The sequence below is a fragment of the Palleronia sp. genome, from assembly GCF_042089775.1.
In the GTDB taxonomy this organism is placed as follows: domain Bacteria; phylum Pseudomonadota; class Alphaproteobacteria; order Rhodobacterales; family Rhodobacteraceae; genus Palleronia.
The window spans coordinates 1-53,366 of the sequence record NZ_JBELKF010000007.1 but is presented as its reverse complement, the minus strand read 5'-3'; the positions used below and the strand labels follow the sequence as shown (position 1 = coordinate 53,366).

53 protein-coding genes and 1 pseudogene are annotated in these 53,366 nt (G+C 65.7%); 28 read left to right on the top strand and 26 right to left on the bottom strand.

What is annotated here, in order from left to right; translation table 11 throughout:
• A partial coding sequence (locus tag ACFDS3_RS03545) for a lytic transglycosylase domain-containing protein (protein ID WP_375260960.1) occupies nucleotides 1-661 on the top strand: 661 nt, incomplete at its 5' end.
• Nucleotides 662-718: 57 nt separating this feature from the next.
• On the opposite strand, the gene ACFDS3_RS03540 is transcribed toward ACFDS3_RS03545, so the two are convergent.
• The 6 genes from ACFDS3_RS03540 to tldD all read right to left on the bottom strand — a co-directional run bounded on the left by ACFDS3_RS03540 (nucleotide 719) and on the right by tldD (nucleotide 9,360).
• Nucleotides 719-1,348, bottom strand: coding sequence for a 3-oxoacid CoA-transferase subunit B (locus ACFDS3_RS03540; RefSeq protein WP_375260959.1), 630 nt, complete (start codon nucleotides 1,346-1,348; stop codon nucleotides 719-721).
• Entirely contained in the window at nucleotides 1,348-2,052 is a 705-nt protein-coding gene (locus ACFDS3_RS03535; RefSeq protein WP_375260958.1) for a CoA transferase subunit A, read from the bottom strand. The genes ACFDS3_RS03540 and ACFDS3_RS03535 overlap by 1 nt, the downstream gene beginning before the upstream one ends.
• A 105-nt stretch (nucleotides 2,053-2,157) precedes the next feature.
• The gene (locus tag ACFDS3_RS03530; protein WP_375260957.1) at nucleotides 2,158-3,768 is read right to left on the bottom strand and encodes a DUF1217 domain-containing protein; all 1,611 of its coding nucleotides are present in this window, start codon (nucleotides 3,766-3,768) and stop codon (nucleotides 2,158-2,160) included.
• Nucleotides 3,769-3,866: 98 nt separating this feature from the next.
• Nucleotides 3,867-6,530 (bottom strand): type I DNA topoisomerase, encoded by a 2,664-nt coding sequence (gene topA, locus ACFDS3_RS03525; protein ID WP_375260956.1) that lies wholly within the window; start codon nucleotides 6,528-6,530, stop codon nucleotides 3,867-3,869.
• A gap of 67 nt (nucleotides 6,531-6,597) precedes the next feature.
• Nucleotides 6,598-7,731, bottom strand: a complete 1,134-nt coding sequence (gene dprA, locus ACFDS3_RS03520) for a DNA-processing protein DprA (RefSeq protein WP_375260955.1) — start codon at nucleotides 7,729-7,731, stop codon at nucleotides 6,598-6,600.
• Nucleotides 7,732-7,938: 207 nt separating this feature from the next.
• The gene (gene tldD, locus ACFDS3_RS03515; RefSeq protein ID WP_375260954.1) at nucleotides 7,939-9,360 is read right to left on the bottom strand and encodes a metalloprotease TldD; all 1,422 of its coding nucleotides are present in this window, start codon (nucleotides 9,358-9,360) and stop codon (nucleotides 7,939-7,941) included.
• Between the two features lie 238 nt (nucleotides 9,361-9,598).
• Here tldD and coxB point away from each other — a divergent pair, with 238 nt between their 5' ends.
• The 9 genes from coxB to ACFDS3_RS03470 all read left to right on the top strand — a co-directional run bounded on the left by coxB (nucleotide 9,599) and on the right by ACFDS3_RS03470 (nucleotide 16,995).
• On the top strand, nucleotides 9,599-10,534 hold the full coding sequence (coxB, locus tag ACFDS3_RS03510) for a cytochrome c oxidase subunit II (RefSeq protein ID WP_375260953.1): 936 nt from the start codon (nucleotides 9,599-9,601) through the stop codon (nucleotides 10,532-10,534).
• 9 nt (nucleotides 10,535-10,543) lie between these two features.
• Nucleotides 10,544-11,473 (top strand): heme o synthase, encoded by a 930-nt coding sequence (cyoE, locus tag ACFDS3_RS03505; protein WP_375260952.1) that lies wholly within the window; start codon nucleotides 10,544-10,546, stop codon nucleotides 11,471-11,473.
• On the top strand, nucleotides 11,470-11,661 hold the full coding sequence (locus ACFDS3_RS03500) for a hypothetical protein (protein WP_375260951.1): 192 nt from the start codon (nucleotides 11,470-11,472) through the stop codon (nucleotides 11,659-11,661). Before cyoE ends, ACFDS3_RS03500 begins: the two co-directional genes overlap by 4 nt.
• Nucleotides 11,661-12,218 (top strand): cytochrome c oxidase assembly protein, encoded by a 558-nt coding sequence (locus ACFDS3_RS03495; RefSeq protein ID WP_375260950.1) that lies wholly within the window; start codon nucleotides 11,661-11,663, stop codon nucleotides 12,216-12,218. Before ACFDS3_RS03500 ends, ACFDS3_RS03495 begins: the two co-directional genes overlap by 1 nt.
• A 17-nt stretch (nucleotides 12,219-12,235) precedes the next feature.
• Complete coding sequence (locus ACFDS3_RS03490) at nucleotides 12,236-13,027, top strand: cytochrome c oxidase subunit 3 (protein ID WP_375260949.1); 792 nt, start codon at nucleotides 12,236-12,238, stop codon at nucleotides 13,025-13,027.
• A gap of 68 nt (nucleotides 13,028-13,095) precedes the next feature.
• A complete protein-coding gene (locus ACFDS3_RS03485; protein ID WP_375260948.1) occupies nucleotides 13,096-13,773 on the top strand; it encodes an SURF1 family protein in 678 nt (225 codons plus the stop codon).
• Nucleotides 13,774-13,775: 2 nt separating this feature from the next.
• Nucleotides 13,776-15,155, top strand: coding sequence for a threonine synthase (gene thrC, locus ACFDS3_RS03480; RefSeq protein WP_375260947.1), 1,380 nt, complete (start codon nucleotides 13,776-13,778; stop codon nucleotides 15,153-15,155).
• Nucleotides 15,152-16,411 (top strand): M16 family metallopeptidase, encoded by a 1,260-nt coding sequence (locus ACFDS3_RS03475; protein WP_375260946.1) that lies wholly within the window; start codon nucleotides 15,152-15,154, stop codon nucleotides 16,409-16,411. The genes thrC and ACFDS3_RS03475 overlap by 4 nt, the downstream gene beginning before the upstream one ends.
• The gene (locus ACFDS3_RS03470; RefSeq protein WP_375260945.1) at nucleotides 16,411-16,995 is read left to right on the top strand and encodes a GNAT family N-acetyltransferase; all 585 of its coding nucleotides are present in this window, start codon (nucleotides 16,411-16,413) and stop codon (nucleotides 16,993-16,995) included. The genes ACFDS3_RS03475 and ACFDS3_RS03470 overlap by 1 nt, the downstream gene beginning before the upstream one ends.
• Before the next feature lie 4 nt (nucleotides 16,996-16,999).
• Here ACFDS3_RS03470 and ACFDS3_RS03465 read toward each other — a convergent pair whose 3' ends face one another.
• Nucleotides 17,000-17,185: a hypothetical protein gene (locus ACFDS3_RS03465; protein WP_375260981.1), complete on the bottom strand. Its 186-nt coding sequence runs from the start codon at nucleotides 17,183-17,185 to the stop codon at nucleotides 17,000-17,002.
• Here ACFDS3_RS03465 and ACFDS3_RS03460 point away from each other — a divergent pair.
• Together ACFDS3_RS03460 and ACFDS3_RS03455 are read left to right on the top strand one after the other, a co-directional pair.
• Nucleotides 17,096-17,879, top strand: a pseudogene (locus ACFDS3_RS03460) (MBL fold metallo-hydrolase). The gene ACFDS3_RS03465 and the pseudogene ACFDS3_RS03460 overlap by 90 nt on opposite strands.
• Complete coding sequence (locus ACFDS3_RS03455) at nucleotides 17,876-19,276, top strand: FAD-binding oxidoreductase (RefSeq protein ID WP_375260944.1); 1,401 nt, start codon at nucleotides 17,876-17,878, stop codon at nucleotides 19,274-19,276. Before ACFDS3_RS03460 ends, ACFDS3_RS03455 begins: the two are co-directional and overlap by 4 nt.
• Here ACFDS3_RS03455 and ACFDS3_RS03450 read toward each other — a convergent pair.
• The 5 genes from ACFDS3_RS03450 to ACFDS3_RS03430 all read right to left on the bottom strand — a co-directional run bounded on the left by ACFDS3_RS03450 (nucleotide 19,273) and on the right by ACFDS3_RS03430 (nucleotide 23,102).
• Entirely contained in the window at nucleotides 19,273-20,079 is an 807-nt protein-coding gene (locus ACFDS3_RS03450) for an ABC transporter permease (RefSeq protein WP_375260943.1), read from the bottom strand. The two genes, ACFDS3_RS03455 and ACFDS3_RS03450, sit on opposite strands and share 4 nt — an antisense overlap.
• Nucleotides 20,076-20,933, bottom strand: coding sequence for an ABC transporter permease (locus ACFDS3_RS03445; protein WP_375260942.1), 858 nt, complete (start codon nucleotides 20,931-20,933; stop codon nucleotides 20,076-20,078). The genes ACFDS3_RS03450 and ACFDS3_RS03445 overlap by 4 nt, the downstream gene beginning before the upstream one ends.
• Before the next feature lie 99 nt (nucleotides 20,934-21,032).
• On the bottom strand, nucleotides 21,033-21,752 hold the full coding sequence (locus tag ACFDS3_RS03440; RefSeq protein WP_375260941.1) for a transporter substrate-binding domain-containing protein: 720 nt from the start codon (nucleotides 21,750-21,752) through the stop codon (nucleotides 21,033-21,035).
• An 80-nt stretch (nucleotides 21,753-21,832) separates the two neighbouring features.
• Nucleotides 21,833-22,603, bottom strand: coding sequence for an ABC transporter ATP-binding protein (locus tag ACFDS3_RS03435; RefSeq protein ID WP_375260940.1), 771 nt, complete (start codon nucleotides 22,601-22,603; stop codon nucleotides 21,833-21,835).
• Between the two features lie 55 nt (nucleotides 22,604-22,658).
• On the bottom strand, nucleotides 22,659-23,102 hold the full coding sequence (locus tag ACFDS3_RS03430) for a TerB family tellurite resistance protein (RefSeq protein ID WP_375260939.1): 444 nt from the start codon (nucleotides 23,100-23,102) through the stop codon (nucleotides 22,659-22,661).
• Between the two features lie 143 nt (nucleotides 23,103-23,245).
• Between ACFDS3_RS03430 and ACFDS3_RS03425 the strand changes: the two genes are divergently transcribed.
• The gene (locus ACFDS3_RS03425; protein WP_375260938.1) at nucleotides 23,246-24,061 is read left to right on the top strand and encodes a MipA/OmpV family protein; all 816 of its coding nucleotides are present in this window, start codon (nucleotides 23,246-23,248) and stop codon (nucleotides 24,059-24,061) included.
• Between the two features lie 15 nt (nucleotides 24,062-24,076).
• Here ACFDS3_RS03425 and rpiA read toward each other — a convergent pair whose 3' ends face one another.
• Complete coding sequence (gene rpiA, locus ACFDS3_RS03420; RefSeq protein ID WP_375260937.1) at nucleotides 24,077-24,859, bottom strand: ribose-5-phosphate isomerase RpiA; 783 nt, start codon at nucleotides 24,857-24,859, stop codon at nucleotides 24,077-24,079.
• A gap of 159 nt (nucleotides 24,860-25,018) precedes the next feature.
• On the opposite strand from rpiA, the gene ACFDS3_RS03415 reads away from it, so the two are divergent.
• Nucleotides 25,019-26,392, top strand: coding sequence for an L-serine ammonia-lyase (locus tag ACFDS3_RS03415; RefSeq protein WP_375260936.1), 1,374 nt, complete (start codon nucleotides 25,019-25,021; stop codon nucleotides 26,390-26,392).
• A 2-nt stretch (nucleotides 26,393-26,394) separates the two neighbouring features.
• Here ACFDS3_RS03415 and ACFDS3_RS03410 read toward each other — a convergent pair whose 3' ends face one another.
• Nucleotides 26,395-27,030 carry a thiamine diphosphokinase gene (locus ACFDS3_RS03410; RefSeq protein ID WP_375260935.1) on the bottom strand — a complete coding sequence of 212 codons (636 nt, stop codon included), beginning with the start codon at nucleotides 27,028-27,030 and terminating at the stop codon, nucleotides 26,395-26,397.
• A 140-nt stretch (nucleotides 27,031-27,170) separates the two neighbouring features.
• Here ACFDS3_RS03410 and ACFDS3_RS03405 point away from each other — a divergent pair, with 140 nt between their 5' ends.
• Entirely contained in the window at nucleotides 27,171-29,321 is a 2,151-nt protein-coding gene (locus ACFDS3_RS03405) for a hypothetical protein (protein ID WP_375260934.1), read from the top strand.
• A gap of 3 nt (nucleotides 29,322-29,324) precedes the next feature.
• On the opposite strand, the gene ACFDS3_RS03400 is transcribed toward ACFDS3_RS03405, so the two are convergent.
• Nucleotides 29,325-29,549, bottom strand: coding sequence for a DUF2842 domain-containing protein (locus tag ACFDS3_RS03400; protein WP_375260933.1), 225 nt, complete (start codon nucleotides 29,547-29,549; stop codon nucleotides 29,325-29,327).
• A 4-nt stretch (nucleotides 29,550-29,553) separates the two neighbouring features.
• Complete coding sequence (locus ACFDS3_RS03395; RefSeq protein WP_375260932.1) at nucleotides 29,554-30,846, bottom strand: adenylosuccinate synthase; 1,293 nt, start codon at nucleotides 30,844-30,846, stop codon at nucleotides 29,554-29,556.
• Between the two features lie 401 nt (nucleotides 30,847-31,247).
• On the opposite strand from ACFDS3_RS03395, the gene ACFDS3_RS03390 reads away from it, so the two are divergent.
• The gene (locus ACFDS3_RS03390) at nucleotides 31,248-34,232 is read left to right on the top strand and encodes a hypothetical protein (RefSeq protein WP_375260931.1); all 2,985 of its coding nucleotides are present in this window, start codon (nucleotides 31,248-31,250) and stop codon (nucleotides 34,230-34,232) included.
• Between the two features lie 3 nt (nucleotides 34,233-34,235).
• Here the strand turns inward: ACFDS3_RS03390 and ACFDS3_RS03385 are convergent, their stop codons facing one another.
• The 5 genes from ACFDS3_RS03385 to ACFDS3_RS03365 all read right to left on the bottom strand — a co-directional run bounded on the left by ACFDS3_RS03385 (nucleotide 34,236) and on the right by ACFDS3_RS03365 (nucleotide 40,668).
• A complete protein-coding gene (locus ACFDS3_RS03385; protein ID WP_375260980.1) occupies nucleotides 34,236-34,823 on the bottom strand; it encodes a thymidine kinase in 588 nt (195 codons plus the stop codon).
• Between the two features lie 39 nt (nucleotides 34,824-34,862).
• Nucleotides 34,863-35,294, bottom strand: coding sequence for a DUF2267 domain-containing protein (locus ACFDS3_RS03380; protein ID WP_375260930.1), 432 nt, complete (start codon nucleotides 35,292-35,294; stop codon nucleotides 34,863-34,865).
• A 64-nt stretch (nucleotides 35,295-35,358) separates the two neighbouring features.
• Complete coding sequence (gene carB / locus ACFDS3_RS03375) at nucleotides 35,359-38,709, bottom strand: carbamoyl-phosphate synthase large subunit (RefSeq protein WP_375260929.1); 3,351 nt, start codon at nucleotides 38,707-38,709, stop codon at nucleotides 35,359-35,361.
• Nucleotides 38,710-38,769: 60 nt separating this feature from the next.
• Nucleotides 38,770-39,411, bottom strand: a complete 642-nt coding sequence (locus ACFDS3_RS03370) for a type II CAAX prenyl endopeptidase Rce1 family protein (protein ID WP_375260928.1) — start codon at nucleotides 39,409-39,411, stop codon at nucleotides 38,770-38,772.
• A 48-nt stretch (nucleotides 39,412-39,459) separates the two neighbouring features.
• Nucleotides 39,460-40,668 carry a class I SAM-dependent methyltransferase gene (locus tag ACFDS3_RS03365; protein ID WP_375260927.1) on the bottom strand — a complete coding sequence of 403 codons (1,209 nt, stop codon included), beginning with the start codon at nucleotides 40,666-40,668 and terminating at the stop codon, nucleotides 39,460-39,462.
• Between the two features lie 137 nt (nucleotides 40,669-40,805).
• On the opposite strand from ACFDS3_RS03365, the gene aspS reads away from it, so the two are divergent.
• Nucleotides 40,806-42,578: an aspartate--tRNA ligase gene (gene aspS, locus ACFDS3_RS03360; protein WP_375260926.1), complete on the top strand. Its 1,773-nt coding sequence runs from the start codon at nucleotides 40,806-40,808 to the stop codon at nucleotides 42,576-42,578.
• A 772-nt stretch (nucleotides 42,579-43,350) separates the two neighbouring features.
• Here the strand turns inward: aspS and ACFDS3_RS03355 are convergent.
• Complete coding sequence (locus ACFDS3_RS03355) at nucleotides 43,351-44,070, bottom strand: response regulator (protein WP_375260925.1); 720 nt, start codon at nucleotides 44,068-44,070, stop codon at nucleotides 43,351-43,353.
• Nucleotides 44,071-44,199: 129 nt separating this feature from the next.
• On the opposite strand from ACFDS3_RS03355, the gene mce reads away from it, so the two are divergent.
• Nucleotides 44,200-44,604, top strand: coding sequence for a methylmalonyl-CoA epimerase (gene mce / locus ACFDS3_RS03350; protein ID WP_375260924.1), 405 nt, complete (start codon nucleotides 44,200-44,202; stop codon nucleotides 44,602-44,604).
• Between the two features lies 1 nt (nucleotide 44,605).
• Nucleotides 44,606-44,905, top strand: coding sequence for a DUF1467 family protein (locus tag ACFDS3_RS03345; RefSeq protein WP_375260923.1), 300 nt, complete (start codon nucleotides 44,606-44,608; stop codon nucleotides 44,903-44,905).
• Here the strand turns inward: ACFDS3_RS03345 and ACFDS3_RS03340 are convergent.
• Complete coding sequence (locus ACFDS3_RS03340) at nucleotides 44,832-45,563, bottom strand: EI24 domain-containing protein (protein ID WP_375260922.1); 732 nt, start codon at nucleotides 45,561-45,563, stop codon at nucleotides 44,832-44,834. The two genes, ACFDS3_RS03345 and ACFDS3_RS03340, sit on opposite strands and share 74 nt — an antisense overlap.
• Nucleotides 45,560-46,138 carry a nitroreductase gene (locus ACFDS3_RS03335; protein ID WP_375260921.1) on the bottom strand — a complete coding sequence of 193 codons (579 nt, stop codon included), beginning with the start codon at nucleotides 46,136-46,138 and terminating at the stop codon, nucleotides 45,560-45,562. The genes ACFDS3_RS03340 and ACFDS3_RS03335 overlap by 4 nt, the downstream gene beginning before the upstream one ends.
• Nucleotides 46,139-46,236: 98 nt before the next feature.
• Here ACFDS3_RS03335 and ACFDS3_RS03330 point away from each other — a divergent pair, with 98 nt between their 5' ends.
• Nucleotides 46,237-46,485 carry a DUF167 domain-containing protein gene (locus ACFDS3_RS03330; RefSeq protein ID WP_375260920.1) on the top strand — a complete coding sequence of 83 codons (249 nt, stop codon included), beginning with the start codon at nucleotides 46,237-46,239 and terminating at the stop codon, nucleotides 46,483-46,485.
• On the opposite strand, the gene ACFDS3_RS03325 is transcribed toward ACFDS3_RS03330, so the two are convergent.
• On the bottom strand, nucleotides 46,486-46,728 hold the full coding sequence (locus ACFDS3_RS03325; RefSeq protein ID WP_375260919.1) for a hypothetical protein: 243 nt from the start codon (nucleotides 46,726-46,728) through the stop codon (nucleotides 46,486-46,488).
• Nucleotides 46,729-46,847: 119 nt separating this feature from the next.
• On the opposite strand from ACFDS3_RS03325, the gene ACFDS3_RS03320 reads away from it, so the two are divergent.
• Together ACFDS3_RS03320 and rplO are read left to right on the top strand one after the other, a co-directional pair.
• Nucleotides 46,848-47,567 (top strand): M48 family metallopeptidase, encoded by a 720-nt coding sequence (locus ACFDS3_RS03320; RefSeq protein ID WP_375260918.1) that lies wholly within the window; start codon nucleotides 46,848-46,850, stop codon nucleotides 47,565-47,567.
• 144 nt (nucleotides 47,568-47,711) lie between these two features.
• A complete protein-coding gene (gene rplO, locus ACFDS3_RS03315; protein WP_375260917.1) occupies nucleotides 47,712-48,197 on the top strand; it encodes a 50S ribosomal protein L15 in 486 nt (161 codons plus the stop codon).
• 212 nt (nucleotides 48,198-48,409) lie between these two features.
• Here the strand turns inward: rplO and ACFDS3_RS03310 are convergent, their stop codons facing one another.
• Nucleotides 48,410-48,697: a hypothetical protein gene (locus ACFDS3_RS03310; protein ID WP_375260916.1), complete on the bottom strand. Its 288-nt coding sequence runs from the start codon at nucleotides 48,695-48,697 to the stop codon at nucleotides 48,410-48,412.
• Between the two features lie 165 nt (nucleotides 48,698-48,862).
• Here ACFDS3_RS03310 and ACFDS3_RS03305 point away from each other — a divergent pair, with 165 nt between their 5' ends.
• From ACFDS3_RS03305 to rpsK, 6 genes are all read left to right on the top strand, one after another.
• Entirely contained in the window at nucleotides 48,863-48,991 is a 129-nt protein-coding gene (locus tag ACFDS3_RS03305) for a hypothetical protein (protein WP_375260915.1), read from the top strand.
• A gap of 221 nt (nucleotides 48,992-49,212) precedes the next feature.
• The gene (locus ACFDS3_RS03300) at nucleotides 49,213-49,917 is read left to right on the top strand and encodes an outer membrane protein (RefSeq protein ID WP_375260914.1); all 705 of its coding nucleotides are present in this window, start codon (nucleotides 49,213-49,215) and stop codon (nucleotides 49,915-49,917) included.
• Between the two features lie 199 nt (nucleotides 49,918-50,116).
• A complete protein-coding gene (gene secY, locus ACFDS3_RS03295; protein WP_375260913.1) occupies nucleotides 50,117-51,496 on the top strand; it encodes a preprotein translocase subunit SecY in 1,380 nt (459 codons plus the stop codon).
• A 2-nt stretch (nucleotides 51,497-51,498) separates the two neighbouring features.
• The gene (locus tag ACFDS3_RS03290) at nucleotides 51,499-52,143 is read left to right on the top strand and encodes an adenylate kinase (RefSeq protein WP_375260979.1); all 645 of its coding nucleotides are present in this window, start codon (nucleotides 51,499-51,501) and stop codon (nucleotides 52,141-52,143) included.
• Nucleotides 52,144-52,640: 497 nt separating this feature from the next.
• Nucleotides 52,641-53,009, top strand: coding sequence for a 30S ribosomal protein S13 (gene rpsM, locus ACFDS3_RS03285; protein ID WP_375260912.1), 369 nt, complete (start codon nucleotides 52,641-52,643; stop codon nucleotides 53,007-53,009).
• A 15-nt stretch (nucleotides 53,010-53,024) separates the two neighbouring features.
• The coding region (gene rpsK / locus ACFDS3_RS03280; protein WP_375260911.1) for a 30S ribosomal protein S11 at nucleotides 53,025-53,366 on the top strand (342 nt) is incomplete at its 3' end.

The window sequence follows — 53,366 nt, the reverse complement described above, 5'->3', positions numbered from 1 at the left end:
TCCGGCGAAGCCGCTGCCAAGCGTCGGCTCGACACCCCCTGCACCGAATGACACGGAAGTCGGGGGATTCGGCTGGTTCTGGGACACGGTTCCCGTCAACGGGCTTGGCGCTGGGGGCGTGGACAAGGCGTTGGCGGTGCTGAGGAATTCTCCGAGCGGTGCGCAGGGTCCGGTATATCGTCTGGCGTCATTGAAGGCGCTCGCGGACCGCTACGGCCCAACTCTACTGGCCGAAAGCGTGGGGACGAGTGTATCGCCCGCCTTGGCCCTTGCGGTGATTGCCGTCGAGTCGGCGGGGCGCGTAAGCGCAATTTCGGGGGCCGGCGCCGAAGGCCTGATGCAATTGATGCCGGCGACTGCCGCGCGCTTCGACGTGGCGGATAGCCTGGACCCGCAGCAGAACATCCGCGGTGGAATCAGCTACCTCGATTGGCTGATGACGCGGTTCCACGGCGATCCAATCCTGGCGCTCGCAGGCTACAACGCCGGTGAGGGAGCGGTCGAACGCCACGGAGGCGTGCCGCCGTTTGCCGAGACGCGGGACTACGTGCCAAAGGTGCTTGCGGCGTTCGCCGTTGCGCGCGGGCTTTGTGCGACGCCTCCGGTCCTGGTTTCAGACGGCTGCGTCTTTGTCGGCGAGCGCATGGCATCGTCGGATTGATCGCCTCTGCGGCGAGAGGCGGCGCCGGCAGCGCGTGCCGACGCCGTAGGGCGCATGTCAGGCGACGATCGCCGCTTCGGTCGCCGCGCGGATATCATCTTCGCTGACGTCGGGCGCCGTCTCGACGATCTTCAGACCACCTTTGACCACGTCCAGGACGCCGAGATTGGTAATCACCCGATCAACGACCTTGGTCCCGGTCAGGGGAAGCGTGCAGGACTTCAGCAGCTTTGATTCGCCTTTCTTGTTCTGGTGATCCATCACGACGACGACCCGCTGTACGCCGGCGACAAGGTCCATGGCCCCGCCCATGCCCTTGACCAGCTTGCCTGGGATCATCCAGTTCGCCAGGTCCCCGTTCTCGGCCACTTCCATGGCGCCGAGAATCGCCATCGCGATCTTGCCGCCGCGGATCATGCCGAACGACATGGCGCTGTCGAAATAGGCTGTCTTGGGGATCTCCGTGATCGTCTGCTTGCCGGCGTTGATGAGGTCGGGATCCTCTTCACCCTCGACCGGGAAGGGGCCCATGCCGAGCATTCCGTTTTCCGATTGCAGCGTCACCTCGACGTCGTCGGGGATGTAGTTTGCTACGAGCGTCGGAATGCCGATGCCGAGGTTGACGTACATCCCGTCTTCGAGTTCCTGCGCAGCTCGCTGGGCCATCTGGTCGCGATCCCAGGGCATCAGGCGTTCTCCTTCTTCCGGGTGGTGCGCTGTTCGATCCGCTTCTCATGCTCACCCTGGATCAGGCGATGGACGTAGACGCCGGGGAGATGGATCTGGTCCCCGTCGAGGCTGCCGCGGGGCACGATTTCCTCGACCTCGGCGACGCAGATCTTGCCGCAGGTGGCGGCTGGCACGTTGAAGTTTCGAGCGGTCTTGCGGAAGACGAGGTTGCCCGTCTCGTCGGCCTTCCAAGCCTTCACGATGGCCAGGTCAGCGACGATCCCGCGTTCGAGGATGTAGGTCTCGCCGTCGAACTCCTTGTGCTCCTTGCCCTCGGCAATTTGCGTGCCGACGCCGGTCTTGGTGTAGAAGCCCGGAATGCCAGCGCCACCGGCACGCATACGCTCGGCGAGGGTTCCCTGCGGGTTGAACTCAACCTCTAGCTCGCCTTCCAGATACTGACGCATGAACTCGGCGTTCTCGCCCACATAGGACGACATCATCTTCTTCACCTGGCGGGAGGCGAGCAGGATGCCGATGCCGAAATCGTCCACGCCGGCATTGTTGGAGGCGAAGGTGAGGTTCTTGACGCCCGACTTGCGGATCGCGTCGAGCAGGAGTTCGGGGATGCCGCAGAGGCCGAACCCACCCGCTGCGATCAGCATGTCGTTGCGCAGAAGCCCGTCCAGCGCGGCCTCTGCGGTGTCATAGATCTTCTTCATGAAGCTCCCCCATTGTTGCCGTCCGGTTATCACGTTTCGTCAAGGGACGTGTCAACGCAGCTTCGCGCGACTGGCAGGCTTGAGGATAAGGCCGCCGAGAAGACTTCAGAACCCGCCGCCGGAGAGGAGAGCCAAAACCGCGCTACCGGGCGTCGAAGCGGGCTGAACGGACCGGAGTTCGCTGAACATCAGGAACTTTCGCGTCAAGTCATCGAGTCTTTCGGGATTTGTGAAATCCGCGATCGAAGATGTGCCGAAGATTGCTTGTGATCTTTCCTTGAAGCGCACCAGTTGCTGGTCCACATCGAGCGCGCCGAAGCTGTCGGGCAGGTTGAACACGGTTTCGAACGCCTGCCTGAGCGGAGGGTTGGACATGACGGAATACCACTGTGCCGACTCTGACGGGTCGTTTTCGGCTACCCGCTCGAGTTCCCTTCCTAGAGACAGCGCAATTCGCATGTTCTGGTCCGTTTCCCCGACGCCGATCTCGAACTGGCGGTCGGCGTAGCGGCGCGTGATCTCTTCGGCGAAGCCTTCGGGATAGGTGCGCTCCGTCTGGTCAGGCATGTTGAACCCGAAGGCGCGTGAGGCGGCGTAGTACCGCTTGTCGGGGTTGAAGCCGACCAAGGACCGAGGATCCGTCGGGTCGGCGTTCAGCATGCGGTCGAACACCTCGCGCTGCTTTGCGATGTCCGTTCCGTAGACGGACAGTGCGTCGTCGAGGCCGAAGAACGCTGCCGTAGCACGGCGGGTTTCGCCGTCATACACGACTTGGTAGGACTTCGTGAGTGTCGGCAGCTGGTCCGACACAGCAGCAAGGAAGGCTTGAGCGCGGGTTTCGGTCGTCGCAGGCCCTCCGAAGTTGAATGCGGAAGAAAGCGCCTTGTACCTCTTGTCCGACAGTTGGTTGACGAAAGATGTCTCGTCGGTCCAGTCAGAGGTCAGCACTTTGAGCATGAAGGAATCGTCGGCAGGTTCGAGACCGAACACGTCAAGCGTCGCCGTCATGAGGCGATCGTTGCTCAGAAGATCGTCGGCGCTGGAGAGCGTCCCGGCTGCCTTGAGTTCGGTGAAGAACCCGGAAAGCCCGGCGTCCGGCCGATCACGGTTCGCGAAATCGAGCGCCTCGACCATCTTGAGGTATTTCGGCTCGCTCAGGCGATTGACGAAGGAAGCCGGATCGGCCGGATCGGATTCCAGCACGCGGCGCAGGAAATATGTGTTCTTCGCGTCCTCCTTGAGTCCGAAGGTGCTCAGCGTGGAGTTTAGGAGAAGCGGGTCCGCCATGAGATCGTCCGGAGTGGCAACATCCTTCAGCCGCTCCTTGAGCTCGCCCGGAATAGACGTGCCCGAAAGCTGGGGTCCGTCCGCGCCTGCAAAGCCGAACGTCTTCGCGAGAGAGAGATACCTCTTGTCGCTCAGGCGGTGCGCGAAAGACTCGTCGTCCGCTGGGTCCGATTCGAGGACTTTTTTTATGAACGCCCGGTTGTCGATATCCTCGTCCAGTCCGAACGCGCCGAGAGCCACGCGCAGGAGTTGTCGGTCGTTCAGAAGCTGATCTGACGTCTCGATCGACGCAATCTTTGTCTTGAAAGCCGCCAGGTCCGTACCGATGCCGGGGGAGCGGTCGAAGGCCGCTTGTTGCGTCTCCCGGGTGCGAGTCAGAAGCGACCAGCCGGCCAGTCCGCTGCCAATGACGAGGGGCGTGAAGCTCATTCCTGTACGGGCCTCCGTGCGATGGCGACAAACGGATGCCGCGTTCACGCACGATAGGAGCCGCCACCTTAAGAAGGTGCTAAGACCTGCCGGCCGCCTCAGTCCTCTTTTTTCTTCGGCGCAGCCTTCTTGGTCGTCTTCTTCGCCGCGCTCTTTTTCGAAGCCGCTTTCTTCTTCGCGGGCTTCTTTCCCGATTTTGCCTCACGCTCGGCGATCAGGATAACTGCCTCATCGAGAGTGATCGCTTCGGGATCGGTGGTCTCGGGGATGGTGGCGTTCACCTTTTCCCACTTCACGTAAGGTCCATAGCGGCCCTTCATCACGTTCACCGGACCGCCGCGGTCGGGATGCTCGCCCAGCTCGCGGAGCGGAGTTGCCGGCGCGGCTCGACCTCGCTTGGGCTTGTCCGCAAGGATCTGGACGGCGCGGTTCATGCCGACCTCCCAGACGTCATCGACCGATTCTAGATTGGCGTTGGTGCCGCCCTTGTCGCTGATCGAGTCGGCATGTTTGATGTAGGGTCCGTAGCGTCCGATATTGGCCCAGATCGTCACGCCGTCCTCGGGGTGCTTGCCAATCTCGCGCGGCAGCGCCAGCAGGCGGACGGCTTGTTCAAGCGTCACCTCCTCGGGCGTCCAGCCTTTGGGGATCGACTGGCGCGGGGGCTTCTTGTTCTCTTCCGTCACCTCGCCGCGCTGGACGTAAGGACCGAAGCGACCTTTGAAGACGTAGATCTCGTCGCCCTGATCCTCGCCCAGAAGCTTGCCCTCGGGCGGGATCGCGGTTTCGGCCTGTGCGTCGTCCATCGGCGGACCAAAGGGACGGGTAAAGCGGCAGTCGGGATAATTCGAGCAGCCGATGAAGGCCCCGCCTGATCGCGCGGTCCGCATCGACAGCCGACCTGCGCCGCAGTTCGGGCAAAGGCGGGGGTCAGAGCCGTCTTCTTTCGGGGGAAAGAGGTGGGGTTCAAGCACCTCGTTGATCTTTTCGAGCACTTCGGTGATCCGAAGCTCAGACGTCTCGGCCACGGCGGCCGAGAAGTCGCGCCAGAACCGTTCAAGCAGACGCTTGTAATCCTCGTCGCCGGCCGAAACGTGGTCGAGGTCCTGTTCGAGATCGGCGGTGAAGCCGTAATCCACGTAGCGGCGGAAGTAGTTCTCGAGGAAGGCGGTCACGAGCCGCCCCTTGTCCTCGGGGATCAGGCGGTTCTTGTCCTTGCGGACGTATTCGCGGTCCTGGATCGTCGTGACGATCGAGGCGTAGGTCGAGGGCCGCCCGATGCCGAGCTCTTCCATCCGCTTCACCAGTGTCGCTTCGGTGTAGCGCGGCGGCGGTTGCGTGTGATGCTGGAGCGCCAGCACCGCACCGTTGTCCGACAGGTGCTTTGTCTCGGCCTTCTCGGCCTCGGCGCGCAGGCCGTTGGCTGCGAAAACCGCCGCCTCGCCGTCATGGATCTGCGGCAGGCGCGCATCGTCGCCGTCCTCCGACGGCTCGTCGCGGCCCTCTTCATAGACCTTCAGGAAGCCGTCGAATGTAATGACCTGACCTGTGGCGCGCAGGCCAACATTGCCGTCGTCCGACTTGATCTCGACCGTCGTACGTTCGAGCCGCGCGGCCTCCATCTGGCTAGCCAGCGTGCGCTTCCAGATCAGGTCGTAGAGCTTGCGCTGATCGCTGTCCGAGATGCGCAGGTCGTCGGTGGCCTTCGACATATCGGTCGGGCGGATGCACTCGTGCGCTTCCTGCGCGTTCTTGGCCTTGTTCTTGTAGATGCGCGGCGAACCGGGGACATACTTTTCACCGTAGCGGTTCTTGATCGCCTCGCGGGCGCCCTGGACGGCCTCGGGCGCCATGTCGATGCCGTCGGTCCGCATGTAGGTGATGAGGCCGGCCTCGTAGAGTCTTTGCGCAGCACTCATGGTCTGGCGGGCGCCCATGCCGAACTTGCGGCTCGCCTCCTGCTGGAGGGTCGAGGTCATGAACGGGGCCGAGGGGTTGCGAGTCGAGGGCTTTGCTTCGACGCTGGCGACCTTCAGGTCGCGCGAGGCGACGGCCTGGACGGCCATCTCGGCCTGGGTGCTGTCAGCGAGATCGAACCGGTCGAGCTTCTTGCCGCCATAGGTCACCAGGCGCGCCGTGTAGGTCTGGCCGCGGGGCGTCTGAAGCTCGGCTTTCACGCTCCAGTATTCGCGAGGGCGAAACGCCTCGATCTCCATCTCGCGCTCGACGATGAGGCGCAGGCAGACCGACTGCACGCGGCCAGCGGACTTGGCGCCCGGAAGCTTGCGCCACAGCACGGGCGACAGGTTGAAACCGACAAGGTAGTCTAGCGCGCGACGGGCGAGATACGCCTGAACCAGCGGCGCATCGACCTGCCGGGGGTTCTTCATCGCTTCGGTCACCGCGCTCTTGGTGATTGCGTTGAAGACCACCCGGCTGACCGGCGTGTCCTTCTTGATCGCCTTGCGGGCACGCAGCGTTTCCTCGAGGTGCCACGAGATCGCCTCGCCCTCGCGGTCGGGGTCGGTTGCGAGGATCAGCGCGTTGTCTTCCTTCAGCGCGTCGGCGATCGCCTTGACGTGCTTCTTTGAATCGCTGCCGACCTCCCACAGCATCTCGAAATCATGCTCGGGATCGACCGATCCGTCCTTCGGCGGCAGGTCCCGCACGTGTCCGTAAGAGGCGAGCACCGTGTAGTCCGGCCCGAGATACTTGTTGATGGTCTTGGCCTTTGCAGGCGATTCGACGACGACGACGGGCATGACGCTCCCTGGGCTCGGGTTTGGCCGGGTAGATGTGGGCAGCGGGGGCGGCTTGTCAATCGCGCGCTCAACCGGCGCGGCGAAGTAGCCCGCCGCCGTCGCGCTCGATCAGCCCGTCGAGTTCAAGCCGCGTGAGGCAATCCGACACCTGCCCGGCGGGCAGGCCCAGATCGCGCAGAAGCTGGTCCTCGCTCATAGGTGAGGGACCCAGCCGCTCGAGCACGTGGTCGTCGATCCGCCCGGAGGCGGGCGGGGCCGGCGCTGCGGGCGCGACGGCTGGCGCAGGTGTCGCGGTGCGCCGAGGCGCATGGACCAGCGCATCGGGCAGGGCGGCGAGCACGTCCGCAGGGCCGCGGACCAACGTGGCGCCGTCCCGGATCAGCAGGTTGCACCCCGCGGCGCGAGCATCGAAGGGATGACCGGGAACCGCCAGCACCTCGCGCCCCTGGTCGAGCGCATCGCGCGCTGTGATGAGAGAGCCCGACTTGGCTGCCGCCTCGACCACCACGAGCGCATGGGAGATCCCGGAGATGAGCCGGTTGCGCCGCGGGAAATGCCGCGCTTGGGGCTTGAGGCCGATGGGCTGCTCGCTGACGAGGCACCCGGTCTCGATGATCCGCGCGGCGAGGTCGGCGTTCTCGGCCGGATAGATGACGTCGATTCCGCCGGCCATGACTGCCACCGTGCCGGTGTAGAGTGTGGCACGATGCACCTCGGTGTCGATGCCCCGCGCAAGGCCGGAAACGGTGGCGTGACCGGCCCGTCCGATGCCATCGGCGAGGCTGCGCGCCATGCGCAACCCGAGAGAAGATGCGTTGCGCGCCCCCACGAGACCGACGGACGGTCGCGACAAGACCCCGATGTCGCCGCGAACCCAGAGAACCGGAGGGGCGTCGGCAATTTCGGCCAAGGCTTTCGGGTATCCCGGCCCCAGGAAAAGCAGTGGGCGGGCGCCAACGGCGTGGCCCGCCTCGAGCTCGGCCCGGACGACGGCAGGCGGGCAGGTGGCGTAATCGCTGATCCCTGCGGCTGCGGCAATTTTCGGCAAGGCTGCCAGCGCGTCGCTGGCGGTCCCGTGTTCGGCCATCAGGCGATGGAAGGTCGTGGGGCCGACGCGGCGTGAGCGCAGAAGACGAAGCCAGACGAATGCGTCTTCCTCGGTGGGGGGGGGATGAGGGGGTGTGGAAGGGAGAAACTCCATTGCCCGCCTTGCTCCGTCTCCTGCAGGCACAGATCTCGGCCATAAAGGTTAACGGGCGGTAAACCGAAATCCGGGTTTTGAGCGCGATCGTTTAACCTTCTGGAAAAACGCGAAAATTCTTCTCAGTCGGCGTGACCTTTCAAGCAGAGTTGGCGCCGGCTGACGGAATTACCCGCCGACACAGCCCTTGGGCCCAAGAAATAAGAATCAGGCTGCCGATCCGCCGACGGTCAATCCGCCGATCAGCAGAGTCGGTTGCCCCACGCCGACGGGCACCCACTGCCCTGCCTTGCCGCAATTCCCGATGCCGGGGTCGAGGCTCATGTCGTTGCCGACTGCGCGGATCTTCTGCAGCGCCGTGGCGCCATCGCCGATCAGGGTCGCGCCCTTGACCGGCGCGCCCACCTTGCCGTTCTTCACGCGGTAGGCTTCGGTGCAGGAGAAGACGAACTTGCCGTTGGTGATGTCGACCTGGCCGCCGCCGAAGCCAACGGCGTAGAGCCCGTCGTCGAGGCCCGACAGGATGCTCTCGGGGCTTTCGGTGCCGGGCTGCATGTAGGTGTTGGTCATCCGTGGCATCGGGGCGTGGGCATAGCTTTCGCGGCGCCCGTTGCCGGTAGGCGCCACGCCCATCAGGCGCGCGTTCTGGCGATCCTGCATATAGCCGACCAGCACCCCGTCCTCGATTAGCGTTGTCGCGTTCGACGGCGTGCCCTCGTCGTCCACGGTGATCGAGCCGCGGCGGTCGGGCAGGGTGCCGTCGTCCAGCACGTTGATTCCCGGTGCTGCAATGCGCTGGCCCATCAGCCCGGCGAAGGCCGAGTGGCCCTTGCGGTTGAAGTCGCCCTCGAGCCCGTGGCCGATCGCCTCGTGCAGAAGGATGCCGGGCCAGCCCGACCCCAGCACCACGTCCATTATGCCGGCCGGCGCGGGTTCCGCGCGCAGGTTCACCAACGCGATGCGCAGGGCCTCGCGCGTCACGTCCTGCCAGTGGCTGCGGTCGATGAGCGGGGTCAGCGCGTGGCGTCCGCCGCCGCCGTGATAGCCTTGCTCGCGGCGGCCGTTCTCTTCGACGATCACGGCGACGTTCAGGCGGGTCATCGGGCGGATATCGCGCACCACATGCCCGTCGGGGCGCAGGATCTCGACCTCCTGGATCGATGCGGCGAGCGTGGCCGAAACCTGCACGACCCGCGGATCGAGATCGCGGGCGAAGGCATCGATCTCGCGCAGCGTCTCGATCTTCACGCCGAATGCGGCGTCGGCCATCGGGTCGGTGTCACCGTAGAGCCGCCGGTTCGTTGCCGGCGGCGCGTCGGCCATGGTTCCGCCACCGTCGCCCACGGCGAGGCGCGCCGTGTCGGCCGCGCGCAGAAGCGCGTGCTCGGTCAATTCGGTCGAGTGGGCGTATCCGGTGACCTCGCCCCTGACCGCGCGCAGCCCGAAGCCCTCGGTCGCGTCGTACGCGGCATTGCGGACCCGGCCGTCATCGAAAGTGATCGCCTCGGAGCGCTTGCGCTCGAAGAACAGCTCGCCGTCCTCGGCGCCGTCGGTGGCCTTGCGCAGGGCGCGCAGCGCAGCGCTCTCGTCGATCCGGGACTCGAGCGGGCGGAAGGGGGCTTCGGACATGTCGTCTCCGGTCTGCGTGGTTCGGCTGATATGTGCATGATGCGCCTCATTTCCATCCCGTGCCGCGGCGATCTGCAACGGGCAGACGCGCAAATACAGGCGATTTGACGCAACACGGCGACTTGCCGTCCGGGCGCTGATATGGTCTTAAGCCATCGATTTCCACGGGACGAGTGCGCCACCGGATCCCGCGTGCGTGCCCGAAAGCTGCCCGACCGAGCCGAACAGGATAGAGCCGATGCGCGCACGCCACCTCATTGCCGCCCTTCTCACGCTTCTCCCCGGGCCTCTGCTCGCACAGGACGGCCCGATCGGCGATCTGCCGATCATCGGCAAGCCTTCGTACGGCGGCACGGGCTTTCAGCCGGCCGTGACAGAGCTGTCGCGGGATCTTCAGTGGCTCGACGGGATGGTGCTGATCATCATCACCGCGATCACTTTCTTCGTGATCGGCATCCTGTTCGTCGCACTCTGGCGCTTCAGCCACCGGCGCAACAAGAGTCCGCAGGCGTTCACTCACAACACCCCGGTCGAGATTGCATGGACCATCGTGCCCATCATGATCCTGATCTTCATCGGTTCGTTCTCGCTGCCCGTCCTGTTCGAGCAGCAGGAGATCCCCGAGGCCGACATCACGATCAAGACGACCGGCTACCAGTGGTATTGGGGCTACGAGTATCCCGACCACGGTTTCTCATTCGACAGCTACATGATCGGCTCGCCTTTCACCGGCGGTGACAATCGCCTGACCGATGAAGTCCGTGCGCAGCTGCAAGAGGCTGGCTATTCCGAGGATGAGTTCAAGCTTGCGACCACGACGGCAATGGTCGTTCCTGTGAACTCCACCGTCGTCGTCCAAGTGACCGGCGCAGACGTCATCCACTCCTGGACCGTGCCTGCCTTCGGCGTGAAGCAGGATGCGGTTCCGGGCCGGCTCGCGGAATTGTGGTTCGAGGCGAACGAGGAAGGCGTGTATTTCGGCCAGTGTTCCGAACTCTGCGGCATCGCGCACGCCTACATGCCGATCACCGTGAAAGTGGTGAGCCAGGAGGAATACGAGGCTTGGCTGGATTGGGCCATCGAGGAATACGGCGGCACACCGCGCGTGACCGCTGATGCGGCGATCATCGATGAGGTCGAAGAAGTGCCCGCCGCGGCCCTCGTTACGGAATAAGGAAGCGACATGACAGACGCCACCATCTTGGACCGCCAGCACGAGGCCCAGTTCGGCGATTACTTCGCCCTGCTGAAGCCTCGGGTGATGACGCTCGTCGTCTTCACCGCGCTGGTCGGCATGCTGGTGGCGCCGGTGGCGTTGCACCCGTTCCTGGGGTTCTGCGCGATCCTGTTCATCGCGGTGGGCGGCGGTGCGGCCGGCGCGCTGAACATGTGGTGGGACGCTGACATCGATGCGGTAATGCGGCGCACGTCCAAGCGTCCGATCCCGACGGGCCGCGTAACGGGGCGGGACGCGCTGTCGATCGGGTTGGCGCTGTCGGGCTTCGCAGTCGTGATGCTCGGGCTGTCGACCAACTGGGCGGCGGCTGCCCTGCTTGCCTTCACCATCTTCTTCTACGCTGTAGTTTACTCCATGTGGCTAAAGCGCTCGACACCGCAGAACATCGTGATCGGCGGTGCCGCAGGCGCTTTCCCACCGATGATCGGCTGGGTCGCGGCAACGGGTTCGGTGAACCTCGAAGCGATCTTGATGTTCGCTCTGATCTTCCTCTGGACCCCGCCGCATTTCTGGGCGCTCGCGCTGTTCATGCGGTCGGACTATGATGATGCTGGCGTGCCAATGCTGACGGTGACACATGGTCGCCGCGCCACCCGCCGCCACATCTTCGTCTACACCCTCGTGCTGGCCGCATTTGCAGTCTGGCTAGGCTTCACCTCCGCGGGTGGACCTGCCTACCTTGTTGCAGCGATCGCTCTGAATGCGTGGTTCGTGAAGGGCGCTTGGGACATCCTGCGGCGCGACGAGAAGACGGCCGAAGCCGACGGCTACATCGTCGAGAAGAAGTTCTTCAAGTTCTCGCTTCTTTACCTCTTTCTGCATTTCGGCGCGCTTCTCGCCGATGCTGCTTTCCGTGCCGCGGGAATGATCGCATGATTCAGGTTGAGCACGAGACTCACCGGCGGCGCCGGTCGCGTAACTTGGGGATGCTGGTCGTCCTGATCGGGCTGATCTGCATCGTCTTTGGTCTGACGGCTGTGAAGGTGAAGCAGCTAGGTGCCGTGCAAGGCTTCGACCATGCGGTGCGCCCCGAACTGCTACCCGGCGAGAAGGCTCCGGAGTAATGGACGGCAAGACAAAAACTCTGTTCGGCACGCTGGGCGTCATCGTCTTCATGGGCGCCATGGCCTGGGCGTCCGTTCCGCTCTATTCCTGGTTCTGTCAGGTCACGGGCTACGGTGGCACGACGAACGTATCCGAGGCCGGCGCGGACGAGGTGCTGGACCGGACGGTGACCGTGCGCTTCGATGCCACGACCGAGGCGGGGATGCCCTGGGAGTTCAAGCCGGTCGAGCGCCAGATGACGCTACGCATCGGCGAGACAGGCCTTGCCTTCTACGAAGCGTACAATCCCACCGATCGCCCGATTGCAGGTCAGGCCAGCTACAACGTGGCACCCTTCTATGCGGGCCAATACTTCTCCAAGGTCGATTGCTTCTGTTTCACCGAGCAGGTCCTGCAACCCGGGGAGCGCGTTCAGATGCCGGTGTCGTTCTTCGTTGATCCTGCCATCGTCGATGACCGCGATGCGAAATACGTGAAGCACATAACGCTTTCCTATACATTCTACGAGATCGACCTGCCCGAAGAAGAACGGCAGGCAAGCCTCACGACCAACTGAGCCAGCCGAGGGACGCAATGGCACACGAAAAGAACCACGATTACCACATATTGCCGCCGTCTCTGCACCCGTTCGTCGCGGCAATCGGGGCCTTCGTCATGCTGTTCGGCGCGGTCATGTGGATGCACGGTGTCACGCCGTTCATGTTCGCGATCGGCCTCGTGATCGTTCTGTATTCCATGTTCGCATGGTGGAAGGATGTCGTTGCCGAGTCGAACGTCGGCGATCATACGCCCGTCGTTCGCATCGGCCTGCGGTACGGCTTCATCCTGTTCATCATGTCCGAGGTGATGTTCTTCTCGGCGTGGTTCTGGTCGTTCTTCAAGCACGCGCTCTACCCGATGCAGACGTTCAGCGAAGGGCAGTGGCCGCCCCCGACGATCGAGACGTTCGACCCGTGGCACCTGCCGCTGATCAACACGCTGATCCTGCTCTGCTCGGGCGCGGCGGCGACTTGGGCGCACCACGCGCTGGTGCACGAGAACAACCGCAAGGACACCGCGAATGGCATCCTGATCGCCGTCCTGCTGGGCATCGTGTTCTCGGTCTTCCAGGCCTACGAGTACAGCCACGCCGCCTTCGGCTTCGCCGGCAACATCTACGGCGCAAACTTCTTCATGGCGACGGGTTTCCACGGCGCGCACGTCATCATCGGAACGATCTTTCTGTTCGTGTGCTACCTGCGCCTTCGGGCCGGTCACTTCACGCCCGAGAAGCACACGGGCTTTGAGGCGGCCGCCTGGTACTGGCACTTCGTGGACGTGGTGTGGCTCTTCCTCTTCGCGTCGATCTACATCTGGGGCTCCTGACCTTATCAGTAGTCAGAATTGGAGGAGCGGCGGGGCAACCTGCCGCTCTTTGACGTTGAGGTGATCGCATGCGGTGGATCGGTCTTGCTTTTATCGGCCTGGGGGGCCTTGCGGTTCTCCTGACGCTTGGGTTCTGGCAGGTCACCCGGCTTCAGTGGAAGGCAGGCCTGCTGAACGACATCGAAACCCGGATCGCGGCGGCGCCCGTTGACTTGCCGGCCGATCCTGACCCTGAGGCGGATCGGTATCTTCCGGTCGAGGTGTCGGGCCGCACCACGGGGACCGAACTGCACGTGCTGGTTTCGACGCGGCAGACCGGGGCCGGCTATCGGATCATTGCGCCTTTCGAGACGGGGGCGCGGCGCATCATGGTCGATTTGGGTGTCGTTCCCACCACAGAGAAAGAGCCGCTACGCCCAGCGCAGAGGCTCTCCGTGGCTGGTAATCTCCATTGGCCGCGAGAGAGCGACCGCTTTACGCCGGATCCCGAGCGTGACCGTAACATCTGGTTTGCGCGCGACGTGGACGCGATGGCCGAGGCGCTCGGGACCGAGCCATTGCTGATCGTGGCGCGACAACTCGAACCCGCAGTCCCGGGCGTCACACCGTTGCCTGTGACGGAGACAAACATCCCGAACGATCACCTGCAATACGCGATAACGTGGTTTTCCATTGCCGCCCTGTGGGCGGGGATGACAGTGCTGCTGGGCTGGCGTATGGCGGGCCGCACCGGCAGGAAGGCGTGAGAATGCGATACGTTTCGACCCGCGGGCAGGCGCCCGCCCTGGATTTCGAAGGTGCGATGCTGACGGGCCTGGCGCGCGACGGCGGCCTTTATGTGCCTGAGACGATCCCGAGGATGAGCAAGGACGAGATCGCCGCTCTCGCCGGTCGTCCCTATGAAGAGACTGCGCTGCGCGTCATGCTGCCATTCACGGGAATGGACGAGGCTCGGCTGTCAGACCTGATCTTCCGCGCCTACCATGGCTTCGGCCACGACGCCCGCGCGCCGCTGAAGCAGCTGGGGCCGAACCACTTCCTGCTGGAACTCTTCCACGGGCCCACGCTCGCGTTCAAGGACTTCGCGATGCAGCTGATCGGCCAGCTGTTCCAGGATGTGATGACGCGCCGGGGCGAGCGGATCACCATCGTCGGCGCGACGTCCGGTGACACCGGAAGCGCGGCAATCGAGGCCTTCCGGGGTCTCGATAACGTCGAATGCTTCATCCTCTTTCCCGAGGGACGCGTGTCCGAGGTGCAGCGGCGGCAGATGACGACACCGGCCGAGGCGAACGTGCATGCACTGGCGGTGGAGGGCGACTTCGACGACTGTCAAGCCGCCGTGAAGGACATGTTCAACGACCACGGCTTCCGCGACCGCGTCGGGCTGACGGCTGTGAACTCGATCAATTGGGCGCGCGTTCTGGCCCAGGTCGTGTACTACTTCAGCGCGGCGACGGCGCTCGGGGCACCCGCCCGCACGGTCTCGTTCACTGTTCCGACCGGCAATTTCGGCGACATCTTTGCCGGCTGGATCGCAAAACAGATGGGCCTGCCCATCGACCGGCTGGTCATCGCGACGAACCGCAACGACATCCTTCACCGCACCTTCGCGACCGGCTCGCACAGGAAGGAGGGCGTCAGCCCCACGATCAGCCCATCAATGGACATCCAGGTCAGTTCGAACTTTGAGCGGGCGCTGTTCATGGCCTATGACCGCGACGGTGCCGCCGTTGAGCAACTGATGGAAGAGCTGAAGGCGGATGGCGGGTTTCCCGTGAGCCAAGGCGCCATGCAGGCGCTCCGCGAGGACTACGACTCGGGCCGCGCATCCGAGGACGAGACTGCGGCCACGATCCGCGCGATGCACGCCCGGACGGGCGAGACGCTGTGCCCCCATACGGCCGTGGGCGTGAAGGTTGCCGAAGAGCATCTGGGCGGCAGCCCGATGGTCACGCTGGCCACGGCGCACCCGGCGAAATTCCCCGATGCGGTCGAAGCCGCGACCGGACAGCGACCGCCGCTTCCGGACCGCATGGCCGACCTGTTTGACCTGCCCGAGCGCATGACTTCGGTGCCGAACGCGGTCGCCGACATCCAGACCCTTATCGAAGAGCGTATCAATTGACCGTCAACCTCCACACCTTTTCCAACGGCCTTCGCGTCGTGACCGAACACATGCCCGGCCTCAAATCGGCCAGCGTGGGCATCTGGGTGACGGCCGGGGGGCGGCACGAGACGGTCGAGCAGAACGGCATCGCCCATTTCCTCGAGCATATGGCGTTCAAGGGCACGGCGCGCCGTACGGCTCTTGAAATCGCCGAGTCAATCGAGGACGTCGGCGGCTACATCAACGCCTATACCAGCCGCGAGATGACCGCGTTCTACGCGCGCGTGCTCGAGGCGGACGTTCCCCTGGCGCTGGACGTGATCTCGGACATCGTGCTGAACCCGATCTTCGACCCGCGCGAGATCGAGGTGGAGCGCGGCGTGATCCTGCAAGAGATCGGTCAGGTCAACGACACGCCAGACGACATCGTGTTCGACTGGCTGCAGGAGTCGGCTTTCCCGGACCAGCCGCTGGGCCGCCCGATCCTGGGTCCGTCCGAGCGTGTGGCCGGGTTCACGCGCGACGACCTCGCGACCTTCGTGGACCAGCGCTATGGCCCGGGCGACCTGATCCTGTCGGCTGCCGGGGCCGTCGATCACGACGCCGTCGTGCGCTTTGCCGAGCAGACGTTTGGCCACCTGGCGGCGCGCTCCCGCGCCGCGCCGGTGCCTGCAACGTTCCGGGGCAGCGAGCGGCGCGAAGAGCGCAAGCTCGAGCAGGTCCACTTCACGCTGGGCTTCGAGGCGCCGAGCTATCGCGACCCCGATTTCTACACCGCCCAAATCCACGCGAGCGCGCTTGGCGGGGGGATGTCCTCGCGCCTGTTCCAGGAACTGCGCGAGCGGCGGGGCTTGTGCTACACGATCTTCGCACAGGCCGGCGCCTACGACGACAGCGGCCTGATGACCATCTACGCGGGCACCTCTCCCGAAGAGATCGCGGACCTGGCCCACGTCACGGTGGACGAGATGAAGCGCGCCGCCGACGACATGACCGAGGCCGAGATCGAGCGTGCGCGCGCGCAGATGAAGGCCGGGCTTCTGATGGGTCTTGAAAGCGCCTCGGCTCGGGCCGAACGGCTTGCCCGGCTGCTGTCGATCTGGGGCCGGATTCCGACGCTGGAAGAGACGGTCGACAAGATCGACGAAGTGACGCTGGCGCAGGTGCGCGGCTTCGGGGCGCGGATGGTGCAAAGCGCACCGGCCATGGCGCTCTACGGCCCGATCGACGGCGCACCGGGTCTGACGGATCTGTCCGGCAGGCTGGCTGCCTGATGGCCTTCGGTCGGCGGCGGCTCAGGGTCGAGAGCGACCGCCTGACCCTTCGCCCGCCCGAGCATACCGATTTCCGCGCGTGGACCGAACTGCGCCGCGTGTCAGCCTCGTTCCTGCAGCCGTGGGAGCCTGTATGGGCCCCGGATCATCTGACCCGCAAGAGCTTCACCAATCGCGTGTATTGGGCGCAGCGGTCGGTGCGGGGCGAGACGGCGCTGCCCCTGTTCATCATCCGGCGCGAGGACAGCTCACTTGTCGGTGCTATCACGCTCGACAACATTCGGCGTGGGCCGGCACAATCGGGGACGCTGGGCTACTGGATCGGCGAGCCCTTCGCGCGCCAGGGCTACATGCGCGAATCGATCGAGGCGCTGACCCACCACGCCTTCCACCGGCTGGACCTCAGCCGGATCGAAGCGGCGTGCCTGCCCGAGAACAAGGCCTCGCGCGCAGTGCTTGAGCGGTCCGGCTTCAAGTATGAAGGTGTCGCTCAATCCTACCTGCAGATCGCCGGCCGGTGGCGTACCCACGTGCTCTACGCCAACCTCCGCCCAGACCGGCGTGGACGAACCGACGTCGGCTAGCCGTTCACGTCACCGCGATTGGATCGGCGCTGTGGCCGTCGCTAACCTCGGGGCAGGAGGTGCCGCCATGTCCCGCTTTCCTGCCCTCACCATCGCTGTCGTGCTTGTTGTCGGACCCGTCGCCGCGCAAGACCGCCAGAGCCACTGCATCGCCATCGCCGACGCCGCGCCGGGAATCGAGTACGTACATGCGGCAGCCTGGGGCGATCCGCTGGCCGACTACACGGTGCGCCTGACCTACGTGGACCACTCGCAGTTCCTGATCGAGGCGCCCGACGGCACGACGGCGGTCACCGATTACAACGGCTGGCTTGCGGGTGCCCCCATCGTGCCTGACGTGGCGACGATGAACCACGCGCATTCGTCGCACTGGACGATCTCTCCCGATCCGCGCATTCCGCATGTTCTGGAAGGCTGGGCGACGGGACTGCGCCCACCCCTCATCGGCTGGAGGTCGGAGAAGTCTTCGTCCGCAACGTCCCCACGGACATCCGGTCGGGTTATGCGGAATCGAGAAATACGGCAATTCGATCTTCGTCTTCGAGGTCGCGGGGCTCTGTATCGGCCATCTGGGGCACCTCCATCACGAGCCGGACGAAGCGCAATACGCGGCGCTCGGGCGGCTCGACGTGGTGATGGCGGCGGTCGACGGTGGCATGACGGTGGACCTCGACACGATGATCGCGGTGCTCACCCGGCTGGAAAGCTCGGTCATCCTGCCGATGCACTGGTTCGGGCAGGCGACGCTCGGGCGATTTCTGGACGGCATCGCGCGCGAGTTCGCCGTGGAGATGCGTGACGACCCGTCGATCGAGGTCAGCTTGCGCACGCTGCCCGAACGCCCCACGGTATACGTCCTGCCACCTTTATCAGGACTGCGATGACGACCGACTGGCTGAAAGATCTGACGACAATCCTGTCCGATGGCGCCCTGCGCGAGGTCGGAGACACATACCTGACCGAGCCGCGGGGCATGTGGCGCGGCAGCGCGGCGGCGGTGGTCGCTCCGAGCGATACCGAGGAGGTCGCGCGCGTAATCCGCTTTGCCGCCTCGCGCGGCATTCCAGTGGTGCCATGGAGCGGCGGCACAGGGCTCGTGGGCGGGCAGACCATGCCCGATGCCATGCCGATCCTGCTGTCGACCGAACGGATGAACCGCATCCGCGAGGTGTACCCGTCCGAGAACGTTCTGGTGGCCGAGGCCGGCTGCATCCTTACGGACGTGCACGGCGCGGCGGCCGATGCGGACCGGTTGTTTCCCCTGTCGCTGGCAAGCGAGGGGACAGCGCGGATCGGGGGGCTGCTGGCGACGAACGCGGGAGGCGTGCAGGTGCTACGCTATGGCAACGCGCGAGACCTGGTCCTGGGGATCGAGGCGGTTCTGCCCTCGGGCGAGATCCTGCGGGGGCTCCGGCGCCTGAGGAAGGACAACACCGGGTATGATCTGCGCAATCTTCTGATCGGGGCCGAAGGAACGCTCGGTGTCATTACCGCGGCCGCTTTGCGCCTGTTCCCGCGTCCTGCGCACGAAGGGACGGCGGTGCTGGTGGTGGAGAGCCCGGCCAAGGCGCTCGACCTGCTTGGGCGGGCGCTGAAGCTCGGCGGCGTCACCGCTTTCGAGCTGATGGCGGGGCAGGGGATGCAGTTCCTCCAAGAGACCGGTGTGCCGGTCAGGCTGCCCTTCCCCGAGGCGCCCGAGTGGTCCGTGCTGATCGATCTGGGGCTGGGTCCCGAGGACGACCCGATCGAGCGGCTCGAGCGGCTGTTCGTGGAGGGGCATGAGACCGGCTTGGTGAGCGACGGCGTCATCGCCTCCAGCGAGGCGCAGCGACGTGACCTCTGGGCGGTGCGCGAGACCATCCCCGAGGCGAACAAGCGCATCGGCGCGATCGCGTCGAACGACATCTCCCTGCCACTGTCGGCCGTGCCGGATTTCATCGACGGCTGCGGCGCACGGCTCCGGCAGGCGGCCGATCTGCGGATCAACTGCTTCGGCCACCTTGGCGATGGCAACCTGCACTACAACCTGTTCCCGGCCGAGGGGCGGTCGAGGGCAGACTACACCGACCGTGTCGCAGAGCTGCGCGAGATCGTGGCCCACGAGGTTGCGGCGCGCGACGGGTCGTTCTCGGCCGAGCATGGGGTGGGGCGGCTCAAGGTGGCCGAGCTCGAGCGGTACGGCGATCCGGCCAAGATGCAGGCGATGCGCGCAATCAAGGCGGCGCTCGATCCCGCCGGCATCATGAACCCCGGCGCGGTGCTGCGCGCCCCCAGCCGTTAGCGCAGGAAGTTGGGACGCAGCCGCAGCCGCCGCTGGCTTTCGCGCGGCAGGTGGCGGTTCAGCCGCCCGGAGGCGACCGAGAACAGCGCCACGATCCCCAGCGTCAGCAGGATGAAATAGCCGGCGAGGATGGGGTAGGGCACGAACGGGTTGAAGGTCTTGTCCGCGAAGTAGTTGGCGTAATAGAGCGCGTCGCCCCGCTGCTGCCATGCCGGAAAGCCCGAGAAGAACACCAGCGTCGTCGCGTGGAACAGAAAGATCGCCTCGTTCGTGTAGGCGGGCCAGGCGAGGCGCAGCATGGTCGGGAAGGTGATCCGGCGGAACCGGGTCCAGCCTGTCAGGCCGTAAGCCTCGGCCGCCTCCATGTCGCCGCGCGGGATCGCCTTGAGCGCGCCGTGGAAGATCTCGGCCGAGTATGCGGCGGTGTTGAAGAACAGCACGATCGCAGCACCCAGCCACGCGGCCGTCAGCGGGTTCGCCAGCGACGTCTGCCCCTTGAGCGACAGGAAGGCGAAATAGGCAAAGAAGAACTGGATGAAGAGCGGTGAGCCGCGGAAGAGCAGGATGAACCACTCGCTCGGCTTCCGCGTGAGCCGGGTCTTCGAGGCCTTCCCGACGGCCAGCGCGATGGCCAGACCGAAACCGAGCGCCAGCGCCACGACCGCGAAATAGACGTTCCAGATCAAGCCAGAGCCGATCAGTGTGACCTGCTGGCACAATGTGAAGTCTTCGCGCGGCAGCAGTCGCTCGCCGATCCCGAGCGAGCGCAGCGCGTAGTCCTGCACCGTCTGCCAGCAGCTCATCGTGCGACCGCCTGGCCCAGGGACAGCCGCGCCATGACGCGGTCCAGCACCACCTCCGAGACCCGCGTGAGGCCGAGGTAGAAGACCAGCAGCGCAAGGAAGTACCACATCCGCCAGTCTCCGTGCGGGTAGCTGGTGAAGTTGGGTGTCTTGGTGCCGCCAAGCTCGCGCGCCCAATAGACGATGTCCTCGATCCCCAGGAGGAATAGCAGCGGCGTCGCCTTCACGAGCACCATCCACAGGTTCGACAGCCCCGGCAGCGCGTAGATCCACATCTGCGGGACGATGATGCGGCGGAAGGTCTGGGCGCGGCTCATGCCGTAGGCGGCAGCGGTCTCGAGCTGCGCCTTGGGAACGGCCATCATCGCGCCGAAGAGGACGTTGGCCGCGAAGGCGCCGAAGACGATGGCGAAGGTGAAGACGGCGATCGCGAAGCCATAGACCTCGTGCGCCCATTGCGGCGCATTGCTCGACGGCGCCTTGGCCTCGGGGCAGACGAGGAACTCTGTGCCTTGGCGAACGGCTTGGGTCCAGTCGGGGCAGAGCGCCTGATGGCGCAGCCACTCGACGCCCTGGTCGATCGCGATGACGAAGAAAAGGAAGAAGGCGATGTCCGGCACGCCGCGGACGATGGCGATGTAGGTGCGGCCAAGGATCTTCACCGGCCAGAACCGGGCCCGCGCCGCCATCGCGCCCCCGAACCCGAAGAGCAGCGCCACAGGGGCGGTGATCGCCAGCAACAGCAGGATCGTCCCGAACGAGGCATAGAACGCCAGGTGCTTGCCCGTCGTCAGGTAGCAGGCAAACCAGGCGAGCCCGTCAAGCTGGGATGGATCGGCGCAAATGGGGAGCAAGGGGAGAGGCCTGTCGCGGCCGGCACCTCGTCCCGGGGACGCGGCCGGCGATGTCGGAAGGACGGGCGGGCGCGGACGGCGCCCACCCGCGTCGTCAGATCAGAACTGGGGCGTGTCGGGCAGCCACTTCGCGATCAACTCGTTCAGCGAGCCATCTTCCTTCATGCTCTGGATGGCGGCGGTGAAGGTTTCGCGCAGTTCCGTGTCGCTTTGGCGGAAACCCATGCCGATGCCTTGTCCGAGCTGAACATCTTCGCCCACAAAAATCAGATCTTCGTTGCTTTCGACATAGGAGGTCACGAAGTCTTTGTCCGCGAACACCGCGTCGGCCTCGCCATTGCGGACGGCAGCGACGGTATCCTCGGGGTTCGGGAATTCCAGCAGCGTGGCCCCGGTGCTGGTGACGTGATCGGCCTGGATCGTGCCGGTCTGGGCGGCGACGACGCCGCTCTCGACGTCCACGTCCTCGGACAAGGCGGCATAGGCCGAGGGCAGCGGCGGTGTGTAGTTCTCGGAGAAGTCGAGGACCTCTTTACGCTCGTCCGTGATCGACATGCCGGCGATGATGGCGTCGTAGTTGCCGGACATCAGGTTCGGGATGATCGAATCCCAGTCGTTCGTCACCCACTCGCATGTCAGTTCGGCGCGGGCGCAGAGTTCGTCGCCCAGCTCACGCTCGAACCCGGCGATTTGGCCGTTATCGTCGAGGAAGTTGTACGGAGGGTAGGCGCCTTCGGTGCCGAGGCGGACGGTGTCCTGTGCGAGGCCGGCACCAGCCGTGAGGGCCAGGAAGGCGGTGCCGAGGATCAGGCGGTTCATGATGGTCACTCCTGTTGGTTTTTTGTTTATCGCCGAACCGTGCGCTGAAACGGGGGGAAATGACAAGAATGCTGCCCCGTTCAGGCGGGGGTGGTGGAACCGAGGAAACCGCGCAGGCGCTCGCTTTCCGGTTGACCGAACAGTCGGTCTGGCGCGCCCTCTTCCTCAATCCGGCCCTGGTGGAGGAAGATCACATGATCTGAACAGTCGCGCGCCATGTTCATGTCGTGGGTCACGAGGATCATCGTGCGCCCCTCTTCGGCGAGGGCCTTGATGACGCGCACGACCTCCTGCTCGAGTTCGGGATCAAGCGCCGAGGTCGGTTCGTCGAACAGCAGCGCTCGCGGCTCCATGCACAGCGCGCGGGCAATGGCGGCGCGCTGCTGCTGGCCGCCCGACAGCTCGGCCGGATAGCGGTCGGCCTTGTCGCCGATCCCGACCTTCTCGAGATAACCGCGCGCGGCGTCCTCGACCTCGGCGCGGTTGCGCTTCAGGACGTGGACGGGGGCCTCCATGACGTTTTGCAGGATCGTCATGTGGGCCCACAGGTTGAACGACTGGAAGACCATCGACAGGTTCGTGCGGATGCGCATGACCTGCTTCGCGTCGGCGGGACGCCGGTCCAGCCCGGCGCCCTTCCAGCGCACCGGCTCGCCCTCGAAGGCGATCTCGCCCTGCTGGCTGTCCTCAAGGAGGTTGCAGCAGCGCAAGAGGGTCGACTTGCCCGACCCGGACGAGCCGATCAACGACACCACATGCCCGCGCGGGGCGGTCAGATCGACGCCGCGCAGGACCTCGAGGTCGCCATAGCTCTTGTGCAGGTCGCGGATTTTGAGAACGGGCGGGGTCACGGGGCCTCCGTCATGGTTTGGCGGTATAGGCCGCAGCGCGACGCAAAATGCAATGTCAGGCGCGACGATCCTCGACCCGGCGGCGGGCCATGTTCGAATCGCGATCGTTCACGCCCAAAAGAGGGGCGATCTGGCGCATCAACGCGTCCTCGCCCTCGTCCCGGCGCCCGTCGGCGAGCACGACATCCCACAGCGCCTCGATCACGCCGATGCGGTCCTCGTAGGCGACGCCGTCCTTGATCGCGCGGGTGAAGCGGACGGTGTCGGGCGCTTCGGCCTCGACCGCCTCGGCCTCCTGCCGCAACTGGCGCGCGTCTTCGGGCGAAAGGCCGTAGCGGGTGGCCACGGTGCGGTCGATCCGGTCACGCTCGGCCTGCGCATACGTCTCGTCGGCGCGTGCCAGCCGGACGAGAAGCGCAGTCAGCGCAAGGCGCGCATCGGAGTCGGGCATCGGTTCGGGTTCGGACGCCATGAGCCGGCGGATAAGATCGTGCAGCATGCCAAGCCATATACGGCCGTGTTGCAAAATCGCAAAGGGTCGCGAGAAAACTCACGGGAAAGAGAACCTTTGGCCCGCGGTCTTGTTGAGGTCATGATCTCCGCATTAGTGTGGGGTCGAACAATTCAGCAGGGACCTTCGCCTTGATCGCCACCCGCGCCCTCTTCGCCACCGCGCTCGTCACTCTCGCCCCGGCCGCCTGGGCCGGCAGCCTGTCGCTGCCCACGTCCGAGCCTGGCCCGGCCTATGCGCAGCCCGTGGTTGAGTCCGCGCCGAACCTCGTGTTCACCCTGCGTGGCGGCGTGGCGACGACGCCGGAGTATTTCGGGTCGGATGACTACGAGTTCGGACCCGACTTCGGATTCTCGCTGAACCAGGTCGACTTGGGACCGCTGAAATTCGGTTCGCCCGATCCCTACGCCCGCTCCGAGGGCGTCGCCCTGCGCGGGTCTTTCCGCTACATCGACGAGCGCACGGCCGACGACAACCCCGAGCTGCAAGGCTTGGCCGACGTGGACGCCACCTACGAGGTCGGGTTGGGCGTCGGCTACCGCTCAGAGCGGTTCGACGCGTATGCGGATGTTCGCTACGGCATCAACGGCCACGAAAGCATCGTGGGCGAGCTCGGGGCCGACCTCAAGGCGCACCCGTCCGACCGTCTGACCCTGTCCGCCGGACCCCGCGTCCTTCTTGGCAGCGACGACTATGCCTCTACCTATTTCGACGTGCCGACGACGACGACGAGCTTCGATGCTTACGACGCCGATGGCGGTCTGATCAGCGCCGGTGTCGAAGTCGGCGCGAAGTACCGCTTCACCGAAAACTGGGGCGTCGAAGGCGCGGTGACCTATGACCGCTTCCTGGGCGATGCCGCCGACAGCCCGATCGTCGAGAATGGCGATCAGGATCAGTACGGCATGCGCGTCGGCCTGACGCGGCGGATCACGCTGGATTTCTGAGAGGCAAGGCGCCCCTCACTCCAGATTGGCGAAGATGTTCTCGGCGTCGTCGAACTCGATGACGTCCTCTTGGGTCGTGCCGACATTGATGTCCTTGACCTGCACGCGCCCGTCGCCGTTGCCGGTCACCACCATGTCGCAGATGTCGATGAAGAGCCCGTTCTCGACCACGCCGGGGATCTGGTTCAGCACGAGTGCCGTCTGGCGCGGGTTACCGATCCGCCCCAGATGCAGGTCGAGGATGTGGTTTCCCTCATCGGTGACGTAGGGCGCGGAACCGTTCATCCGCAGGCTCACGCGATCGCCCATCACGTCGAGCGCGGCGAGCGTCTCTTCCAGCAGCGCCTTGGTGGTCTGCCAACCGAAGGGGATGACCTCGACCGGCAGGGGAAATGCGCCGAGCGCCTCGACCTGCTTGGTCCGGTCGGCGATCACGATCATTCGATCCGACGCGGTGGCGACGATCTTCTCCTGCAGAAGCGCCCCCCCACCGCCCTTGATGAGGTTCAGGTTCTGGTCGTACTCGTCCGCGCCATCGATGGTAAGGTCGAGCCACTTCACCTCGTCCAGCGTGGTCACCGGGATACCCAACTGCCGCGCCAAGTCGGCCGTGCGGGTCGAGGTGGGCACGCCGGTGATCGAAAGCCCGTCCTTCACCAGTTCGCCCAGGCAGCGAACCAGCCACGCGGCGGTCGAGCCGGTGCCCAATCCGACCCGCATGCCGTCCTCGACGAAGTCGCAGGCCCGCTTGGCGGCAACATATTTGGCGGTGTCGATGGCAGAGAGCTTCGCGGCCATGAGCTTGGCACCTTTCCGGCTGTGTTTCGCGACGTATAGGCGGATTGCCGTGTTTCGGCCAAGGAGAAAGGCTATCGTGGCGCAGATGTGCCGCGCGGTGTCGCTTCCCGCGAAGGGGCTGCGGCCGCGGCGTGAAAGGTTTGCGGAAAAGGAGGCGCGATGTTCATCTCCGTGCTGGACCTGTTCAAGCCGGGGCTCGGCCCCTCATCGTCCCACACGATGGGGCCGATGGTGGCCGCGGCCCGCTTTCTGGACCTTCTGCGCAACTCGGCCTTCACCCCTGCCGGCGTCTCGGTCAGCCTGCATGGCTCGCTTGCGTTCACGGGGAAGGGCCATGCGACGGACCGGGCGATAATCCTGGGCCTCGCCGGTGTCACGCTCGCCGATTACGAGGCCGACAAGGCCGAAGAGCTGCTGGCCCGCATCGCCTCGACGCGCCAGGTCACGCCCGAAGGCCTGCCGCCGCTCGCCTTCGATCCCGAACGCGACGTGATCTTCGACTTCGACCGACCGCTCGAGGGGCACGCGAATGCGCTCGAATTCTATGCCCGTGATGCCGAGGGCGACGTGGTGCTGCGGCAAATCTATTTCTCGATCGGTGGCGGCTTCGTCCTCAGCGCCGAGGAACATGCGGCCGGTGGGGACGTGGCGCCAGGCAAACCTGTCCCGTTCCCCTTCAAGACTGCTGCCCAGATGCTGTCGATGTGCGCCGCCGAGGGTCGCTCGATCGCCGAGCTGAAGCGGGCGAACGAGATCTCGCGCATCGGAGGCGTCGCCCTGCACGAGGGACTCGACCGGATCTGGCGCGAGATGTCTGACTGCATCGACCGTGGCCTTGCCGCCGAGGGTATCCTGCCGGGTGGTCTGGGCGTGCGGCGACGGGCGAGCGCCCTCGCACGTGGGTTGAACGACGAGCGCGGGCGCAACCAGCCCCAGCCGCACCTCGCCATGGACTGGCTGGCGGCCTACGCGATGGCGGTGAACGAAGAGAACGCCGCCGGTGGCCGTGTCGTGACCGCCCCAACGAATGGCGCCGCCGGGGTCGTTCCGGCCGTGATGCGCTACTGGCTGGACCACGTGCCCGGCGCCAGCACCGCCCGCGTGGGCGAGTTCCTTCTGACTGCCGCGGCCGTGGGAGGCTTGGTCAAGCACAACGCGTCGATCTCGGGTGCCGAATGCGGATGCCAGGCCGAGGTCGGCAGCGCCGCCGCAATGGCCGCCGCCGGGCTATGCGCCGTTCTGGGCGGTACGCCAGAGCAGATCGAGAACGCGGCGGAAATCGCGCTCGAACATCATCTGGGCATGACCTGCGACCCTGTCCGCGGCCTCGTTCAGGTGCCCTGCATCGAGCGCAACGGACTTGGCGCGATGAAGGCCGTCGGCGCGGCCTCGCTGGCCCTGCGTGGCGACGGGACGCATTTCGTGCCTCTCGACGCCGCGATCGAGACGATGCGCCAGACCGGCCGCGACATGAGCGAAAAGTACAAGGAGACTTCCCTTGGCGGATTGGCTGTGAACATCCCGAATTGCTGAGGTCAGGGTGCGAAGACCCGTACGGCTACATCGCGTTCGGATCGCGGCAGCAGGACGAGCAATCCTTCCGCTTCAAGGTAAACAGCCCCGGTCGCTTCGTTAGAGGTGCCGATTCGTCCGCTTGGGTCGAGGCGCAGCCCGTCGATGGGCCACCGCAGGCCTTCGGAGCGCCCCTCGGTCGGGCGCATCGGAAACAGGGACACGCGGGTCCCCGGCGCGAGGTCGAGTCGCAGCGCGGCCGGGGCGGCAAACGCGACATCCGAAGGCCCGAGCAGGATGCAGGGCGCGGGGTTGCGCGCCAGGCAGGACAGCGCCGCGAGCGTGTGGTCGATGCGGGCGCCCAGAAAGCCAAGGCCGACGATCAGCGGCGCGTCGATGAGGGACAGGCACTTCTCGAAATCCGTGCTGTCCTGATCGGCTATGTGGTGAAGAACGCCTTGTGGCAGCGAGGTGCGGGTTCGGTCCGAGACTGAATCCAGGTCACCGATGACAGCCTCTGGCGTTTGCCCGGCGAGGATCACGGTGTCGGCCCCGCTATCCGCCGCGATCACCCGCGGAGCACGGGCCGCTGCCCACTGCAGGTCCTCGGGCGCGACCGGCGCGCCACCGACAAGGGTGACCCCGTGTCCTGGTTTCACCCCCAGCGCGCTCATGCTTTCCCGGGGGGTCACAATTCGGCCCTGAAATAATGCATTAATTTTCTCAGTTCCGTACGTTTTGATAAACTCTGCCATGTTACTTTGGCATCGGCTCGACGGATCGGGAAGGCGAACGACCTATGGCGCAATCGAACAAGATCCTGACCGTGTCCTACGGGACCTTTTCGTGCACGCTTGAAGGGTTCGACAACCCTTTCGGCACGATGCAGTCGATTGCCGAGTATTTCCGCGACCTCGCTGCCGAAGATCGCTATTTCGGGGCTGAACCCCCGCAGCCCGACGCACAGATGCTCCACCAGATCGCCGAGCGCGAGGTGCGTCGCCGGGTCGAGGCGAGGGTCGAAGACAAGGGCGTGGTGCTGCGCCAGATGACGGAAGCGGACGAGACCGCTCCGCAGCCCTCTCCGCCCGCGGCTGCTGCACCTGAATCACCCAAGCCGGAGTCGGAGAGGGAGGCTGAGGCTCAGGAGCCTGAGGTCGAAGAGACGGAGGCCGCCGGCTCGGAATCGGTCGCGGAACGGCTCGCCCGCATCCGTGCGGTGGTTGCCAAGGCCCGCGCCCAGCGCGACCGGACCTATGAGGAGGACGAGCAGGTCGTCGACGATCGGGACGAATCGCTTCTAACGGCCTTCGCCGAGGCCGAGGACGCGGAGATTTCCGAAGAAGACGATTTCGCCGCCGAAACTTCGGTCGATGACGACAGCGAACCCTCGCGGGCCGCGGCAGACACGTTGGATGAACCGGACGATCGCGCGTCTGACGAGGCTGCCCCTGATGCGGCAGAGCCCGAGGTGACGGCCCCTATCCCGGGTGCGCAGCAGGTGGGTGCGGCTGAGGGAGTGGCCACTGTCGCTGCCGGCTTGGCCACCGAGCCGGCACACCGCGCTGAACTCGATCCGGCGCCGCCCGAGGCCGCAGAGGAACGCGGGGCCAAAGAGGCGTCGTTGTCGCCCGATGTCTCCGTCCCGACTGCCGCAGCGATGGTGGACCTCGACGACGCAGAAGAGGAACTGCCGGCCTCTTGGGTGCCGGAGCTTTCGCCCGACGATGCAACGATTGATGAGGTGGCCGCAGTTGCTCCCGAAAGCGGCTTTGACAAGATGGCGGCAGCAGAGGCGGAAGCCCCTGCCGCGGCAGAGGAACCCGCCTCTGCTGCCTCGGAAGCGCCGACGGATGAGACCGCCGAAGACGTCGAGCTGGCCGACCTGATGTCCGCGATCGCTTCGGCAGGAAAATCGTCGAGCGAGCAGCAGGATGAGCCGTCTGGACAGGGCGCTGCGGATGAGGCGGCGCAAGCCGGGGACGAAGACGACGCGTGGGTCGAAGTCGAGGTCGAGGATGACGACGGTGTCCCGCGGATCGTCAGGATGAGCCGCACCGAATTCGAAGAAGCGCTCGCGAACGGCGACCTCGAAGAAATTGAGGAAGTCGAGGGGGAGGTGCCGGAGGCCAACACCGAGGAGGCCATCCGCGGAATCTTTGCGAGCACCGATCTGACCGACGCGGACGCATCCGCCCTGGCGGCCGAGCTTGCCGCCGTCGAGCAGGAGGGCGCCCCGACGGCCGCCGATCCCGACAGCGAGGAAGAGGCCGAACCGGCACAGGACAAGCCGAGCGGCGAGCAGACTGTGACGCGTTTGCTTGACGAAACGAATGCCCAGATGGGCGAGCCGGAGGGGCACCGCCGCCGCTCGGCGATCCAGCATCTCCGAGCGGCTGTCGCGGCGACCAAGGCGGATGACCGGCTGCGCGATCGTTCGTTGGCAAGCGACGCCTCCATCGCGAGGTTCCGCGACGATCTGCAAAAGGCCGTGCGGCCCCGCCGCCCCGGGACTGAAGGTGAACCCGCGAGGGCACCGGGTGGCCCCGGTCCGCTCGTCCTGGTGTCATCGCAGCGCGTCGACTCCGTTCGACCGGTTCGCCCGCTGAGGGGGGCCTCCACGCCAGTCGCGCCTGTCGAAGTCTCCAGGCCGGCGGAGAAGCAGTCCTTCGTCGATTTCGCGGCCAAGCTCGGGGCCCGGGAGCTGCCCGATCTGCTGGAGGCCGCAGCGGCCTATTCGAAAATCGTCGAAGGGCAGGACGGGGCGCCGCGGCCCGTCTTGCTCCGCCGCGTGACCGAAGCTGCTCCCGAAGGGTCCGCGACCCGAGAGGAGGGGCTGAAGAGTTTAGGCCAGCTTCTGCGGTCGGGCCGCATTCGCAAGGTCGAGCACGGGCGCTTTGCGCTGGCCGAGGACGCGGAGCTGGCCACGAAGGCCCGCATCGCCAACTGAGTCTCAGTCGTCGCGATGGTCGGGGTCGGGCTGGCCGACCCCGCGGAACACGTTGCGAAACGGCAGCGCCCAGATCAGGCCGAGCGCCAGATAGACCAGCAGTTCGACCAGGATGGGCGGGCGGCCGAGCAGGGTCATCACGCTCGACGACACGATGATCCAGACCGGCAAGCCGATCAGCAGGATCGCCAGCGACCAGCGGCGCTTGGCCTTGTGTGACAGGGCCATCGGCTCAATCCTGGAACGGATCGGTGACGAGGATCGTGTCGTCCCGCTCGGGGCTGGTGGACAGCAGGGCCACCGGGCAGCCGATCAGCTCTTCCACGCGACGGACGTACTTGATCGCGCCGGCAGGCAGCTCGGCCCAGCTGCGGGCGCCCTCGGTCGAGGTGCTCCAGCCTTCCATCTCTTCATAGATCGGCGTGCACCGTGACTGTGCCTGCGACGCGGTGGGCAGGTAGTCCAGCCGCATGCCGTCCAGGTCATAGCCGACGCAGATCTTGATCCGATCGAACCCGTCCAGCACGTCGAGCTTGGTCAGTGCGATGCCATGCATCCCCGAAATCGCCGCCGTCTGCCGCACGAGGCAGGCGTCGAACCAACCACAGCGGCGCTTGCGCCCCGTGGTGGTGCCGAACTCGTGCCCGCGCTCGCCCAGCCGCTCGCCGTCTGCGTCAAGAAGCTCGGTCGGGAAGGGGCCTTCGCCGACGCGAGTGGTGTAGGCCTTGACGATCCCTAGCGTGAAATCCACCGCATCCGGCCCCAGCCCCGAGCCGGTCGCAGCCTGTCCCGCGATGACGTTCGAGGACGTGACGTAGGGGTAGGTGCCAAAGTCGATGTCCAGCAGCGCGCCCTGCGCTCCTTCGAACAGGATGCGCTTGCCGTCGCGCTTGGCACGATCGAGTTCGCGCCACACCGGCTTGGCGAAGGGCAGGATCTGCGGCGCAATCTCCTGCAGTTCCGCAATCAGCGCGTCGCGGTCGATCGGGTCGAGGCCAAGCCCGCTGCGCAGCGCGTTGTGGTGAACAAGCGCGCGGTCCACCCGCAGGGCCAGCGTCTCGGCATCTGCAAGGTCGGCGACACGGATCACGCGGCGGCCCACTTTGTCCTCGTAGGCCGGGCCGATCCCGCGACCGGTGGTGCCGATCTTGGCAACCGCCGTCTGCCCCTCGCGGGCGCGGTCGAGCTCCCCGTGGAAGGGCAGGATCAGGGGCGTGTTCTCGGCGATCATCAGCGTGTCGGGCGTGATCTCGACGCCCTGGGCGCGGATCGACTCGATCTCGCGCACCAGATGCCACGGGTCGAGCACGACGCCATTGCCGATGACGCTCAGCTTGCCTTGGCGCACGACGCCCGAGGGCAGGGCGTGCAGCTTATAGACGGTGCCGTCGATCACGAGCGTGTGGCCCGCGTTGTGCCCCCCCTGGAAGCGCACGATCACGTCGGCCCGCTCGCTGAGCCAGTCCACGATCTTGCCTTTTCCCTCGTCACCCCATTGGGCGCCGATCACCGCCACGTTGGCCATCGCGATCTCCCTCGCTGCAAACGGGCCGTTCCTAGCCGAGCGTTGCGCCGGGGACCAGCCCCCAGCGCCGTTCGATCCGGGTTGCGGGAGACCCGGCGAACTCGTGCTCCGTTTTTTATCGCATCTCTACGGCGTCCTCATGCTGGACCTTCTTGCCAGTCACGCATGTGCTACCTTCGCAGTGCGCGCGACGATGGGAATGGCTCTGGGCCATGTGCCTGGGGGCTACATCTATGTGGTGATGGGTCGAGGTGCTGGACATGCTGGCGCGGCGGCGCCGGCGACCAAGACGAAGAGCTTAAACGTGGGCTTAACGCCTTCCCGCGCATTTTCTGCTCAGGTCAAAACTTCGGCGCGATTCCGGACGCAATCGGGTCGCGCCGGATTGGGAGACACGGGGCATGTCGAGCACAGCGCATATCAATGCCATAAACCTGCAAGTCATCGCAGAGGACCAGGTTGCGGCGGACAAGGCCGATGGAACGCACGACGTCAACAAGGCGTCCGACAGCAAGTACTATCTCTGGCACTCCGATTTTCAGACGATCCCCCTCGGGATGGATGGCGAGCCCGAGCAGTTCGCCGCCAAGCTGCGTTCGGCCTTGTCCGAGGTGAACACGCTGCGCCTGCCGTTCAACGAGTTCTCGTTCAACGCCGATGGCACGCTGCACGAGCAGTACGAGCGTTTCCTTGCTGCCGCCGCCGACCAGGGGTTCCAGATCATCCTGGGATACTTCGGCGGGGATGTGCAGCGTTACGGATCGGGGGAAAGCGCCGACACGATCTACGATGCGCTCTCCGGGGACATCCGCGACGGCATGTCCCAAGGCTGGGACCGGATGCTCGCCTGGCTCAGCGGGCATCCGGAGGTCAAGGAGGCCGTCTGGGGCTATGAAATCGTCAACGAACCGGCGACCTATGCCCGCGGCGCAGATGCTGACGTGGCCGGATCGACGAGGTTCCAGGACCTCTACGCCCAGCACATGATCGAGCTTGCTGCCAAGATCGATGCCGGGGCGGACGGGCGCATCCTGGTGGGCGGCTGGCGCTACTCCGCTCAGTTTGACGAACTCGACACCGGGAATATCGACGGGCTGACCGCGCTCGACGCGATCCGCAATGCGCTGGGCGAGGACCTCGTGTGGTCCTCTCACCTTTATCCCGGGTGGGCGGGCACCAGCAGCGCGACCGACGCCGACGAACTGGGCGCCACGCTCGACGCACATTTCGCGCCGGTCTCGGGCGACGACATCCTCATCACGGAAACCAACGCCTCGGGCGGAGTTGTGGACAACATCGCCGAGATCGACAGCGCCGCCTTCCTCTTCGCCCGGAGCTACGAATGGTTCGCCGAGAACGGGATCGGCCTCAGCTGGTTTCCCGGCGCCGAAACCGGAGCGTCCAACTTCGTCGTGATCGATGCCGACGGCAGCCTTCGGTTCCTGCATCAGAACTCGCTCGCCCACGGGATGAATGCGTATTCGCTGGACGAAAGTCCGGTCGAACACGCTGGCAACGAAGCGATCGAGACTCAACTCGTGGCGGGACAGGTGCGCAACGAGAGCTATCAGCCCGAAGGCCAGACCTTCGACGACACGGACGGCATCGCCTACGGCTTCGGCTATGGCGGCGACGACACGATCACCGGGTCGGACACCGCCAACGACCTGATCTATGGCGGGACGGGCAACGATCTCGTCACGGGCGGCGCCAAGGACGACCACCTGTTCGGGCAATATGGGCATGATACGATCGACGCTGGCGCCGGCGACGACCACCTCTTCGGCGGCGAGGGCGATGACCGCCTGATCGCGGGCGGCGGGACAGACCAGATGACCGGCGGTGCGGGCGCCGACACATTTGTCGGCGGCGCCGGCGGGGCCGATGATGTGGTAGACTTCGATTACACGCAGGGGGACCGCTACGAAGACAACGGCCGCCTCTACACGCTCGACGAGATGATCGCCGAAGGTATCCCGTCGGATGCTCTGGGCGATGGAAGCGAAACGGACCTCTGGCTCGGCGGCACCACCTTCCACGGCTTTTTCGAGCACCACCTCTCGCCCGTCTCCGGGCCTGTGCCCGGTCCGGCCGACGGCAGCGCTGGCGACGATCTGATCGACGACACGTATCGCGACGCTGACGGGAACGGGGTAAGCGGCCTCGCCGACACGGTGTCAGGTGGCGCCGGAAACGACACGATCATGGGGCTGTCGGGCGACGACGTCTTGTATGGCGACGACGGCGAGGACCTTATTGATGGCGGAGACGGCGCCGACCGCCTGTTCGCCGGCCGTGGTGCGGACACGCTTTGGGGTGGGCTCGGTGACGACTTCCTTGCGGGAATGAAGAGCGTGAACGTGCTCTTCGGCGGCCCGGGTGACGACACGCTCGACGGCGGGCAGAATGGCGGCAGCTATTACGGCGGCGAGGGCAACGACCTCCTTCAGTTCAGCCTGATCAAGGGCGCGTCGCATGTGGCATACGGCGGTGCGGGAATCGACAGCTTCGCCGTCACGCTGGGCGGGGCCGAGCGCGGCGGGACGGTGACGCTCCACGACATCGACCTCTCGGTCGAGCGCATCACGGTGGAGGGACAGGACCTTGCCGCCCTTGTGCAGGCGCGGCAAGCAGCGGGAGAGGCCGCGCTGTCGCAGCATTCTGACGGTGTGCTCGTCCACGTGAGTGAGACGAATTCCGTTCTCCTCGGGGCCGAGGATATCGCGACAGTCCGGGCCGCTCTGGGAATGCAGGTCGGAAGTCTCTCCGTTTCTGCCGAAGACGATCTTGCAGGGATCGAACCCGACGCTCGCGGCACCTACGCAACGTACACAGCGGATTATCTTGTCGGGACGGATGGCGACGACATGCTGCGCGGCGGTGGCGGAGATGACGAGATCCTGGGCATGCTCGGGTCCGACACGCTTCACGGTGGTGGCGGTAGCGACACGCTGGTCGCCCATGGCGGCAACGACGTGCTCTACGGAGACAGCGGGGACGACCTGCTCTTGGGGAGCAAGGGCAGCAACAGGCTTTACGGAGGGGATGGCAACGACCGCATCGAGACGGGCTACCATACGGATATGGTTGACGCCGGGGCCGGAAACGACGTGATCGTGGCCGATCTTTCTCGCGGAGGGGATCACGTTTTGACCGGCGGCGCCGGCGGGGACGTCTTTGTCTTCGTCGGAAGCGACGACCGCATCTCTTCGGTGACGATCACCGACTTCGACGCGACCCAGGACCGCATCGAGTTCGCTTCGTTCCCGAGCGCCCTCACGACGTTGACCGATCAGGGGAGCGCGGTCGTCTTGATGGCCCCGGACGGCGACACGGTGACCTTCGCGGGCGCGTCCCTGTCGGCGATCGAAGCCCTGCTGATGTAGGGGTCAGATCGCGCGGTCGCCGGTCGCCTCGCGCCAATGGACGCGGCAGAGGGAGACGTAGCTTTCGTTGCCGCCGATCTGCACCTGGTCGCCTTCAGTCAGCACGTGGCCATCAGGACCCTGCCGCACGACCATGGCCGCCTTCTTTCCGCAATGGCAGATGGTGCGCACCTCGCGCATCTCGTCGGCCCAGGCCAGTAGTGCGGCCGAGCCGGGGAACAGGTTGCCCTGGAAGTCGACGCGCAGACCGTAGCACATCACGGGCACGTTCAGGTCGTCGACCGCGCGTGCGAGTTGCCAGACCTGGCTCTGGGCCAGGAACTGCGCCTCGTCCACGAAGACGCAGGCGATATCGGCCGCCGCGCGCCACGCCGCGATGCGCGCGAAAAGATCGTCTGCGGGGCCATAAGTCTCGGCCGGGGCAGAGATGCCGATCCGGCTGCCGATCCGTCCCGCTCCGGCGCGCGCGTCCATGCCTGCGGTCAGCAGGCGCGTCTCCATCCCGCGTTCGTTGTAGTTGTAGGACGCCTGAAGCAGCAGGGTCGATTTGCCCGCGTTCATCGTCGAATAGTGGAAGTAGAGCTTGGCCATGCGCGCCGGGTTAGCCCGGCGGTGCATGGTGCTCAAGCCTCAGGAGGCGTCGAAGAGGTCCTCGGCAACGTCCCCGGGCAGGGAGTCGCGGATCTTCTGCATGATGCCGCTGCCCAGCTTGCCCTTCAGCAGGCGGAAGACGGCGCGGGCGGCGGTTTCGGGGTCGGGATCGTGGGCATCCGCCAGGTGCTTGCCCAATTCCTCGGCATATTGCGCGGTCGAGCGCGTCTTGACCGGCGTATCGTCGGGGCGCCAGTTCTCATAGTAGATCCCGCGTATCAGATGGGGCAACTGCGCGCCAAGGGCGGCGGCATCCTCCACGATCAGGCGGTCGCGCAGCGTGTGAAGGCCGGCCCGCAGCGTGTGGTAGGCGTGCTGATGGTTAAGCCCAAGGTCCTGGCCCAGCGTGTTCAGCCAGTTGTTGGTCTCGTTCACGGTGTCGTCGATCATCGAAAGACCGAGGTCGGACATCGGACAGTCTCCTTTCACTCGTACGGTTGGTGAAGGAAACGAGACTGCCCGTGCTCCGTTCCGATCAGCCTTGCAGCGCCCGCACGACGATCTCGCCGTTCTGACGGGCCCGCATGGCCAGCGCGGCCGCGTGGGCGCCCGCGAGCGTGGTGTAGTAGGGGATCTTGTCCGTCAGCGCGACGGACCGGATCGAGCGGCTGTCCTCGACCGCCTGCGCACCCTCGGTGGTGTTCATCACCAGGTCGACGCCACCATCCTTCAGGATGTCCACGATCGTGCGCCCGCCCTCATAGACCTTGTGCACCTTTTCCGAAGCAATACCGGCCTCTTTCAGGAAGCGGTGCGTGCCGTCGGTCGCAAGGATCGACAGGCCCAGCTCGGTCACCAGCCGCGCCGTTTCGAGCAGAAGGTCCGCCTTGTCCGAGTCGCGCACCGAGAGGAAGACGGTGCCCTCGGTCGGCAACTCCACCCCCGCGCCCATCTGCGCCTTGAGGAAGGCGGTGGCGAAGTCGCGGTCCCAGCCCATGACCTCGCCGGTCGAGCGCATCTCGGGGCCGAGCAGCGTGTCGACGCCGGGGAAACGGGCAAAGGGCAGCACGGATTCCTTGACGCTGAACCAGGGCATGTTCGGGTCGGCCAGCGTCATCGGATCGGCGAGCGGGATCGTGTCGTCCACACTCACGCCTTCGGGATAGGCCTTGCGCATCGGGAAGGTGCTCAGCTTCTCGCCCGCCATCAGCCGCGCGGCGATCGAAGCGATGGCGCTGTCGGTGGCCTTCGCCACGAAAGGCACGGTGCGTGAGGCGCGCGGGTTGACCTCGAGCACGTAGATCTCGCCGTCCTTCACCGCGAACTGCACGTTCATCAGGCCGACGACGCCCAGCTTCAGCGCCATGGCGATCGACTGACGCTCGAGCTCGTCGACGATGTCGCGGGGCAGGGTGTGCGGCGGCAGCGAGCAGGCGCTGTCGCCCGAATGGACGCCGGCCTCTTCGATGTGCTCCATGACGCCGGCGACATGGACGCTTTCGCCATCCGACAGGCAATCGACATCCACCTCGGTCGCACCCGACAGGTAGCTGTCCAGCAGCACCGGGTTCTTGCCGGACACGTCCACCGCGTCGCGGATGTAGCGGCGCAGGTGATCCTCGTCGCGCACAATCTCCATCGCGCGCCCGCCCAGAACGTAGGAGGGGCGGATGACCAGCGGGTAGCCAACCTCGCGCGCCATCTCGATCGCCTGCGCGTCCGAACGGGCAAGGCCGTTCTTCGGTTGCTTCAGCCCCAGCTCGTTCAGCATCTGCTGGAACCGCTCGCGATCTTCGGCAAGGTCGATCTTGTCGGGCTGCGTGCCCAGGATCGGGATGCCCGCGGCCTCGAGGTCGTTGGCCAGCTTCAGCGGCGTCTGCCCGCCGAACTGGACGATCACGCCGTGGAGGGTGCCGTTCTCCTGCTCGACGCGCAGGATCTCCATCACGTGTTCCAGCGTCAGCGGCTCGAAATAGAGCCGGTCCGACGTGTCGTAATCAGTCGAGACGGTTTCGGGATTGCAGTTGACCATGATGGTCTCGTAGCCCGCGTCGCTCAGGGAATAGCAGGCGTGGACGCAGCAATAGTCGAACTCGATCCCCTGACCGATCCGGTTCGGGCCGCCGCCGAGGATCACGACCTTCTTGCGGTCTGAGGGGCGCGCCTCGTCCTCGACCTCGCCGAAGACGGGGACCTCGTAGGTCGAATACATGTAGGGGGTCTGCGCCTCGAACTCGGCGGCGCAGGTGTCGATCCGTTTGAACACGGCCCGGACGCCAAGGTTCTCTCGCGCGCGGCGGACCTGGCCTTCGTCGCGGCCCGTCAGCTTGGCAAGGCGGGCGTCGGTGAAGCCCATCATCTTCAGCTCGCGCAGGCCGTCCTCGTCCCGCGGCAGGCCGTTCCTGGCGACCTGCGCCTCGGCATCGACGATCTCGTGGATGCGGGCAAGGAACCAGGGGTCGAAATTCGTGACCTCATGGATGTCGTCGATGCTCAGCCCGTGGCGCATGGCCTGGGCCGCCACGCGCAGCCGGTCGGGGGTCTGGCGGGCCAGCGCCTTGGTGATCGCGGCGCGCGACTGGGACGAGGTTTGGTCTTCGCCCAAGCCGGGAATGGTGATCTCGTCAAAGCCGGTCAGCCCGGTTTCCATCGAGGCGAGCGCCTTCTGCACCGATTCGTGGAACGTCCGGCCGATGGCCATGACCTCGCCCACGGATTTCATCGCGGTGGTCAGGTCGGGCTTGGCGCCGGGGAACTTCTCGAACGCGAAGCGTGGAATTTTGGTGACGACATAGTCGATCGACGGCTCGAACGACGCCGGTGTGACCCCGGTGATGTCGTTGTCGAGCTCGTCCAGAGTGTAGCCCACGGCCAGCTTCGCGGCGATTTTGGCGATGGGAAAGCCGGTAGCTTTTGACGCCAGCGCCGACGAGCGCGACACCCGCGGGTTCATCTCGATCACGACCATACGGCCGGAGTCGGGGTCGACGGCCCACTGCACGTTAGAACCGCCGGTTTCCACGCCGATCTCGCGCAGGACGGCAATGCTGGCCGCGCGCATCTGCTGGTATTCCTTGTCGGTCAGCGTCAGCGCGGGCGCCACGGTGATCGAGTCGCCGGTGTGGACGCCCATCGGGTCCACGTTCTCGATGGCGCAGACGATGATCGCGTTGTCCGCGCGGTCGCGGACGACCTCCATCTCATATTCTTTCCAGCCAAGCAGGCTCTCGTCGACGAGGATCTGCGCGACGGGAGAGGCATCCATGCCGGTGCGGCAATAGTGCTCGTACTCTTCGCGATTATAGGCGACGCCGCCGCCGGTGCCGCCGAGCGTGTAGGCCGGACGGATGATCGCCGGCAGGCCGATATCCTCGAGCGCCTCCATCGCCTTCGCGACACCGGCGTTGATGTCATAGCCCCTGGCGGCCTTCGGCGCAGACACGATCGTGGCGCGCGGATTTTCCAGCCCGATCCTCTCCATCGCCTCGCGGAAGAGGCCCCGGTCCTCGGCCATCTCGATGGCTTCGCGGCGGGCGCCGATCATCTCGACGTCATACTTTTCGAGAACGCCCATCTCTTCGAGCTTCAGCGCGGTGTTCAGGCCGGTCTGCCCACCCATCGTCGGCAGAAGCGCGTCGGGCTTTTCCTTCTCGATGATCTTGGCGACGACCTCGGGGGTGATCGGCTCGATATAGGTGGCGTCGGCAAGGCTCGGGTCGGTCATGATCGTCGCGGGGTTCGAGTTGACCAGGATGACCCTGTACCCCTCCTCGCGCAGGGCCTTGCAGGCCTGTGCGCCGGAATAGTCGAACTCGCAGGCTTGCCCGATAATGATGGGACCGGCCCCGATGATCATGATGGACTGGATATCGGTGCGTTTCGGCATGGTCGTCCCTCCGGGCAAATCGCCGGGGGTTATACGGACCGGACGCGCCGGCGCAAGGGCTCAGAACGGGGTGGTCACGTTGGCCGAATAGAACCACGCGCTCATGCCGAGCGCGAATAGTATGTCCCCGGCCAAAGCGTGCATCGCGAAGGCCTCGGGGAAGGATCGCCTGTCGCGATAGCTGTGGGCGAAGGCCAGGCCGCCGGCAAAGGTCAGCGCGGCGACGATCCAGCTCCAGTAGATCATGTGTGCCAGAGAGAAGACCGCGGCGTTCAGGATCAACCCGGCGGGGCCGCCCGGTATAATCGGGCCGTAGCGTTCGAAGAAAAGCGTGCGAAAGATCAGCTCCTGCGGAAGCGCCGACAGAAGCGGGTAGAGCAGCACGATCAACGCCAGGAGCCCCGGTGAGGCGAGCCCCGGCATCATAAAGGCCGAGGGGCGCAACTCGGTAATCAGAACGACCGACGCCCCGGCCGAGATGGCGCCGAGGGCCAGCACCCGAAGCCACGAGACCCGTCCTCGCCAGAGTTGCAGCAGGGAGAATCCGGGGGTCTGCCAGAGCAGCCAGACCGTCACGACGAGCAGTCCGAAGAGGGCCGGGAACAGGACCTCGGCGGGCACGAGTACCGCTGCGCTCACCGGGGCGAGGACGAAGATCGTGACGAATTCAACCCGAAGGCGGGCAGTCGAGGGCGGAGTCATGGCCGCTCATGTGGCACAGCCACACGACGGATCCATGACGCCATGCGGTCAGTTGTAGAGGTAGTCGCGCGTGATGGGCACCGCGTCGTTCGTCCGCGAAAGCTGGAACTGGAAGACCACCTGCTGACCGTGGACGAAGCTCATCTCGGACGCGACGAGGTAGTAGCGCCACATCCGGCAGAACCGCTCGTCGTAAAGGGCGCGCGCCTTCTCGATCCCCGCCTCGAAGCGGTCGGCCCACGCGCGGAGGGTCTTGGCGTAATGCAGCCGCCACACCTCGAGGTCCGAGGTCACAAGGCCCTGCCGCTCGATCGCGGCCGAGGTTTCGGACAAGGCAGGGATGTAGCCGCCGGGGAAGACGTATTTGCGAATGAAGGCCGAGGTGATGCCGGGCGGATTCGTCCGTCCGATCGTATGGATCAGCGCGACTCCGTCCTCCTTGAGCAGCTCGCGGCACTTGCGGAAATACTCGTCGTAATGCGGCTGGCCGACGTGTTCGAACATCCCGACCGAGACGATCCGGTCGAACGGACCCTCCACGTCCCGGTAATCCTGCAGGCGGATGTCGATCTTGTCCTGCAGCCCCTTGGCCTTCACCCGCTCGTTGCCGAGCTTGTGCTGTTCCTCGGAAAGGGTGACGCCCACGACTTCGGCGCCGAACTCTTCGGCTAGGGTAAGCGCCATGCCGCCCCAGCCGCAGCCGATGTCGAGGATGCGCATGCCCGGCTCGATCAAGAGCTTCCTTGCGATGTGCCGCTTCTTGGCAAGCTGCGCATCCTCGAGCGTGATGTTGTCCGAGGGCCAGTAGGCGCAGGAATACTGCCGGTCCCCGTCGAGGAAGATGTCGTAGAGCTCGGCCGACAGGTCATAGTGATGCGCCACGTTCTGCTTTGCCCGGGGCGCGGGATTGAACTGCGACAGCCGGCGCGCGTGCTTTCCGATCCGGACCACGGCGTCCTGGCTCCAGTGGCGATTGCCCTTGCGCATGTTGTCGAGCACCAGGCCCAGGAAGTCGCGCAGCGCCTCGTCCTCGGGCTTGTCGCCGTCGACCAGGATCTCGCCGTTCATGTAGCCCTCGGCCGTGCCGAGGTCGGGGTCCCTGACCACGGCGGCGATGCGGCTGTCGCTCGTGATCCGCGCCTTTACGTGCGGTGCGCCTTCGCCGGTCACCATGACGCGCCCGGACGGAAGCGTCAGCTCGAGCGTCCCGTCCTTCACGATAGATCGCAGAATTCGCTCGAAAAGCTGCTCCCACATGTGACCCGCCCCCTCGTTTATTTTTCCCGGGGGCCAGTCTCTCCCTGCTCACGGGATCGTCAAGACCCGCCTGCGCTTGACTTCACGGCGCGCCCCATGTTCATCGCGCCTGTCGACCCGGACCGAAGGACCCTTCCATGCACGCCTATCGCAGCCACACCTGTGCCGATCTGACGAAAGCCAATGTCGGCGAGACGGTGCGTCTCGCGGGGTGGGTCCATCGCGTCCGCGACCACGGCGGCGTGCTGTTCATCGACCTGCGCGACCATTTCGGCATGACACAGGTGATCTGCGATCCTGACAGCCCGGCCTTCGCCGATGTCGAGAAGGTCCGGTCCGAATGGTGCATCCGCATCGACGGCACCGTGAAGGCCCGCGACGAGAGCCTCATCAACCCGCGCCTGCCCACCGGCGAGATCGAGGTCTATTGCCGCGGGATCGAGACGCTGGGCCGCGCGGGCGAGCTGCCCCTGCCGGTCTTCGGCGAGCCCGACTACCCCGAGGAAACGCGCCTCAAGTACCGGTTCCTCGACCTGCGCCGCGAGACGCTGCACAAGAACATGGTCCTGCGTTCGGACGTGGTGCGCGACCTGCGCGAGCGGATGTGGGGGCAGGGCTTCAACGAGTACCAGACGCCGATCCTGACGGCCTCGTCCCCCGAGGGCGCGCGCGACTTCCTCGTGCCGTCGCGCCTGCATCCGGGCAAGTTCTACGCGCTGCCGCAGGCGCCGCAGCAGTTCAAGCAGCTCATCATGGTGTCGGGCTTCGACAAGTATTTCCAGATCGCGCCCTGCTTCCGCGACGAGGACCCGCGCGCCGACCGCTCGCCCACCGATTTCTACCAGCTCGACCTCGAGATGTCCTTCGTCGAGCAAGAGGACGTTTTCGCCACGATCGAGCCCGTCATGCGCGGCTGCTTCGAGAAGTTCGGCGGCGGCCGCACCGTCGACCAAGCCTTCCCGCGCATCCCCTACGCCGAGTCGATGCTGAAGTACGGCACCGACAAGCCCGACCTCAGGAACCCGATCGAGATGCAGGTCGTGTCCGAGCATTTCGCGGGCTCGGGCTTCGCGATCTTCGCAAGCCTGCTCGAGAAGGACGGCACCGAGATCCGCGCCATTCCCGCCCCCAAGGGCGGCAGCCGCAAGTTCTGCGATCGCATGAACAAGTTCGCGCAGGAGCAGGGCCTGCCCGGCATGGGCTACATCTTCTGGCGCGATGGAGAGGACGGGCTTGAGGCCGCCGGTCCGCTGGCCAAGAACATCGGCCCCGAGCGGACCGAGGCGATCCGGAAGCAGCTGTCGCTCGGCAAGGGCGACGCGGCCTTCTTCCTCGGCGGCAAGGCGTCGGACTTCGAAGGCGTCGCCGGCCGCGCCCGCACCGTCATCGGTGACGAGCTGGAGCTGACCGAAAAGGACCGCTTCGCCTTCTGCTGGATCGTCGATTTCCCGATGTACGAGAAGGACGACGAGGGCGGGATCGACTTCTCGCACAACCCCTTCTCGATGCCGCAGGGCGGGATCGAGGCGCTGGAGGGCGACCCTCTCGAGGTCAAAGGCTTCCAGTACGACCTGGCCTGCAACGGCTATGAGCTGGTATCGGGCGCGATCCGGAACCACCGCCCCGAAATCATGTTCAAGGCGTTCGAGATCGCGGGCTATGACGAAGCCGAGGTCCGCAATCGCTTCGGCGGAATGGTCAATGCGTTCCAGTACGGCGCCCCGCCGCATGGTGGTTGCGCCGCCGGGATCGATCGGATGGTGATGCTGCTCGCGGACGAGCAGAATATCCGGCAGGTCATCATGTTCCCGATGAACCAGCAGGCGCAGGACCTGATGATGGGTGCCCCGTCCGAGCCGACGCCCGCGCAGATGCGCGAACTTGGGCTCCGGGTCCTCCCCAAGGAGTGACCCGGTTCAGCCGGTGACGGGCGGCTACCGAACGGCTCCGGATGCCGCGGTCAGCACGCCCTGTAGATCTTGCGAGCGGTCGCCCGGCGCGCGAGGACCGTGACTTCTGGCATCATTGGTTCCGCGCTGCGCTAGATCCATGAGGCAGTCTGCGGCGAGCAAGGCGCAGGTCTCCTTGGGTGCCGTCGCGAACTCGCGGCAGCCGCGGGCCTTCGGGCACGACCTTGCCAGTGCAGCCGGTCCGATCTGACGTGGACTGGCAATACAAAAGTGAACCGGTCCTCGTCCAAGGGACCAGCGCGTTGCCCGTGATTCGTTGAGTGTAGGGCTCGCGCCAGATGTTTAGGCGTTGCGCCAGCCGCTGTTCGGCATCATCGGCTTCAACCGTCGCCAAGTCGGCTCTTGGCCGGGCTGCTCCGAAAAAGGTTGAGCCTGACCTGGCCGAAGAGGGACCGCACCGCCGCTTTCGCCGCGTCTCAGGACCCGACGCTAAACAGATCGCGCATGATTCCGGCGAGAGGATGGTCCCGATCCCCGTGCTTCCAACGACAACGCGCGCAGGTTCGAGCGTGGGCCACGAAACCTGAGAGCGACAGGAAAGCGGCAGCCTCGACATCTTCAGAGGTCACACTCAACTAGGTGGCCAGAGATCGGGTGACCACCTCGGCGCTGCCGAACCTGTGCTTCCACCTAACCGTTGTGCTTGCCCAGGACGTGGACCTTGGCACGACAAGTTTCGACAGCCTTCACGTGCATTCGTGAGGCGTCGGCCTCAGATCGCGACGATGTTGCCCGACATTCGCGTCCGCACCACGCCCGCAAGGGCCGAGACTGCGGGTATCTGGGGCCTTCCATCCTCAAGCGCAGAGGACAGCTCGGACGCGCACTCGGCCATCTCGGCGTCGCCGATTGAGCGACCGAGCCCGTAGGCGAAGGCGGCCACGTAGGCCAGCGTCGCGGGAGCGGCGCTGTAGTCGAGCAGATCCTCGACGTGGGCCAGATCGTCGTGCAGGGCGGCCTCGTCCGGTTCGACCCTCTCGTCGTGCATGATCCGCGGGCCTTGTGGCAGAGCCTCGGCCGGAAGGTGGTGAAGGATCGCCGTTTGGAATGCCGCGACCGAGCCGAAGGGCTTGGCGAGGAACTCGTCCGCTCCCGCATCGAGCGCCGAGTCGCCCAGCGTCGGATCACCTGACACCGCGATCACCACGCCAAGCCGCGGCACCTCTCGCGACAGCCGCCCGATCAGGTCCAGCCCCGATCCGTCCGGCAAGCCAAGATCGACGATCACGGCGCTTGGCCGGTACGAAGTCAGGTGGCGCTCGGCAGAGCGCACGCTGTCGGCGCGCCGCACTCGCGCGCCGCCTCGCAGGCACATCAGCCGCATCGTCTCGCCGGCATGGCGGCTGTCCTCGATCACCAGAATGGTCTGACCGAGCAGCGGCCGCTGCGCCGTGCCGCGGCGGTTTAAATTGATCTTGGGCGCGTCATCCATAACCGGCTCCCTCGTTGCACGCAAAGAAGTGACACAAGGAAGCTTAACAGCACTTTAACCGAAGCGCACGGTGCGGTTGCCGCGAGGCGGTGCGCGGCGTATGCACCGCTGCGCAACCGGGAGTCTCTCATGATCGGACGACTGAACCACGTGGCCATCGCGGTCCCCGACCTCGACGCCGCCGCCGCACAGTACCGCGACACGCTTGGCGCGGAGGTCGGCGCGCCGCAGGACGAGCCCGCGCACGGCGTCACCGTCGTCTTCATCACCCTGCCGAATACCAAGATCGAACTGCTCTATCCGCTGGGGGACAATTCGCCGATCCGCGGGTTTCTCGACAAGAACCCGGCCGGTGGAATCCACCACATCTGCTACGAGGTCGCCGACATCCGTGCCGCGCGCGATAAGCTGAAGGCCGACGGCGCGCGCGTCCTGGGCGACGGCGAGCCGAAGATCGGGGCGCATGGCAAGCCCGTGCTGTTCCTGCATCCGAAGGACTTCAACGGCTGTCTAATCGAACTCGAGGAGGTCTGACATGGGCCCCACTTCCGCCATCGTCCTCTACGCCGTCGTCTGGTTCATGGTGTTCTTCGTCATCCTGCCGATCGGGCTGAGAACCCAGGGCGACGAGGGCGAGGTCCTGCAGGGCACCCATGCGGGCAGTCCGGCGCACTTCCCGCTGAAGCGCAAGCTGATCCAGACGACGATCTGGGGCACGCTGATCTGGGCGCTGATCGCGGGGGTGATCCTGTCGGGCCGGATTACCGTCGAGGATTTCGACTGGTTCGACCGTCTGACTCCGCCGGTTTTGGAAGCCGATGATACAGGTGCGTGAAGCTGGCGGCGCCCAGTAGCGGGACCAGCAGGTTCACGATCGGCACGGTCAGCGGCACGGCCATCACGCAGCCCGCTGCCCAGATGCGCAAGGGATGGCGCCGGCGCAGCGCGGCCGCGCCCTCGCGCCCCAGCCGCCGCGCCGCGATCAGCTGGAAATATTCGCGGCCCAGCAGAAATCCGTTCAGCGCGTAGAAGATGAACGGCGCGAGCGGCGCCAGCGCAATGTAGGCCACCAGCGCCACCAGGTTCGCCAGGATCAGCACGCCGAGGAAGCCGGCCCCGTCCCGGATCGACTCGGTCAGCGACAGCCGGGGCGCGGGCGACAGGCGCGGGTAGTGCTTCGCCTCGACCGCGTCGGTCACGTCGTCGAGGAAGAACGACGTGAAGGCCGAGGCAACCGGCACCATCAGGAACACCGACAGGACCAGCAGCCCGAGGACCGAGGCCCCCGAGGCGATGTCGTCGAGCCAGCCGACCTCGCCGATCCAGGGCAGGGCGACGGTGTCGGGCAGCAGCCAGTTCACGCCCCAGATAAACAGCGCGCCGAAGGCGATCAGCAGTCCGACCGTCAGCGCCAACCCCGTCCACAGAACGCGCTGGAACGCCGGGTCGCCGAGCTGGGCGACCGCCTTCGCGACGTCGGACAGGAACTTCACGCGGCGACCCAGGCGACCTTGGCGGACAGATCGGGGCGGGGACGCTCGGGCGGGGCATTCGTCTCGGTCCCGATGTGGATGATGCCCGCGACCAGCTCGAGCGGGCCGAGGCCCAGCCCCTCGCGGGCAAAGATCTCATCATGCGAGGCCCAACCGGTCAGCCAGTTCGCGCCCCAGCCGCTGGCAAGCGCGGCGTTGAGCAGTTGCAGGCAGACCGCCCCGGCGGACAGGACCTGCTCGACATGCGGTACCTTTGCGCTTTCGACGGGCGAGCAGATGACCGCGATGGCGAGGCTGGCGTCTGCGTATTGCGAGCGCTGCTTGTCGATCTCTTCAGGCGCACGGCCCAGCCGCTCGCCGCAGGGTCCGACAAGCTCGGCCAGCCGCATCAGCGCGGTGCGCTCCAGCACGATCAGCCGCCACGGTTCGAGCTTGCCGTGGTCAGGCGCGCGCAGCGCAGCCGTCAGGATGGGCTCGAGCGCGTCGCGGTCGGGCACCGGGTCGGTCAGCGTCTTGTGCGGACGCGAGCGGCGGGACAGCAGGAAATCGAGGGCGGCTTGATCGGGTTCAGGCATGGGCACTCCGGCAAGATTCGCCCCTCATTTCGACGCGGATCGCCGGGCGGTCAACGGTCGGGGCGACATTTGGCGCCGAATTCCGGTAGGGCAGGGGTATGACCGATCTCAGCCATCTTGCCCGGGCCGGCGCCACGCTCACCCTGCGGGTGACCCCGAATGCCCGCACCGCGGCGATCCGCGCCGAGGGCGACACGATCCACGTCCGCGTCACCGTCCCGCCCGAGAAGGGCAAGGCCAATGCCGCGGTGCTCAAGGCGCTGTCAAAGGCGCTCGGCGTGCCGAGAACCCGGCTCGAGATCGCGTCGGGCGCCACGGGCCGCAACAAGACCCTCCGGGTCCTGTGATCAGCGCCGCTTGGGGCGGTGCAGCGTGTAAGCCCCCTCGGGCAGGTCCAGCGCGGCGGCCAGGTCCGAGACCTGCGCGAAGGACAGGGTGATCCGCTGCGTCTGCTCGGTGCGCGGATCAAGCTGCTCGACCGTCACGCAATCTTCGAAGGCGTTGATGGTCACGTCCTCCTGCCGGTAACCCGCGGGATCGTCGACCAGCGTGATAACGGTCGCGTCGAATTCGTGCTCGATGGTGAACATGCGCGTTCTCCTGTCGCCTGAGCAATCGACCCTCTCGCGGAACGATCCCGGGTGCAATGGGTGGCCGAGGCCCGCGCGGGCCTTATGCTATGGCGAACACGGACCCCGGAGCGACCCTCATGCGCGCATTCGCCTTCTCGATCCTCGTGGCGCTGACCGCCGCGGCCTGCACCCCGACGCTGACGCCGGTGCCACGGCCCGTTCCCGCGGCCCCGCCACCATCCTCCGCGCCCGGACCGCGGGCGGCCATTCCGCCCGAGGCTCTGCCGCTGGTCGAGGTGGTCAACCGCGTGATGCCCGTCGCCGTCAGCGCATGCCGCAGCCGCGGCACCCGGCAGCGCTGCGATTTCCTCGTCGCGCTCGACGACTCGCGGGATGTCGAGCCGAACGCCTTCCAGACCCTCTCCCCCGACGGCCGCCCGGTGATCGGCTTCACCCTTCCCCTCGTCCAGCAGACCCGCAACGAGGACGAACTGGCCTTCATCCTGGCCCACGAGGCCGCGCACCACATCGCGGGGCATATCGCGCGGGGGCAGAACTCGGCGCGGATCGGGGCCGACCTGATCGGCGGCCTCGTTGCGGCAAGCGGTGGCGGCGAGGTCGCCATTCGCGAGGCGCAGGGCTTGGGAGCCTTTCTCGGCGCGCGCCGCTATGCGCAGGATTTCGAACTCGAGGCCGACTCGCTTGGTGCGCTGATCGCGCAGCGGGCGGGCTATGATCCCCAGCGCGGCGTGATGTTCTTCCAGAACGCTCCCGATCCCGGCAGCACGTTCCTTGGGACCCACCCGCCGAACGCCGCCCGCATCGAGGTGGTGCGTCGGACCATTGCGGGATCGTGAGCCCTGCCGGGCACGCACGGCTTGCGTCACGTGCCCGCGGGCCTTATAGGCGCCCGGTGGCCCTTGGGGCTGCGAATCCGTGAAACGCCGTGTTTGCCCGCTCCCGTCGCTTGGGGGGCATTTCCGGCAAGATAGGAGAGCGACATGAAACTGCACGAACTGCGCGACAACGACGGCGCGGCGAAGAAGGCCAAGCGTATCGGCCGCGGTCCGGGCTCTGGCAAGGGCAAGACCGCCGGCCGGGGTATCAAGGGCCAGAAGTCCCGCTCGGGCGTGGCGATCAAGGGCTACGAGGGCGGCCAGATGCCGCTCTACCAGCGTCTGCCGAAGCGCGGCTTCAACAACATCAACCGCAAGAGCTACGCGGTCGTGAACCTGGGCCTGATCCAGAAGTTCATCGACGCCGGCAAGCTCGGCGAAGAGATCACCGAGACCGAGCTGCTTGATTCGGGCCTCGTGCGCCGCAAGCGTGACGGCATCCGTCTGCTGGCCAAGGGCGAGCTGACGACGGCCGCCCGCATCACCGTTTCGGGTGCCTCGCAGGGCGCCATCGACGCGGTCGAAAAGGCCGGCGGTTCGGTTACCGTCACCGGCGGAACCCGCCCGGGTGAAGGCGAAGACGCCGCCTGAGGCGATACAGCCCGAGGTAGTCAATTGACGGCGCGCTCCTTTCAGGGGCGCGCCGTTCTCTTTTCGTAGTGTCCGTATTTCGTGTTGGCGAAGATCATACGGCGCGCCAGAATCTCCTCTGGCCGCATCTTGCTGACGCGGGCGATGAACCTTTGAAGGTAGCCGGCGAGGTATTTTGAGGCCGTTCCCCTGAAACGCCGCGTGAAGTTTTTTTAGCGGGAATAAAGGCTGTTGATGTTCTGGATGTATTGCGCGGCGGAAGCAGCCTTCTGGCCGGGCTTGGTCTTGATGATGAAGTGCTCGGTCCCGCACGACTGCACGCAGGCAGCGTAGCGCGCGAGCCCGTCGGTGCAGAGCGCGGCATCTCGCGCGATGATCGGCGACAGCGTCATTTGGATCGTGCCCTTTGAGCGCCCAGAGATGCGTCGGAAGCGTCGGCTGCCGCTTCGATCCGCCACCGTGAGGATCGGCAACTGCCAGCGAGACAGACCGCGCATCATCGGGATGTCCTTCTTGCCATACTCATACCAGCGCCGCCGCGGGGGCTTGGAGCTCGGGTTTCGCAGGTGCCGAACCCATTCCCGCGATCCCTTGCGTGACTCTCGCTGGCGGCTTCGACGATCCCTCCGAAGCTGTCGGATGATGCGCCGGCCAGCGCACCCAAGATGATCATCCGCCACCGCCAGACCGAGTGTTTGTTCAGCCCCAAGCTCCGCGCCAACCCGCGACCGGGCGATGGCCTGTGCCGGCGTGAGATCGTCCAGATCCTCGATCTGTCGCCGAAACTCGTGTGAATTCATAGTGCCCCGCGTTCCGCCATTCAGGGGCAACATTGGCCGCTTCTGCCTAGCCGAAGCTTGGCGACACGAAAAACGGACACTGCTTTTCTTTTTGTCTTGTCCCCGACGTGTCGGTCCCGCCACACGCGGCGATTCAACGACGGCGGCGCATATACGGTGGATGCGGGCGGCGTTAGATCTGATTTCGCCTTGGGGGGCATATTGAGGGACAAGAGATGAAAACAACAATCATGATTTCCGCGGCCGCCATGATGGCCGCCGGCGTCGCCCATGCAGGTGGCGTCGCCCCGACGGTGTCCGAGCCGCAACCGCAGATGCGGCCGGTTCTCGTGGCAGAGCCGGACTGGACCGGCCCCTATGCCGGTGTCGCGCTCGGCTATGGCGATGTCGACGCCGAGGTCTTTGAACCTCTCGATATCGACGCTGGCGGTGCTCTGGGCGGCGGTTTCGCCGGCTATCAGTACGACTTCGGCGATTTCGTCCTGGGTGCCGAGCTCGACGGCAACATCGCCAACATGGATGTCGATCTCGACGATGTTTCCGATCTCGCGTCGGATTTCGGTGAGGACGATCTGGCCGACGCCATCGACGACATCGAAATCGGCGTGGACGCCCTGCACCGCGTGAAGCTTCGCGCCGGTTACGACGCGGGCCGCGCGCTGGTCTACGGTGTGGCAGGTGCTGCTTATGCCAATCTGAACGTCGAAGCCGATTTCGCGGATGTCGACGAGGATTACGACGACTGGGGCTACGTTATCGGCGCCGGCAGCGAAGTGCGCGTCACCGACAGCGTGACGCTCGGTGCGGAGGTCCTCTACCACAAGTTCGACGACCTGATCGACGCCGACACGCTGGGCGCCGACGATGGTCTCGAGGCCGAGATCGTGACCGTCCAGGCCCGGTTGGCCTATCGCTTCTGATCCTTCGGACGTGTGAGCGAACGGATCGGGCGGCCAATCGGCCGCCCGGTCTCGTTTTCGCTCCGGCTCAGCGCTGCTTCGGGCCTGCCATACGGGGCCCAAGGGTGGTTGCGCTGTCGTTCCCGCGCCTTTACATCGGCGTGGATCATCCAGGCCGGGCGCGATCGCATCGGCCCATTGTGACTTCGAAAGGCCCCCCATGGCATCAGCAGCGGAACAGATGGCCGCGAACATGAGCTGGTCCGCCTTCGGCAAGGCGACCGAGCTTCGCGCCCGCATCCTCTTCACGCTCGGGCTTCTCTGCGTGTATCGCCTCGGCACCTACATCCCGGTGCCCGGAATCGACGGCAACGCGCTCAGAGATTTCATCGAGCAGGCGAGCGCGGGCCTTGGCGGCATCCTCAACATGTTCACCGGCGGCGCAATTGGCCGGATGGGGATCTTCGCCCTCGGCATCATGCCGTACATCTCGGCCTCGATCATCGTGCAGCTCATGACGGCGATGGTCCCCCAACTCGAGCAGCTGAAGAAAGAGGGCGACGCCGGCCGCAAGAAGATCAACCAGTACACGCGCTACGGCACCGTCTTCCTCGCGACGTTCCAGGCTTACGGCCTGGCCGTGTCGCTCGAGGCTGGCGGCCTGGCCCACGATCCGGGCTGGTTCTTCCGCATCGCCTGCGTGATCACCCTCGTCGGCGGGACCATGTTCCTGATGTGGCTGGGCGAGCAGATCACCCAGCGCGGCATCGGCAACGGCATCTCGCTCATCATCTTCGTCGGCATCATCGCCGAGGTTCCGGCCGCGCTGGCGCAGTTCTTCGCCTCCGGTCGCTCAGGCGCCATCAGCCCCGCGCTGATCATCGGCATCCTTCTGATGATCGTCGCCGTGATCGCCTTCGTGGTGTTCATGGAGCGCAGCTTGCGCAAGATCCACATCCAGTATCCGCGCCGCCAGGTGGGGATGAAGGTCTATGACGGCGGTTCATCCCACCTGCCGATCAAGGTGAACCCGGCGGGCGTCATCCCGGCGATCTTCGCCTCGTCGCTTCTGCTTCTGCCGACCACGCTCGCCACGTTCTCGGGCAGCGAGTCGGGCCCGGTGCTGTCGACGATCCTGGCCTATTTCGGGCCCGGACAGCCGCTCTACCTGCTGTTCTTCGGCGCGATGATCGTCTTCTTCACCTACTTCTACACCGCCAACGTCGCCTTCAAATCCGAGGACGTGGCCGACAACCTGAAGAACCAGAACGGCTTCATCCCCGGCATCCGTCCCGGCAAGCGCACCGAGGAATACCTCGACTACGTGGTCGCGCGGATCCTGGTGCTCGGCTCGGCCTACCTCACGGCCGTCTGTCTTCTGCCCGAGATCATTCGCAATCAGGCCGCCATTCCCTTCTATTTCGGTGGCACAAGCGTCTTGATCGTGGTCTCTGTCACGATGGACACGATCCAGCAGGTTCAAAGCCACATGCTGGCCCATCAGTACGAAGGGCTGATCGAGAAATCGCAGCTGCGCGGCAAGAAGCGCGGCCGCAAAGGCTCCGGTAAAGGAGCCGCAAGGGGAGGGGCGCGTCGGTGACGATCAACATCATTCTTCTGGGACCGCCGGGTGCCGGCAAGGGAACGCAGGCTCGGCGGCTCGAGGAAGAGCGGGGCATGAGCCAGCTGTCCACGGGCGACATGCTTCGCGCTGCCCGCAGCTCGGGCACCGAGATGGGCAAGCGCGTGGCCGAGGTCATGGACCGCGGCGAGCTGGTCACCGACGAGATCGTCATCGGCCTGATCGAGGAACGGCTCGACGCGGATGGCACGGCCGGCTTCATCTTCGACGGCTTCCCCCGCACGCTGGCGCAGGCCGACGCGCTGGCGGCACTGCTCGAGAAGAAGGGCGAAAGCCTGGATGCCGTGATTGAGATGCAGGTGGATGACGACGCGCTGATCCAGCGCATTACCGCCCGCTCGACCTGCGCCAATTGCGGTGAGGTCTATAACGACCAGACCAAGCCGATCCCCGAGGACGGCAAGTGCGCGAATTGCGGCTCGACCGAGTTTACTCGCCGGGCCGACGACAACGAGGAAAGCCTCAAGCAGCGGCTTCTCGAGTACTACAAGAAGACCTCGCCGCTGATCGGCTACTATCACGCCAAGGGCCAGCTGACCCGCGTGGATGGCCTGGGCGAGATCGACGCCGTGGCGGCCGAGATCAAGAAGGTTCTCGACGCCTGATCTCTTGCCGAACGGCTGCGCCACCCGCGGCCGTTCGGCAATGCCCCGCCGATCGCCGCGCGACCCGGTTCCCAGGTTGCGCTGCCGGACATACCCTCGGTCCCATAAAAAGAAGCAGACCGAGGCAGATCCATGACTTTCGCAACCTTGACCTTCACGGTCGGCGCCGGTGGCGCGCTGTTCCTTGTCGGCGGCATCCTCACCCTCCGCGCATTGCGCCGGGCCGAGGATCGCGACGGCTGACGCCGCCCTCTTGCGCGCCGCAGGCTCCGCTCATACTTCACGGGCTCCGCAGGCAGCGGCAGGGGCTGCCCTTGACGTTCTGCCGAATCCCGACTAAGGCGCACCATCCTAAGAGAATTGGATGACGCGGGGCAAATCGTGCCTCGTCGAACCGCGACCGAAAATGACCTGAGCCCGCGGCGCTCCGCTTCGGGCTTACGTTGTGAAAAAAGGGCCTGGGGTTACGGGCTCGCAACGAAGAGGAAAAGTATACCTTGGCACGTATCGCAGGGGTCAACATCCCCACCGCCAAGCGCGTTCCCGTCGCGCTTACCTACGTCACCGGCATCGGGCCGTCCTCGGCCAGGCAGATCTGCGAAGCCGTGGGCATCGAGCCGTCGCGCCGCGTCAACGAGCTGACGGACGCCGAAGTCCTGAAGCTGCGTGAGCACGTCGACGAGAACTACACCGTCGAGGGTGACCTGCGCCGCGAGACGCAGATGAACATCAAGCGCCTGATGGATCTGGGGGCCTACCGTGGCCTGCGCCATCGCCGCAATCTCCCCGTGCGCGGTCAGCGCACCCACACCAACGCACGCACGCGCAAGGGCCCCGCGAAGGCCATCGCCGGCAAGAAGAAGTAAGGGGAGGCTGTATCAATGGCACGTGATCGTCGCGCTACCGCGAAGAAGAAGGTCTCCAAGAACATCGCCGCCGGCGTTGCTCATGTGAACTCTTCGTTCAACAACACCAAGATCCTGATTTCCGACGTGCAGGGCAACGCCATTTCGTGGTCGTCCGCCGGTACGATGGGCTTCAAGGGCTCGCGCAAATCGACCCCCTACGCCGCCCAGATGGCCGCTGAAGACGCGGGCAAGAAGGCGCAGGAACACGGTGTCCGCACCATCGAGGTCGAAGTTCAGGGTCCCGGTTCAGGCCGTGAATCCGCGCTGCGCGCCCTGGCTGCCGTCGGCTTCAACATCACGTCGATCCGCGACGTG

What these genes read in the sequence shown, in the direction of transcription:
- ACFDS3_RS03490 (WP_375260949.1), top strand. Translation starts at nt 12,236, where the DNA reads ATGGCACACGAAAAGAACCACGATTACCACATATTGCCGCCGTCTCTG.
- ACFDS3_RS03320 (WP_375260918.1), top strand. Translation starts at nt 46,848, where the DNA reads ATGCGCGCATTCGCCTTCTCGATCCTCGTGGCGCTGACCGCCGCGGCC.
- ACFDS3_RS03455 (WP_375260944.1), top strand. Translation starts at nt 17,876, where the DNA reads ATGACGACCGACTGGCTGAAAGATCTGACGACAATCCTGTCCGATGGC.
- rplO (WP_375260917.1), top strand. Translation starts at nt 47,712, where the DNA reads ATGAAACTGCACGAACTGCGCGACAACGACGGCGCGGCGAAGAAGGCC.
- ACFDS3_RS03500 (WP_375260951.1), top strand. Translation starts at nt 11,470, where the DNA reads ATGATTCAGGTTGAGCACGAGACTCACCGGCGGCGCCGGTCGCGTAAC.
- carB (WP_375260929.1), bottom strand. Translation starts at nt 38,709, where the DNA reads ATGCCGAAACGCACCGATATCCAGTCCATCATGATCATCGGGGCCGGT.
- secY (WP_375260913.1), top strand. Translation starts at nt 50,117, where the DNA reads ATGGCATCAGCAGCGGAACAGATGGCCGCGAACATGAGCTGGTCCGCC.
- ACFDS3_RS03530 (WP_375260957.1), bottom strand. Translation starts at nt 3,768, where the DNA reads ATGAGCTTCACGCCCCTCGTCATTGGCAGCGGACTGGCCGGCTGGTCG.
- ACFDS3_RS03535 (WP_375260958.1), bottom strand. Translation starts at nt 2,052, where the DNA reads ATGAAGAAGATCTATGACACCGCAGAGGCCGCGCTGGACGGGCTTCTG.
- rpiA (WP_375260937.1), bottom strand. Translation starts at nt 24,859, where the DNA reads ATGGCCGCGAAGCTCTCTGCCATCGACACCGCCAAATATGTTGCCGCC.
- ACFDS3_RS03300 (WP_375260914.1), top strand. Translation starts at nt 49,213, where the DNA reads ATGAAAACAACAATCATGATTTCCGCGGCCGCCATGATGGCCGCCGGC.
- cyoE (WP_375260952.1), top strand. Translation starts at nt 10,544, where the DNA reads ATGACAGACGCCACCATCTTGGACCGCCAGCACGAGGCCCAGTTCGGC.
- ACFDS3_RS03365 (WP_375260927.1), bottom strand. Translation starts at nt 40,668, where the DNA reads ATGTGGGAGCAGCTTTTCGAGCGAATTCTGCGATCTATCGTGAAGGAC.
- ACFDS3_RS03355 (WP_375260925.1), bottom strand. Translation starts at nt 44,070, where the DNA reads ATGGATGACGCGCCCAAGATCAATTTAAACCGCCGCGGCACGGCGCAG.
- ACFDS3_RS03430 (WP_375260939.1), bottom strand. Translation starts at nt 23,102, where the DNA reads ATGCTGCACGATCTTATCCGCCGGCTCATGGCGTCCGAACCCGAACCG.
- ACFDS3_RS03405 (WP_375260934.1), top strand. Translation starts at nt 27,171, where the DNA reads ATGGCGCAATCGAACAAGATCCTGACCGTGTCCTACGGGACCTTTTCG.
- ACFDS3_RS03495 (WP_375260950.1), top strand. Translation starts at nt 11,661, where the DNA reads ATGGACGGCAAGACAAAAACTCTGTTCGGCACGCTGGGCGTCATCGTC.
- ACFDS3_RS03330 (WP_375260920.1), top strand. Translation starts at nt 46,237, where the DNA reads ATGACCGATCTCAGCCATCTTGCCCGGGCCGGCGCCACGCTCACCCTG.
- coxB (WP_375260953.1), top strand. Translation starts at nt 9,599, where the DNA reads ATGCGCGCACGCCACCTCATTGCCGCCCTTCTCACGCTTCTCCCCGGG.
- ACFDS3_RS03345 (WP_375260923.1), top strand. Translation starts at nt 44,606, where the DNA reads ATGGGCCCCACTTCCGCCATCGTCCTCTACGCCGTCGTCTGGTTCATG.
- thrC (WP_375260947.1), top strand. Translation starts at nt 13,776, where the DNA reads ATGCGATACGTTTCGACCCGCGGGCAGGCGCCCGCCCTGGATTTCGAA.
- ACFDS3_RS03485 (WP_375260948.1), top strand. Translation starts at nt 13,096, where the DNA reads ATGCGGTGGATCGGTCTTGCTTTTATCGGCCTGGGGGGCCTTGCGGTT.
- ACFDS3_RS03305 (WP_375260915.1), top strand. Translation starts at nt 48,863, where the DNA reads ATGATCATCCGCCACCGCCAGACCGAGTGTTTGTTCAGCCCCAAGCTC.
- ACFDS3_RS03385 (WP_375260980.1), bottom strand. Translation starts at nt 34,823, where the DNA reads ATGGCCAAGCTCTACTTCCACTATTCGACGATGAACGCGGGCAAATCG.
- tldD (WP_375260954.1), bottom strand. Translation starts at nt 9,360, where the DNA reads ATGTCCGAAGCCCCCTTCCGCCCGCTCGAGTCCCGGATCGACGAGAGC.
- topA (WP_375260956.1), bottom strand. Translation starts at nt 6,530, where the DNA reads ATGCCCGTCGTCGTCGTCGAATCGCCTGCAAAGGCCAAGACCATCAAC.
- ACFDS3_RS03465 (WP_375260981.1), bottom strand. Translation starts at nt 17,185, where the DNA reads ATGTACGTACTCGATTCCCGGCGCGGCGTCGGCGATGGCGATGCAGTG.
- ACFDS3_RS03540 (WP_375260959.1), bottom strand. Translation starts at nt 1,348, where the DNA reads ATGCCCTGGGATCGCGACCAGATGGCCCAGCGAGCTGCGCAGGAACTC.
- ACFDS3_RS03400 (WP_375260933.1), bottom strand. Translation starts at nt 29,549, where the DNA reads ATGGCCCTGTCACACAAGGCCAAGCGCCGCTGGTCGCTGGCGATCCTG.
- ACFDS3_RS03415 (WP_375260936.1), top strand. Translation starts at nt 25,019, where the DNA reads ATGTTCATCTCCGTGCTGGACCTGTTCAAGCCGGGGCTCGGCCCCTCA.
- ACFDS3_RS03440 (WP_375260941.1), bottom strand. Translation starts at nt 21,752, where the DNA reads ATGAACCGCCTGATCCTCGGCACCGCCTTCCTGGCCCTCACGGCTGGT.
- ACFDS3_RS03380 (WP_375260930.1), bottom strand. Translation starts at nt 35,294, where the DNA reads ATGTCCGACCTCGGTCTTTCGATGATCGACGACACCGTGAACGAGACC.
- ACFDS3_RS03370 (WP_375260928.1), bottom strand. Translation starts at nt 39,411, where the DNA reads ATGACTCCGCCCTCGACTGCCCGCCTTCGGGTTGAATTCGTCACGATC.
- dprA (WP_375260955.1), bottom strand. Translation starts at nt 7,731, where the DNA reads ATGGAGTTTCTCCCTTCCACACCCCCTCATCCCCCCCCCACCGAGGAA.
- ACFDS3_RS03310 (WP_375260916.1), bottom strand. Translation starts at nt 48,697, where the DNA reads ATGATGCGCGGTCTGTCTCGCTGGCAGTTGCCGATCCTCACGGTGGCG.
- ACFDS3_RS03325 (WP_375260919.1), bottom strand. Translation starts at nt 46,728, where the DNA reads ATGTTCACCATCGAGCACGAATTCGACGCGACCGTTATCACGCTGGTC.
- ACFDS3_RS03395 (WP_375260932.1), bottom strand. Translation starts at nt 30,846, where the DNA reads ATGGCCAACGTGGCGGTGATCGGCGCCCAATGGGGTGACGAGGGAAAA.
- aspS (WP_375260926.1), top strand. Translation starts at nt 40,806, where the DNA reads ATGCACGCCTATCGCAGCCACACCTGTGCCGATCTGACGAAAGCCAAT.
- ACFDS3_RS03390 (WP_375260931.1), top strand. Translation starts at nt 31,248, where the DNA reads ATGTCGAGCACAGCGCATATCAATGCCATAAACCTGCAAGTCATCGCA.
- mce (WP_375260924.1), top strand. Translation starts at nt 44,200, where the DNA reads ATGATCGGACGACTGAACCACGTGGCCATCGCGGTCCCCGACCTCGAC.
- ACFDS3_RS03470 (WP_375260945.1), top strand. Translation starts at nt 16,411, where the DNA reads ATGGCCTTCGGTCGGCGGCGGCTCAGGGTCGAGAGCGACCGCCTGACC.
- ACFDS3_RS03335 (WP_375260921.1), bottom strand. Translation starts at nt 46,138, where the DNA reads ATGCCTGAACCCGATCAAGCCGCCCTCGATTTCCTGCTGTCCCGCCGC.
- ACFDS3_RS03450 (WP_375260943.1), bottom strand. Translation starts at nt 20,079, where the DNA reads ATGAGCTGCTGGCAGACGGTGCAGGACTACGCGCTGCGCTCGCTCGGG.